This window comes from Natrialba swarupiae (assembly GCF_008245225.1).
GTDB lineage: Archaea > Halobacteriota > Halobacteria > Halobacteriales > Natrialbaceae > Natrarchaeobius > Natrarchaeobius swarupiae.
Genome location: NZ_VTAW01000009.1, coordinates 1 through 56999, shown reverse-complemented (window position 1 = coordinate 56999; position 56999 = coordinate 1). Strand labels below are relative to the sequence as shown.

Sequence of the window (56999 nt, the reverse complement as noted above, 5' to 3'; positions counted from 1 at the left end):
GACCCCTTCGCCGAACTCGGGATCGATCCCGATCTGCTCTCGGGGTACGACAGCGTCGACGTCCTCGTCGGTGAGGGTTCCTACGCCGAGGTCGAATCGGCCCTCGAGGCGGCCGACGAGATCCGCGCGTACGAGATCCTGACCGGCGGCGACGTCGTCGCGATCGTCGCCGCACCTGCGGAGGGTGAGTCGACCGACGGACTCGTCGACGATGCGCTCGTCGGAATCGAGTTCACCCGCCACCCGGTCCCGGAGACCGAACAGAGTCCCGAGGAGTACGTCCGCGAACTCACCGACGAGAAACGCGACCTCGAGGACGAACTCGACCGGATCGACGCCGACCTCGAGGAGATCGAACTCGACGACGGCGGCTTCCTCGTGCGCCTCGAGGAGGAGCTGAGCATCGAGGTCCAGCGCGCGGAGGCACCGTTGCAGTTCGCGACGACGGACAACGCCTTCATCGCCGAGGGCTGGATTCCCGCCTCCGAGTACGACCGATTCGTCGACGCCGTCACCGACGCCGTCGGCGATAGCGTCGAGATCGAACAGCTCGAGGTCGCGGAGTACGAGGAACACGAACACGGCGCCGAGGCCCACACGGGCAGCGGCGGTGACGGCGACGGTGGCAACGATGACGCAGACGACGCCGAAGCGTCACAGCCGGCGCGTCAGAAGGCCGCGACTGACGGCGGGACGACCGGGGCGGCCGGCGCCGCCGGCTCGAGCGGTGCCGTCACGATGGACGAGGATCCGCCGGTTATCCTCGACAACCTGACGCCGGCGAAGCCGTTCGAACTGCTGGTGAAGATGGTGAGCCAGCCCAAGTACAGCGAACTCGATCCCACGTTGCTGGTGTTTCTGACCTACCCGTTCGCGTTCGGGTTCATGATCGGGGACATCGGCTACGGGATCCTCTACATGCTGATGGGCTATGGCTGCTGGAAGTACTTCGACTCCGACGCCGGCAAGGCGCTCGGAACGATCGGCATCTGGGCCGGTGCGTTCACCGTCGTCTTCGGCTACCTGTACGACGACATCTTCGGCATCCACATGGCGGACGTGGGACTCGGCTTCCTGCCGCTTGCCGGCTCGCTCTCGAAGGGCCTCCAGCTCTCGGAGTGGGCGTTGCTGTGGATCATCCTGAGCATCCTGTTCGGGATCATCCACCTCAACATCGGCCTCATCTTGGGCTTCGTCAACGACCTCAGCCACGGGCTGAAGGCGGCCGTCTACGAGCGACTGTCGTGGATCCTCGCGATGAACGGGCTGTTCATCTGGATCTTCTCTCACGGCGACGCCGGGAGCATCGAACACGGTATCGCCGCGTTGCCCGCTGACCTCGCGTTCAGCGAGACGAAACCCGAGTTCCTCGTTGGAACCGGCCCTGATGCCGTTCTCTACGAGTTCCTCGGCTTTGCCGGCCTTCCGGAGATCGTCGGCATTCTCGGCATCGCGATGTTCCTCGTCGGCAGCGTGATGGTCGGCGTCGGCGAGGGGATCGCCGGCGTCTTCGAGATTCCGGCGTGGGCGTTCGGCCACGTCCTCTCGTACCTGCGGATGGTCGCGGTCCTGCTCGCAAAGGGTGGGATGGCGTTCGCGGTCAATCTGCTGGTCTTCGGCGCCTACGAGACGGAGGCAGGCTACACGTACTTCAACTACCCCGGACTGCACATTACCGAGATCTCGGGGTACGAGTACGGAGAGCTCTCGCCCGAATTCGTCGGTCTCGTCCACGCCGGCGACGGTATCCTGGTCTCGGCGATCGCGATCATCGCCGCCATCGTCGTCTTCGTCCTCGGGCACATCCTGGTCCTCCTGCTCGGCATCACCGCAGCAGGGATCCAGATGCTACGTCTCGAGTACGTGGAATTCTTCCAGAAGTTCTACCAGGGCGGCGGCGAGGAGTACGAGCCGTTCGGTGAGGAGCAGACGGTCCAGCCGGCCGACTGATCGACGCTTCGTCTTTTTCCGCGCCGTTGTCGCTTGACTCGAGTCCCACTGTGGACTCGTACACCGGTCTCGGCTCGACACCACCTGAGCGAACGGATTCGGTCCGTCGATCGTTTCAGCCGATACTGTCTCGAACCCGTCAGGAACTATCTTTGCCAATTTGTAGCACGATCGGGCGAAATCTGTTGATACGGTTTAGCTATGTCGAATTCTTTCGAGAGTTTTATGAGGGGAGCAGCGACAGATACGCCTGTTCGGAGAAATCCAATCCGCATATCGCACTAATCATGATCGAAAACGCACCCGAGCTCGCTGATATTGCACTGCAGGCGGCGGAGGCCGCTGAGACGAACGAATCTGACGTCGCGGTCGCGGAGAACTACGCCGAGGCTGCGGCGGCGATCTCCGTCGGTCTCGCCGCGCTCGCATCCGGTTACGCCGAGCGGGGGATCGGTGCGGCCGCCGTCGGCGCTATCGCCGAGGACGATGATATGTTCGTTCCCGGGATCGTTATGACGGTGTTACCCGAAACGCTCGTCATTTTCGCGATCGTCGTTATTTTCCTGGTTGGGTAACCCAACCGTCCCACAATGAGTTTGGACACAGTCGTCGAAGACATTCGAGACGAGGCCCGCGCGCGTGCGGAAGACATCCGTTCAGAGGGTGAAACCCGCGCCGAGGAGATCGTCGACGCGGCCGAAGCGGATGCCGACGAGATCCTCGAGAGCGCGGAGCGCGAGGTCGATCGCGAGATCGAACAGCTTCGCGAACAGCGACTCTCCAGTGCGAAACTGGAGGCGAAACAACAACGCCTGGAGGCCCGGCGTGACGTCCTCGGAGACGTCCGTGAAGCAGTCGAAGACGAACTCGCGACGCTCGAGGACGAGGAGCGTGAACAGCTCACTCGTGAGCTGCTCGACGTCGCGAGCGTCGAGTTCGAAGCGGGCGACGACGTCAGTGTCTACGGTCGCGAGGGAGACGCAGAGCTGATCGAGTCGATCCTCTCCGATGAGGAGTACGCCGACTACGAGTACGCCGGTCCCTACGACTGTCTCGGCGGCGTCGTCGTCGAGAGCGAGGAATCCCGAGTCCGGGTCAACAACACGTTCGACTCGGTCCTCGAGGACGTCTGGGAAGAGAACCTCCGGGAGATCAGCAACCGCCTCTTCGACCAATGAGTTTCGGTGCCTCGAATCCGGAGTACGTCAACGGCCGCGTTCGGTCGCGTCGAGCGTCGCTGTTCGCGGACGAGGACTACCGCAAGCTGATCCGGATGGGGCCAAGCGGGATCGCACGGTTCATGGAGGAATCGGAGTACGAACGCGAGATCAACCAGCTCGGAACGCGGTTTTCGGGAGTCGACCTGATCGAGTACGCGCTGAATCAGAATCTCGCGAAGCACTTCGACGACTTACTGGACTGGTCGGAGGGTCGACTCTACGACCTCATCGCCCGCTACCTCCGGAAGTTCGACGTCTGGAACATCAAGACGATCATTCGCGGCGTCTACACCGACACGCCGGCCGACGAGATCGAAACCGATCTCATCCGGGCCGGCGAGATCGACGACGCGACGCTCGATCGTGCACTCGAGGCGGATACCGTCGAGGACGTCGTCGAGATCTTCAATCGGACGATCTTCCACGACGCACTCGAGTCGGCCTACGAGGAGTACGAGGAAAGCGGCGCGCTGGTTCCACTCGAGAACGCCCTCGACAGGGAGTTCTACGAACGCCTCATCGAGGACCTGAGTGGATCGTACGATCTGTCGTTCACCGAGCCACAGTCCGGTCCGGAAGCGCTCTACGTCGAGTTCCTGCAGGCCGAGATCGACTTCCGGAACGCCCGGAACGCCTTGCGCCTCGCCCGAAGCGGTGCCGACCTCGAGCCCACCGAGTACTACATCGAAGGAGGCGTTCTCTTCGACCGCTCGGAGCTTTCGCGACTCGTCACCGACTACGACGAACTCGTCGACCATATCGCCGAGAGCAAACGCTACGGTGACCGACTCTCGAGTGCCCTTACTCGACTGCGCGAGGCCGAGAGTCTCATCCAGTTCGAACACGCACTCGACGCGGCGTTGCTCGAGTACTCGGATACGCTCTCGAGTATCTATCCGGTATCGGTGTCGGCCGTCTTATCGTACATTCTCGCGAAAGAACGCGAGGTCGAGAACATCCGTGCGATCGCTCGTGGCCGGGAGGTCGGCCTTTCAGAGAGCGAGATCGAAGAGGAGTTGGTGATCCTATGAGCCAGGAGATCGCAGTCGTCGGCGACCCCGAGTTTACGACCGGATTCAGACTCGCCGGCGTTCGCCGGTTCGAGAACGTCGCCGACGAGCAGAAAGGGACAGAGTTAGACGACGCCGTCACGACGGTTCTAGACGACGAGGGCGTCGGCATCGTCGTGATGCACGACGACGACCTCGAGCACCTCTCGCGGAACGTCAGACAGGACGTCGAAACGAGCGTCGAACCGGTCGTCGTCACCATCGGCTCCGGTACGGGTGGCGGCGGACTGCGCGATCAGATCAAACGCGCGATCGGTATCGACCTCATGGAAGAGGACGAGGAAGACAACGAGTAAACTATGAGCCAGGCAGAAGACATCGAATCCGTCGACGAAGACGGTGTAATCGAAAGCGTGAGCGGTCCCGTCGTGACCGCCACGGACCTCGACGCCCGGATGAACGACGTCGTCTACGTCGGCGACGAAGGGCTGATGGGCGAGGTCATCGAGATCGAAGGGAACCTGACCACGATTCAGGTCTACGAGGAGACGTCCGGCGTCGGCCCGGGTGAACCCGTCCAGAACACGGGCGAACCCCTGAGCGTCGACCTCGGACCCGGAATGCTCGACTCCATCTACGACGGCGTCCAGCGTCCGCTCGACGTCCTCGAGTCGAAGATGGGGTCGGCGTTCCTCGACAGGGGCGTCGACGCACCCGGCATCGACCTCGAGAAGAGCTGGGAGTTTACGCCCGAGGTCTCGGAAGGCGAGACGGTCGAGCCCGGTGACGTCGTCGGGACGGTCCCCGAGACGGTCACGATCGAGCACAAAGTGATGGTGCCCCCCGACTACGAGGGTGGCGAGGTCGTCTCCATCGAGGCGGGATCGTTCACCGTCGAGGAGACGGTCGTCGAACTCTCCAGCGGCGAGGAGATCTCGATGCACCAGGAGTGGCCGGTTCGTGAGGCTCGGCCCGCCGGCGACAAGATGACGCCGACCGATCCGCTGGTGACGGGCCAGCGAATCCAGGACGGCCTCTTCCCGCTCGCGAAAGGTGGGACGGCGGCGATTCCCGGACCCTTTGGCTCCGGCAAGACCGTCACGCAACAGCAACTCGCGAAGTGGTCCGACGCCGACATCGTCGTCTACATCGGCTGTGGTGAGCGTGGCAACGAGATGACGGAAGTCATCGAGGACTTCCCGGAACTGCCGGACCCACAGACCGGGAACCCGCTGATGGCCCGGACGTGTCTCATCGCGAACACGTCGAATATGCCAGTCGCAGCCCGCGAATCCTGTATTTATACCGGGATCACGATCGCGGAGTACTACCGAGACATGGGCTACGACGTCGCGCTGATGGCCGACTCCACCTCGCGGTGGGCAGAGGCCATGCGCGAGATCTCGAGTCGACTCGAGGAGATGCCCGGCGAAGAGGGCTATCCTGCGTATCTCGCCGCGTCGCTCTCGGAGTTCTACGAGCGAGCGGGACTGTTCCAGCTGTTCAACGGCGACGTGGGTTCGATCTCGGTCGTCGGCGCAGTGTCGCCGCCCGGCGGCGACTTCTCCGAGCCGGTGACCCAGAACACCCTGCGGATCGTCAAGACGTTCTGGGCGCTGGATGCGGACCTCGCCGAGAAACGCCACTTCCCGTCGATCAACTGGAACGAGTCGTACTCACTGTACAGCCAACAGCTCGATCCCTGGTACCGAGAGAACGTCGCGGAGGACTATCCGGAGATCCGCCAGTGGGCGGTCGACGTTCTGGACGAGGAAGCCGAACTCCAGGAGATCGTTCAGCTCGTCGGCAAGGACGCGCTGCCGGAGGACCAGCAGCTGACGCTGGAGGTCTCTCGGTACATCCGCGAGGCGTGGCTCCAACAGGACGCGTTCAACGACACGGACACCTACTGCGAACCGGAGAAAACGTACCGGATGCTCCAGGCGATCAAGACGTTCAACGACGAAGCGTTCAACGCACTCGACGCCGGTGTGCCGGTCGAGGAGATCGCTGACGTCGACGCCGCCCCGCGGCTCAACCGTATCGGCGTCGCCGAGGAGTGGAACGAGTTCATCGACGACATCGAGGACTCTCTCGAGTCCCAGATCAGGGAGCTCTACTAGCCATGAAAGAATATCAGACAATTACGGAAGTCAGCGGTCCGTTGGTGTTTGCCGAAGTCGACGAGCCGATCGGCTACGACGAGATCGTCGAAATCGAGACGCCACAGGGCGACACCTTGCGCGGACAGGTACTCGAGTCGAGTGACGGACTCGTCTCGATTCAGGTGTTCGAAGGCACCGGCGGTATCGATCGAAACGCTTCGGTTCGGTTCTTGGGCGAGACGATGAAGATGCCCGTCACCGAGGACCTCCTCGGGCGGGTCTTAGACGGCTCCGGGAACCCGATCGACGGCGGCCCGGACATCGTTCCGGAAGAACGCCAGGACATCGTCGGCGCGGCGATCAACCCCTACTCCCGGGAGTATCCCGAGGAGTTCATCCAGACGGGCGTCAGCGCGATCGACGGCATGAACACCCTCGTTCGCGGTCAGAAGCTCCCGATCTTCTCGGGCTCGGGGCTCCCACACAACGACCTCGCACTCCAGATCGCCCGACAGGCGACCGTCCCGGAGGAAGAAGAGGACGGTGAAGAGGGCTCGGAGTTCGCGGTCATCTTCGGCGCGATGGGGATCACCGCCGAGGAGGCAAACGAGTTCATGGACGACTTCGAACGCACCGGCGCACTCGAGCGTTCGGTCGTCTTCATGAACCTCGCGGACGACCCCGCAGTCGAGCGGACGGTCACGCCGCGGATGGCGCTGACGACGGCGGAGTATCTCGCCTTCGAGAAAGGGTATCACGTGCTCGTGATCCTGACTGACATGACCAACTACTGTGAGGCACTGCGAGAGATCGGTGCCGCACGCGAGGAGGTTCCGGGTCGACGTGGTTACCCCGGATACATGTACACGGACCTGGCCCAGCTCTACGAGCGGGCGGGTCGAATCGAAGGCCGCGAGGGATCGGTCACACAGATTCCGATCCTGACGATGCCCGGCGACGACGACACGCACCCGATTCCTGACCTGACCGGCTACATTACCGAAGGCCAGATCATGATGGATCGGGATCTGAACAGTCAGGGGGTCGAGCCGCCGATCAACGTCTCACCCAGCCTCTCGCGGCTAATGGACGACGGGATCGGTGAGGGACTCACCCGTGCCGACCACGCCGACGTCAAAGACCAGCTGTTCGCCGCCTACGCGGAGGGGAAAGACCTCCGCGACCTCGTGAACATCGTCGGTCGCGAGGCACTCAGCGAGCGTGACAACAAGTACCTCGACTTCGCCGACCGCTTCGAAGAGGAGTTCGTCGAGCAGGGGTACGACACGAACCGATCGATCGACGAGACCCTCGAGATCGGCTGGGACCTGCTGTCGATGCTGCCAAAGGAGGAACTCAACCGTATCGGCGAGGATCTCATCGAGGAACACTACCGCGAAGACGACGGCGAGACGGTCGAAGCGGCCGCCGACTGATTCCGACAACGACTTCCGTTTTTTCGATGGCGGTTCGTCCGAACCGTGATGCGTCGGTACCGGCCGATCGCGAAACGGCGGGCGATCGACCGGCAATCAGTTACCGTAGACCGTATCACATGTCGAACGACCGCGAGTGGTCCGTCACTGTTCGTCGTACAGTCGATCGACTCGATCGGCGAATCGGTCCATGATAACGCGGCGTTTCTTCTTCATCGTCGGCGTGAGCATGTCGTTTTCCTCGGTGAACTCTCGCGGGACGAGTTCGAACCGCTTTATCGTCTCGTGGCGCTCGAACTCCTCGTTGACGCGTTCGACTTCCTCACCGACGTACTCGCGGACGCGCTCGTTCTCACAGAGTGTCGCCGGATCGTCGGGGAGTTCGATCCCCTCGGTCTCGGCCCACTCTCGAACGTGATCCGTGTTCGGGACGAGCAACGCGCCGATGAATTTTCGTTCGTCACCGACGACCATACACTGTTCGACGACCTCACTGGCGGCGAACGCGTCCTCGATCGGTGCCGGTGCGACGTTCTTGCCCGTCGAGAGGACGATGATCTGTTTCGTCCGTTCGCGGAACTCGAGGTAGCCGTCCTCGCGGCGGTGGACGACGTCGCCGGTGCGAAACCACTGGCCGTCACCGGTGTGTTCGGTCAGTTCCCCTCCGTCGCTGGCCCGGAGATCCGTCGTAAAGGCGCGGTCGGTTGCGGCGGGCTTGTTCCAGTAGCCGTCGGCGACGTTCGGTCCGCGAACGAGGAGTTCGCCGACGTCGCCGGGATCGTCGAACGCCTCCTGGTCGACGATGCTCTCGTCGATCTCGATCTCGACGCCGGGCAGCGCCGGGCCGATCGTCCCGATCTTCGGCTCCTCCGGCGGATTGACCGAGACGACGGGCGCGGTCTCGGTGAGTCCGTACCCCTCGTAGATCGGCAATCCCATGGCGTGATAGAGTTGGCAGAGTTCGGGCGAGAGGCTTCCACCGCCGCTGATCAGGAGCTCGATGTTTCCGCCGAGCGCCTCACGAACCGTCGAGAAGACCAGCCTGTCGGCGACCGACCGCTTGGCCGAGAGAACCGGTCCGGGCGACTCCGCCCGCTGATACTCGACGCCGACGTCGGTCGCCCACTCGAAGATCCGCTGTTTTATCGACGACTCGCTGGCTTGCTCGCGGATCGCGTCGTAAATCTTCTCGTAGACGCGGGGGACGCTCGTCGCCGTGTTCGGCTCGACTGCCTCGAAGTCGTCCTGAAGCGTGTCCGGATCTTCGGCGTAGGCGATACAGGCGCCGCTGGCCAAGAGGAGGAAGTGGCCTGCGGTCCGTTCGAAGACATGTGCTAGGGGCAGGTACGAGACCGACTGGACGCTCTCGTCGATCGTGGGTAGGCCGTCGTCCTTGTCCGGGCGCGGCCCGTACCGTTTGCGAATCTGGTTGACGTTCGCCCGGAAGTTTCGATGGGTGAGTTTGACTCCCTTTGGCTGTCCAGTCGTTCCGCTCGTGTAGATCAGACTCGCCAGGTCGTCCATCTTCGGCTCGTCGACCCACCCCTGATACGTCTCGAGATCGAGTGCCTCCTCGCCGCGCTCGTGAAGGTCGCCGAGAGTCAACACGTCCTCGCGGTCGTCGTACCCCTCGAGTTCGTCCATCGAGACGACGAACTTGAGATCGAGGTCGTCTTCGACCTCGAGGACGGTCTCGAGAAGGTCCTCGTTCTCGACGACGACGCCGGAGGCGCCAGGGTCGTCGAGTAGATACCGGACCTGATCGGACGACGAGCCGGTGTAGACGGTCGTCACGACGCCGCCCGCACAGAGCAGGGCGAAATCACACTGTGCCCACTCCATTCTGGTATCGGCGAAGAGTCCAACCCGGTCCCCGGTCTCGAGGCCGAGGTCGCGAAACCCCGCCGCGAGCGTCCGGACGATACTGCGCATCTCGGCGTAGGAGATCGCCCCGAACGCGCCAGGTGTCGCGGGGGGGACGACGTCGTCGGTCAGCGACCGATCGTAGACGCCACCCTTGTACCGCTGTGCTGGTCGATTTCTGTGTCGTTCGGCCGCGTCCTCGAACATCCGACCGAGCGTCGTCTCGCCGATCACCTCATCGTCGTACTCCCGTTCTGCCTCCCGCCAGTCCATACCGTATGTGAACAGGTCCCGTACGATAAAACGTGATGAAACGTGGAACCGAGCCAACACCGTTTATTGTTGTGACCGTCGTCGGTCGACCGGTAACGAGACCACGTCTCCGACGGAAACGATCGGCTTACTCCGATCGGTTGGGTCGTCGCCGTCCGTGCGACTGGCGGTTCTCCTCGAGCGATCAGTCCCGATCGTCGAGGTAGCCGAGTACGCCGCGGGCGTTCATCGCCGCCTCGGCGCTGGCCTTGCGTTCGTTCCAGACCTCCCCGAGGTCGGTGGACGCAGCGAACTGCTCGACGACCGCCTCATCGTCTTCGCACTCCTCGCGGGCCGCCGCGACGTCGGCGACCCACTCCTCGAGGACGGTCGCGTACTCCTCGAGGGCGCGATCGAGGTCGTCACCGACCTCGCGGGGACCGAAGTGGGTGTAACAGAGCACGTCGGGATCGATCTCGGCGATCGTCTCGAGGTCGGCGAGACACTGTTCGAGGTCGAAGTCAGACGGCGGAGAGGTCTCGACGATCCGTTCGTGCTCGGGGGCCCAGAGACCTGCGGCGTCGCCGGTGAAGACCGCGTCGTTTTCGGGATCCGCGAAGACGACCTGGTGGAAGGCGTGGCCGGGTGCCTCGTGGACGCGCAGTTCGTGATCGCCGAAGTCGATCACGTCGCCGTCCTCGATCTCGACGACCCGATCTTCGGGGACCGGCTCGGGTTCGGTGTAGAACTCCCACTGGTCGCCGACGGCGGCTTTCGTTCCGGCGACCAGCGCCGAGGGATCGGCGAGGTGACTCGCACCCACTGCCGGAACGTAGACGTCCGCGTTCGGGCACGCTCGTGCGAGAAACCCCGCGCCGCCGGCGTGGTCCAGATGGACGTGGGTGACCGCGATCGCCGCCAGTTCGTCGCGAGCGATGTCGAGTTCGGTAAGCGCCTCGAGGATCCGCTCGTGGTTGGTGCCGATCCCGGTTTCGACGACGACGGGGCGGTCGTCGTCGTCGAGAACGTAGACGGCGCCGTAGCCGTCGGCGTCGTACATCCCGGTATCGAGGTAGTAGAGGTCCGTACAGTCGCCGGCCGTAACCGCTCGGACGGAACCTGATTCCATACCAGTAGCCCATCGTCGGAGGGGTTAAAGGCTGGCGTCGGCCAGGTCGCCCGTCCGCGGCCGATCGATCACTGGGAAGTAAACGAGGGCACGATCACGTTACACCGGACCGTGCGAGACCGTGACAAGTCGGTACAGACTTCACGTCTCAGTTTGTAAAGGGCGGTAGGGACGCCCGATTACCGCACGGCGCGAACCGCCGGTAGTGGACGATGATCGGAGAACCGCCGACCCGCCGCACGATCGACCACCGCTTCCCGTACGCCGTTAGTGCATTCGGTGGGCTCTCCGGTGTTGTCCTCCTGTCCTGGCTCGTCGCGTTTCGATCGACCCTCGGTGTCGAGGGTGCACTCGGCGCGGGGACGATCGCTCTTTTGACTCTGGGCCTGCTCTGGGGTGGGTGGCGACTCGAGCGGAGTGCTCTCGGGCCTGACCGATACGGTCGAATCGCTGGCTGGTGTCTCGCCGGTCCCCTCGTCCTGTTACTTGTCGGCGCCCTCGCACTCGGTCTCTTCACCCCGGTCGATCGCTTCCGGGCCGTCGTCTGGGTTCACGTCGTCGTCACCGCCGGGGCGTTCGGCGGGGTCGCCGTCGGGGTCCACGAGGCGAGAGCGATCCGCCGCGAGGCCGATGCGGCCGCCAACGCCGCCCACACCGACCGACTCGCACACGAGCGCGAACTGCTTCGCTATCTGAACGATCTCTTGCGACACGAGGTGCTCAACAGCGTTCAGATCGTCCGCGGTCACGCGACGATGCTCCTCGATGGAAGCCGGGACGACCGAACGCGAACGCGACTCGAGGCGATCAGCCAGGAGAGCGATGCGCTCACGGCCGTCGTCGAGGACGTTCGACTTCTGCTCGACGCGAACGAGTGTCCCGACCGACTGTCGACGGTCGACCTCGCGGAACTGCTCGAGGCCACGGTTTCGGCCGCTCGAGACGAGCACGCCCACGCCGAAATCGATACGTCTCTGCCCGACACTGCGGTCGTCGTCGGCAACGACGGCATCGAGCGAATCTTCGAAAATCTCCTCGAGAACGCGATCGTCCACAACGACTCGGAGAGGCCCCACGTCGATCTGAGCGTCGAGACGACGCCGGAGGCGGCAACCGTTGCCGTCTCGGACGATGGTCCGGGCATTCCGGAACAGTGGCGCGGATCGCTGTTCGACCGAAAGTCACGAAATCACGGGCTCGGGCTCTACCTCGTCCGGATCCTGGCGGACAGATACGGGGGCTCCGTCGAGCTCGCCGAAACTGGCCCGGCGGGGACGACGGTCGTCGTAACGCTCCCCCGGCCACCAGTTTCGGCCGACCGAGACGAGAGTACCACCACCGGCGAGGCGGCCCTCGAGGGGCGACGAATCGACGAATCGGCCGTCGAAGGGCCGTAGCTCAGGACGACCAGCGCAATCGGCGCGCCACGTCAGCGTGGCTCGGATTCGCGTCACGAATTTCGCCTACGCTCTGGTTCGGTCGGAAAGCGGAAACGCGCGAACAGAAGCTCTGGAAACGTCCACTGGGCGAGACGGGGCGTCACCGGTTGTCGTCCCGGTCTTTCCACTCGCCGATCCCCGACGGATCGAGGTGGATGTGGGCGTCGCCGACGTCCTCGAGTCCCCGTAGGCGGTCGATGAGGTCGGATTCGATGTCGTGGGCCCGCCGGAACGGCATGTCGCCGTCGACTTCCACGTGGACCTCGACCTCGAGGACGGTGCCGTCGTAGAAGACGGTTAGATCGTGGACGCCCTCGACCGCGGGGTGGTCCCGAAGCGCTCCCGTGATCTCGGCGCGCTGGTCGGCGTCCGCGGCGGCGCCGGTGAGGTACTCGACGTTCTCGCGGCCGATCTCGACGCCCTGGTAGACGACGAGAACGCTGACGAGTGCGCCGGCGAGCGGATCGAGCACCGGGTGACCGAACAGAACGCCGAAAACGCCGACGACCGCCGCGAACGAGGTGTAGATATCGTTCAGACAGTCCGTCGCGAGCGCCTCGAGAGCGGTCGAGCCGAGACCGGCGTTGACGTACTCCGTGTAGCGGTAGACGAGGTACATATCGGCGATCGCAAAGCCGAGCGCGCCGAGCAACAGCGGGCTGGCCGCGGGTGGGTCCGGGAAGACGAGCCCCTGGACGGATTCGTAGAACAGATACAGCCCGAGTACTGCGATCACCGCGCCGACGAACAGCGCCGTCAACGGTTCGATCCGGTCGTGACCGTGTGGATGCGTGTCGTCGGGTTCCTCGAAGGAACTCCGTCCCCAGACGAGCACGACGACGCTCGCGACCAGGTCGGCGACGGAGTGTGCCGCGTCCGCGACCAGGGCGACGCTCCCGAAGGCGAGTCCGGCCGCACCCTCGACGAGAATCTTCACCGCGTTGCCGAGGACGTTCGCCCACGAGGCTCGAACGAACCCGCCTCTCCCGTCCGCGGCGTCGTCGACCATGTCACCGATTAGAGTCAGTCTAAACTTGGGTCTTTTCCTTCGGCGCGACGGAGTCGGAGCCCAGATCCGACCCGGTCGATTCGCGTTCCGAAATTCTGATACGGGTTCCTCGAGAACCCTGCGATATCCGGGCGATGGGGCCCGCCCGACCCAACTGCCGACTTCCTCTGTGGCGAGACGTCCCGTCGGTGTCGCCACGTCGACGTCTCGACGACCGCGAGGGCGGCTGACGGTCCCTGTGACCACCAGCCATGGCAGACGACCACCCCCTCGTTCGACTCGAGACGCTCGCACTGATCGCTATCGGCGGCTTCGCCGGTGCTAACCTCCGGTTTTTCGCACTCGGCGTCTTTCCTGACGTTCTGGCCGTCTTGCTCGTCAACATCCTCGGCAGTTTCGCACTCGGATTCTTCGTCTACGAGGCCCAGTACACCGGCCTCGTCGACCGAACGTCCCGCATCGTCTTTACGACCGGATTCCTCTCCTCGCTGACCACCTACAGCACGTTCGCGATCCAGACCGGGATCACCGCGGGTCCCGCGGAACCGCTCGTACTCGTCGCTATCGTCCTGGGTAACTACGGGCTCGGGTTCGCGGGCGTCCTCGCGAGTCGAACGCTCGCACGCCGGGTAACCGGCGGCTCGACCGCGACTGCGGAAAACGGCGGTGAGACGGCGTGATCTCCGGTGTCGGCGCTGCCCTCGTGGCTCTCCCGCTTCTCTCGGAGTTCGTCGCGTTCGATCCCGAACCCGCCCACGTCGTCGGCACCGGCGGCGCCATCGGTGCCGTGTTGCGCCACGGGATCTATCTCCACCTCTCGAGCGAGCGATTCCCGTGGCCGACGCTCGCGGTGAACGTGATCGGCAGCTTCGTCTTCGCGCTGGCGATCTTCGCCGGCGCTGGCGAGTCGACCATCCAGTTGCTCGGGATCGGCGCCTGTGGCGCGTTCACGACGTTCTCCTCGTTTTCCGTCGAGACGGTCCAGCTGTACGAACGCGGTGACCGCCGGCTCGCGGTCGTAAACGCGGCGGGCAACCTCGTCCTCTCGCTCGCCGGAATCGGTGTCGCCTGGCTCGTCGTCGCCGTTGTCTCGCTCTGAGCGCTCTCTCGAGGAGGTTATCTGGCCGACCGATCGTCGCACGTGAACTCGATCGCCTCGAGGCCGGACGGATCGCTCGGACACGGGGTGATCGATTGCTCGCTGATCTCGCCGTCGTCGTCGATCGTGACGCGTCGACAGAGTTCGCCGTCGTCGTGGACCGCTGTGGCGTCGATCTCCCAGCTCTCCCACTCCGATTCGCCGTCCAGTCGGGCCGACAGCCGGTAACTCGGGACGTCGACTGGCCAGGTGCAGCCGATCTGGATGGTGCCGGGAACGGTCCCGTCCGCGGGTGGAACCGTCTCTGTCGCCCAGTGGACCAGTGTGCCGTCCGCTTCGACGAGGAGATTGACGGCGCGTTCGTCGTCCGCTTCGTTCGCGAGCACCAGCTGGCGGAGGGAAACCGTCTGGTCGAGCATCGTACACCCGGCGAGTCCGCCGAGGGCACCGACGCCGAGGACGCCGAGGACCGAGCGGCGCGATACGCTCATTTTCGCTGACTAGACGCCGGGCCGTAATTTCGTTAACGATCTCACGGACGAACGACCGTCACCGGCACGAGCGAGCGCCGAACGACCCCCTCCGCGACGCTCCCGAGGAGGTAGCGTGCGATTCCCTCGTCCATGACTGCCGATGACGACGTGGTCGACGTCGCCTTCCTCGGCGTAGTCGACGATCGTTCGCGTCGGCTCGCCAGCGACGAGTTCGGTTTCGAGCGTCTCCTCGCACTAACGTGGGATCGTCCCGGTAAACTTAACAGTCGACTGGATGATTCACCCGTATGAGCGTTCGGCGTGACTTCTGGTCGATCTATCGGGAGGCGATACCGGTCTTGCTCGTCGCACTCGGCGGCGGACTGTTCGCCGGACTGGTACTCGAGGGGATGATCGAGAGCGTCGAGCGATTTCCCGGCCTACTCGTGATGATTCCCGTGTTTTTGGCCACGCGAGGAAACGTCTACGGCGCACTCGGCGGACGTATCGCGAGCGGCCTCCACCAGGGGCTGATCGAACCGCGCTTTAGGTGGGACGACCGACTCGTCAACGCCGTCCTCGCCTCGTTCGTCAACGGGATCGGTATCTCGATCGTCATCGGCGTCGTCACCTGGCTCGCCCTCCTGATACTCGGCTGGGAGGTCGCGGCGCTGTACGAACTCGTCGCCATTATGTTGGTCGCCGGCGCGTTGACGTCGGTCGTGTTGATCTTCGGCTTGCTCACGCTGATCTTCGCCGGCTACACGTACGGCTACGACCCCGACAACCTCGTCGGACCGATCGTGACGACGCTCGGTGATATCTTCGGCATGGTGTTCATGCTGTTCGCGATCGGGTTCGTCGAGGTGATCGTCTGATGGTCGTCGGCGGCGGCGGCTCGCTTGGCACGTGGAACTGGAAGCGCATCGTCGGGAACATGTTCCCGTTGCTGATCGTCCTCTCGATCATCGTCCTCTGGGCTGGCATCACTCTCGAGGGCGCCGAGGAGATGCTCAACCAGTACGCGATCCTCGCCGTGATGGTGCCGACGATGGTCGACATGGGCGGCAACCTCGGTGCGATCTTGAGTTCGCGGCTCTCGACGCGCTTTCACCTGGGGACGACCGAACTCGATCCGTCCGATCGAGTGCTGTGGGCGAACGTCGCGGCCATCCTCGCGCTCGCGGCGACGATCTTTTCGGCGCTCGCAGTCGGCGCGTACGGGCTCGGTATCGTCATCGGTTCGCCGCTCCCGCTCTCGCAGTTGCTCGTGATCTCGCTGGTCAGCGGGATGTCCGTCGCCGTCATCGCGATCGTCTTCAGTTTTCTAGCGACCTACGGCTCCTACCGACTGGGGATCGACCCTGACGACACCACGATTCCGATCGTCACCAACGTCGTCGACGTCTTCGGAATGGTGATCTTCATCGGCGTCTCGGCGCTCGTTCTCGGCTTTTGAACGCTCGTGGGCCCCGCTCGAGGTCGGCTCCAGACCGGGAGATCCATCCGATTTAGACGAGTCGAAACAGGCTCTCCCTCGAGAACGCGCCGGGTTCCGGCCGTCTCGCGACCGCCCGATCAGCGTCCCGTCTCGAGGACGTCACAGCGCTCGACGGCAATCGTCGGCGAACACAGGAAGAGATCGAGCGTTCGCGACTCGACGAAAAACTCGTCTAGGGGCCGTTTCGGAACGGTTTCGCCGGGAACGCGAATTTCGAGTCCCGTCCGATCCGCGAAGTCGGCCAGTTCACCCGTCTCGTCGAACGTGTTGAAATCGCCCGTCACGATCACGTCCCGCCCGTCGGCCTGGCTGGCGACCAGCTCGGCGAGTTCGCGGAGCTGACGTCCCTACTCCGGGCACCAAGCGAGAGGTGGACGGCGAACAAGACCGCGTCGGCGGCGAGGTCGACCTCGAGGACGAGGCGCTTTCGACCTGCTGAGAGATAGTGTGCCGTCGTCGGTCGATCCGACCGCGAGAGAACAGCGTTCGCGAGGTGGCCGAAAAACGGCACCGACTCGACGAGCCCGCCGTTGCTGTACTTGTTGGCGACGCCGCCGCCGTAGGAAAGTCCGCGTTCCCGGAGTGACTCGAGGAGAGTTCGAAACTGGCAGTCGGTGACGGTCCGATGTGAGCCCCGATCGATCTCGAGGAGCGACACCACGTCGGGGCGTTCGCGATCGATCACCGACGCGAGTTGCTCGAGTTTCCGGCGCTCGACCTCGGCATCGCCGAGAACCGATCCGATCGGTGGCGGGACGTAGCCACCGAGGACGTTCCCGTATCCGAGCAGATAAATTTTTCTTCGTGTGGATTGTTTACATCTCTCATAGATCGCGGGATGGTGCCGAGACGATGAGCACCGAGGACCACCGAGACGGCGACCCCGAAACGACACCCTAACTAACCGCTCGAGGGTGGTCCGTCCGCTATGATCCCGCCCGTCGCGAACCGTTTCGTCGCTGGCGAGAGAGCGATCGAAGCGCTCGAGTACGCACGCCGGCTCGACCGCGACGGAGTCGTCCCACTGGTGAACCTGCTTGGCTCTCACCACGACGACAGGGCGAGCGTCCGCGCCGACGCCGCTGAGTATCGCGCGCTCGCCGACCGCCTCGCCACGCTCGAGGGTGAGGCCGCGATTTCGGTCAAACCGACCCAGCTCGGACTCGATCTCGATGACTCCGTCTTTCGAGGCGAACTCGAGCGGATCGTCTCACGCGGCCGCGACCGCGACGTCTTCGTCTGGCTCGACATGGAAGAACACGGAACTGTCGAGGCGACGCTCGAGGCGACCGTCGACCTCGCCGCGGCGTACGGGGACGGAATCGGCGTTTGCCTGCAGGCTGACCTCTATCGCACTCGAGAGGACTTCGATCGACTCGCCGACACCGACGCAGCCCTGCGACTCGTCAAGGGTGGTGCCTACCCCCGGCCGGAGGCGATCGCGTACACCGATCCTGATCGGCGAGATCGCGCGTACCGAACCCTCCTCGAGCGGGCGTTCAGACGGCGTGGAGACGCCATCGCCGTCGCGACTCACGACCCCGCGATGATCGACCACGCACAGAGGCTGGCCCGCCGACACGATACCGACTTCCAGATTCAGATGTTGATGGGCGTCCGACCGGCCGCCCAGCGCGACCTGGCACGCGAACACGACGTCGCACAGTTCGTCCCCTACGGCGAGCGCTGGAAGCGATGGGTCCTCAATCGAGGAAGGCGAAACGTCGGATTAGCCGCTCGAGCGGTGGGTGGGACGGTTATTCCCGGGAATCGTGTGTCGTGACGTCCTGGTTCATCGCCGGCTACAGTCCATCGGTCGAGGTGACTACATCGCTGCGAACGCCATCACCCGAACGGATTATGTGGAGTGTCCAACCGAGTAATTCCGTCCACGGCATCGAAGTCGTCGTCGAACGAATAGACGTATTCGATTCCTTCACGTTCCATGTACGCGACGATCGATGCGTCGCCGAATGAGAGTCCCTCATGGGTTTCGAATAGCTCGAGTGCTCGCAGGAAGTCCTTCTGTGCTGTGTGGTGGATCTCGAATCCGGCCGATTCGTTCAGGCGAGCGTAGGTCTCGTGTGCTTTCTCGTGACGGTGGCGGCTGTGGATCCAGTTCAACGTCTCGAGGATGACGTAGTCGATCACACGTCCCACCGGGAGGTCACCGTGGTCCATCGCTCGAACGATCTCCGTCGCGGGGGCGTGGTTCCGGTCGTCGGCATCGACCATCCCGACGAGAACCGCCGTATCGACGGCCGCGACTCGCATTACGAATCCTCCGAGCGCGCGGAGTCGGATTCGTGACCTGCCAGATCGTGCGTTTCTAGCCCATCGCCGCCCATCGAAACGGGATCGAAATCGTCGAACGCACCGTGTCGCTGCTTGACGACTTCCACCGTAAGGTTCCCGTCCTCGTCGAGGTCCCACCGAATTTTGTCGCCCGCCTCGATGTCGAGACGCCGGCGCAACGATGCCGGAATCGTGACCATCCCTCGATCGCTGACGGTCGTCGACTCGGGGACGTTCTCGGCTGCCATAGTTAACTTATGGGCCGCTGTGCAATACATGTTGGGCTGCATGTGGCCCACGTTTCGTGAGCGAATCAAGACTGGTGGGTACTCGAGCGGTGGGCGAGACGGTGATTCCCGGCAATCGAGTGTCGTGATGGTTCAAGGTGAGTTCGTCGATCCGCTTTCACACAGCGCATTCTTCGAGAGTTACGGGTCGGAAACTATATGTGAACGTGTAGTCACCACCGACGTGTCTCGTGTCAACCGACCGATCAGCGACGGAACGAGTGAAAACGAGATTGTTCAGAGAACCCGACGGGATCTGGACGGGACTGAGCTACATTGCTGTCAGCCTTCCCTTTTTTGCTCTGTACGTCTATTTTGGTTTGGGCTACGGTCTCGGGAATACGGCGCTTCTCCTCGGGATACTGTGGATATTGCAGGGAGTCCCGGAACTACTCCCCGAACGTCACCAGCGAGCGGCTGGGATCCTTCGAATCGTGGTGATAGCGTACGCCCTTATCCTGATACTCTTCTTCCTCGTCCAGATCTCGGACGGTGGTGTAGAACAACTATTCTCGTAGCCTGATGATCGACCTCGTCAATGTCAGCAACACATTCGAGCAGCGGACGGTAAAATCGAGAGACTCGAGCCGGTGGACGAATACACAGCCGACGGCGAGCCCCAAATCCGAATCGCCGACGAAGTCGGCGGGGACTCGACGAGAACGGGTGGGTACGTCTCGAACGTGAGAGACGGATGCGATCATCACGACGGACGAAATCATCCGCGATGCGGGAATCGAGACGGTCTGGAACTAACCAATGGTGCGGATTGACCGCCGACTTCAGGACTCGAGCCGTCTCGAGATCGTCCGCCCGGCGTTCAATACCGGCAGGGCGGGCGCGGGGTGGCCGCGCTCGTAGACGAGAAGGGGGATCGTCTCGGCCCCGAAGTACTCCTTGAACCGGAAGACGCCGTTTCGGAAATCCGGCGGCGATCCGCGCAGTTCGTAGGTGTCGTAGCCCTCCTCGATTCCCCACTTGATCGCGTGTTCGTGGAGCAACTCCGGGGCGTGGTACTCGAAGTGGTCCTCCGTAACGGCCGTAAAGAGGTGCTGGAGCGTCGACTGTTCGTCGTCTAACAGGTACATGTACCTGCCCTGCGTTCCGCCGTCGACACGGAGCGAGAACACCACGATCCGGTCGTCGAACTCGTGTAGCTCCCTGAAAAAGGATCGCGGATGCGTCGGCAGGCCGACGCGGTCGGCCACCGCCGCGTAATCGTGGTAGAACTCCTCGAGTGTTCGCCCGTCGAGATCCTCCTCGACGACCTCGAAGTCGGAGTCGTGGCCGCGTCTGATCCCCCGCCTGCGTTCTCCGTCCATCTCGGAGAACAGCGTCTCCCAGCCACGCGAGAGATCCAGCGTGAATCGGCAGGTGAGGATCGTCGGTCGGTACCCCTTGGCCTCGAGCAGTTCGTGATAGCGGACGTAGTTCTGGTCGTACGCCCTGATCTCGTCGAAGAGGATCCGCCCCGTGCACAGCTCCTCGACGGCGTCGAGGAGCAACTCGAGTGCCTCCTCCTCGTCGGTCATCGTGACCGGCCCACCGTAGCCGGGCCTGATCGAACTCAGCCGGTTGATCCGCCCGAGGTCGGTGACGAAGTTCGGGAAGACGGCGATCGGGTTCCCGCGTTTCGAGACGACGAGGTGTTTTGGCTCGTGAGGGAGTCCCTCCTCGACTGCCCGAAGCCACTCGTAGCGATGATAGACGCAGCTGAGATCCGACTGGTCGACGACGTTGTTCCACTGATTTCGGTTGACCGTCTCGATACTGTCTACGTGACGAACGTCGAGCCCCATCTAGTGCGGGCGGTTCGAGAGACGACACCATAATTACGAACTGGCTTCCCAGCGTACAGTCGCCTTACTGGCCTCGAGCCAGTGGGCGAACTACGCCCGCTCGAGTTCGTACCGGCGCCGGAGATACCGCGAGAGCGAAAACGCCATCCAACCCTGACACCACCGCATCAGGGTAAAGCGCTTCGTGTACAACCGGCGTTTCTGGTAGTAGAACCGGCCGCCGCCGGCGTGTAGTTCCTCGCGCGTCCAGTCGACGATCCGGCGGGCGAACTCGAGGTCGCCCAGTTCGGCAAAGAGGACGATCCCCTGTGCGGCCGCGTGGACGTCTCTTGGGTAGGTACTCGACTCGTCCCACCGCGGCGCGGGGCCGTCGAACAGCCGCTCGCGGTAGAACTCGAGACCGCGCTCGAGGGTTACGGCGTAGCGGTCGTCGCCGGTCACCTCACGGTAGCGCAGGAACGACTCGAGGATGAACCCGTTGTGGAAGTTGTCCATCGACAGGTGAGAGGCGGTGGGCGGATCGGTGTACATCCAGCCGCCGACGGCCGTCTGCGTGCTCGCGACGTAGTCGAGGATCGCCGTCGCCGCCTCGAGCGATCGCTGATCGTCGAAGCGGTCCGCCAACTCGAGCAAGAGGCGGGCCCCGATCGCGTTCGCATTCAACGTATACGACTCGCCCCCGCCCGCTGAGCCGTCCCGCGAGGCGGTGTAGTTGATCCGCGCGCCCTCGTCGATGTCGGTGTACTCGAGGTCACGGAGGACGAACGCGCGGGCGGTCCGTGCGACGTCGGCGTACCGGGGTTCGGCGAGGACGTCGGCCCCTCGCAGGAGCGCCCGAACGGCGTACGTCGTCGATACGACCCCGGAGACTTCCCCCGGCGTCGAGGCGGTCGCACTCGAGAGGTCCTGCAGTGGGTGGCGGTGGCCGCCACCGCCGAAGCCCGAACACCAGTCGTTCGACTCGGCGAGCAGCCACTCGAGTAGTTCCTCGGCGTCGCCGGCGTACTCGGCTTCGCCGGTCAGCGCGTAGAGTTCGAGGTTCGCGAGGGCGAACAGGGCCGCCCCCTTGTAGTTTCGCCGCTGTCCGACGAGAAACAGCGGCCGGAGGTTGACTGGCGCGCGCTTGATCGTCTCCTGGACGGCGAGGTTCAGGTACCTGTGTTCGAACGGAAGCGACCGAACGAGGGCGCTGCTGAGCCCGTCCGCGTAGTCCCAGCCGGTGTACTCGCGCTCGCTCGCGTAGCGGAGCGCGTCTCGACAGAGCCAGTAGTACGGGTCCGACTCGAGTGTCTCCAGACTCCCGGAATCGACTCGCTCGCCGCCGGAGTCGTGATCCGCCGACCGGCCCAGCCGAGGGAGACTCGAGAACCGGCTCACGCCTCGACCCCCTTCCGTTCGTCCCGCACGGTTGATACAGTATCGCTCGTCGGGGACGAAACGTCGATAGTCGGAAGCTTCGCCAGAAGCGACACCGGTGGAACCAGCCAGGCACCCAGATCTCGGTGGTCGACGTCCCAGGCCGCGGTTCGCCTGCAGACGGTCGCCGCGTACTCAGCGGGGGAGGCCTCTTCTCGATTCTCGAGTTGGAACTGCAACTCGCGGAGTGGAAACACCATCTCGCCGCGCTCGGCCGGTGAGCCGACCGGCGTCTCGACCGCCAGATCGAGACGATCCGCGACGATCGTCGAGGCGAACCGGTAGCCAAATCGGCTGGCCAGTGCGTAGGACGCCCAGAACTTCGGGTTGATCTCCATGAGGACGAACGTTCCGTCGGCGCGGCGCTTGAACTCGACGAGGGCGACGCCGTCCCAGCCGATCGTCGTGAGCAGGCGCGTGGCGTCTCGAGCGACCGATTCCTCGGACTCGAGGCGGAGATGAGTTCCGCTCCCGCCGTGACGTGGCACCGACCGAACCTCCTCGTGAACGCACGTCAGTTCGACCGCGTTGTCGAAACAGAGCACGCCACAGCCGTACGTCGAATCCGAGCCATCGACGTACTCCTGGACGAGAACGTCACCGCGTGGCGCGGCCGCCGCGATCCGGTCGTAGCTCTCCCAGAACGCCTCGGGATCGGAAACGGGTGACGTGGTCGCCGAGCCGTTCTCCCGACGCGCCTTGAGAAACACCGGAAACGGGAGGTGATCCGAGACGTCCGGCCGACCGTCGGCCGCGAGATCTGCGACGCGTCTCGAGTAGTCGACCGGTGTCTCGATCCCGAGTTGACTCCCCTGTTGGAGCGTCTCCGCCTTGTCGACGGCGGCCCGGAACGAGTCCGACGGCGGGAGACACAGCGAGACGTCCTCGGGGATCGCCGACCGGATCCCGTCGACGCTCGCCATCGATTCGTAGCCGACCGGCAAGACCACGTCGGGGCGAGCCGAACGAATCACCCCGGCCACCGCGTCGGCGTAGGCCGGATCGTCCGACGGCGGGACGACCGCGCCGTAATCGCAGTACGTCGACCGAAGAAGCCGGCTGTGTCGCGTCGTCCCCGTTCCAACCACCGTTGCGTCGAGATCCTCGGTCAACTCCCTCGCGATCACCAGCGACGTATCGTAATCGCCGTCGAGGACCAGTACCGACGGCCCGTCCGAATCCATGACAGTGGCCCCTCCAAGGAGGATGAAAAGTATCCGATCGCTATGAGGCTCGTCCCGGAGTTACGTCTCTCCTACGGCACGAATGGTCACCGTTTTCGCCGGCTTCTGACCGCACCGTCGAGTCGAGAGCCGGTAAATCTCTCACTCGAGTGCACCGGTGGCGACGGCCGAACGGGACCGACGACGATCACGCCGCCGAGAGCGCGTCGAACGCCTCGCCGGCCGTCCGAGTCCCTTTCGAGATGAGGACGTCACCGGCCTGGAGTTCGACGTCCGAGTCGCCGACCAGTAGCCAGCCGTCGCCCGGCCGGCGGATGGCGATTACCGACATAGTCGATTCCGCGTCGGGGACGCCGCCGGTCACCGCGGTGCCGTCGAGTTCGCTTCCCGCTTCGACTTCGACGCTCGTGATGATCTCGTCGCTTTCCTGGACTGCAAGCTGGACGACCGGGTGAACGTCGAGGTCGCGAAGCACGCCCTCGGTGATGTCGACTGCGGCGTCGCTGATCACCTCGGTACTGCTGCCAAGCCGGATCAGCCCGCGTAGCGAGATCGGATCCTCGGCGTCCGCGGCCGCCCGCAGCGTCCAGGCCTCGAATCGCGACTCGAGGGCGTCGACTTCGACCTCGAGGTTTCTCACCTCCTCGGCTAAGTTCTCGCTATCGAACAGCACGCTGCTGTAGGCGAGATCGACCGCGAGTTCCGAGAGGTTCTTCATGTGGACGATGGTGTCGACGGCACGCTCCAGATCAGCGACGTCTGGTGCGTCGACGACTGGCAACTCGTAGGTGTCGCCGGTCAACGACTCGTAGACGCCCTCGATTGCCGGATCCGGGCCGCGGAGGAACGCGACATCCTCCGGTTCGATAGTCGTCTCCGGGCCGGGATTGAGCAACCAGTCGTCGCCCCGGCGGAGCGCGATGACGCGGACGCCGGTCTCGGACTCGAGGTCGATCTCCTCGAGCGTCCGGCCGGCGTGTGCCGAATCGACGTCGACGACGCCCCGGACGAGCGTCTCGGTCGCCTCGGGGAGCGCCGCGCGCATCGCCTCCGGCAGTCCCATCTCCTCTAAGACGATCTTCGCGATGTCGCCGGCAGCGTCGCTGATGTCGTCGGCCGCGGTGACGATGCCCAGCACCGGTGCGAGCTGTTCGGCGTCGCCGGGGTTGCGGACGGCCATCATCAGACTCATCCGCCCTTTGAGTTCGAGGACGTCCATCCGCTCTTCGAGACGAAGCACCTCCCTCGCGAGGTCCTCGTTGCGGTGTAACACCGCCGAATAGGAGAGATCGATCAGCAACTCCGCAGTGTCTTTCATCTCGATGAGGATCTCTTTGACACTCACGGGCTCGTACTCGACCGATACCGACGACGCCTCCCCCTCGAGCGGGTCCATACTCGAAACCAGCGTCCCGCGTCGAAAAAAACGTTTCCCGCGTGGTCCGTCCCCGACGGGGGGATTGCGTGACGCCTCGGAGACGCCGCCTTCCGACACGGTTTTGGCTGGGCGCAGTGAATCCCCGGCAAATGCTCGACCGGACTTACCTGCGCGAGAATCCCGATGAGGTAGGCGACGCCCTCGAGAATCGGGGTGCGGACGTCGACCTCGACGAGATTCTCGAGATCGACGAGCGATGGCGGGAACTCAAAGCCCGCGGCGACGACCTGCGCCACGATCGCAACGAGATCACCCAGCAGATCGGAAAACTGGTCGCCGAGGGAAAAGACGACGAGCGAGAGGAGGCGATCGAACGATCCAGGGAGCTCAAAGACGAAATCGAGGCCGTCGAGGCCGAGGCCGACGAACTTCACGACGAACTCCAGGAACGGCTCCTCGAGGTCCCGAACGTCCCCCACGAGAGCGTTCCCCTCGGGCTCGAAGAGCGTCACAACGTCGAAGACCGACGCTGGGGGTTCGACGACCTGCGCGAACTTCCCGACGACGTCGTCCCCCACTACGAACTCGGCGAAGATCTCGACGTCATCGACGAGGAACGCGCCGCCAAGACCACCGGATCCGGCTTCTACTTCCTCAAAGGCGACGGCGCCCGACTTGAGCACGCGCTGGTCCAGTTCATGATGGATGTCCACCGAGAACAGGGGTACGTCGATCTCTTCCCGCCGATCCCCGTCAAGAGCGCGTCGATGCGAGGGACCGGTCAGCTGCCAAAGTTCGCCGACGACGCTTACCGTCTCGGTGCCAGCAACGACGATTCCTACGAGGAAGAAGATCTCTGGCTCTGTCCCACTGCGGAGGTCCCCGTCACCAACATGTACGCAAACGAGATCCTGTTGAAAGACGATCTTCCGCTCAAACACCAGGCCTATACGCCGAACTTCCGTCGTGAAGCCGGCGAACACGGCACCGAGACTCGCGGTATCGTCCGCGTCCACCAGTTCAACAAGGTCGAACTCGTCAACTTCGTCGAACCCGAGGAGAGTTACGACCGCCTCGAGGGACTCCTCGACGAAGCCGAGGCAGTCCTCCGACGGCTCGGGCTCCCCTACCGCATCCTCGAACTCTGTACCGGCGACCTCACCTTCGCCTCCGCGAAGACCTACGACATCGAGGTCTGGGCACCGGGCGACGACTTCGAGGACGGCCCCGAGGAAGGCGGACGCTGGCTCGAGGTCTCGAGTGCTTCTAACTTCGAGGATTACCAGGCCCGACGCTCCGGGCTCCGATACCGCCCCGAGCGCCACGAGTCGGCGGAGTACCTGCACACCCTGAACGCCTCCGGCCTCGCGCTCCCCCGGGTGATGGTGGCGATCCTCGAGTACTACCAGAACGAAGACGGCACCGTCACGATTCCCGAGGCGCTGCGGCCGTACATGGGCGGAAAAGAAGTCATCGAGGGCCACGAAAAGGTCGGCGAAGCGGCGTTAGGTGCGGGCGAGCGGGAGTGAGACGCGCTCGAGAACTCGCACAACTCTCACGACAGAGTGCGGGCGTAACTGCTGATAATCTTCCGAGTTACCGATCGGCGACTGGTCGGCTATCCGCGTTCCGATCGTCAGGAGCGCTGGCGAGTGTCGCCCGCTCGGCGTCGTCGTACGCTGCCCCGAGCGCGATGAGGAAGCCGACGATCGCGGTCACGACCGCGACCGCGCCGACTGCGACGACGGCGATCGAGAAAATCGCTCCCGAGAGCACCTGTGCCGACGTCAGGAGCGCGATGGCGGTTACGGCGGCGATCAGCGCGAGCAGGCGTCCGAACCGGCCGGTATCGAACCCATCCTCGTGTCCCTCGCTCGTTTCGAACAACTCGTTGATCACTCCCCGGTACTCGGCGTCCGGGCCGACGTTCCCGAGCGAGTGAATCGAGTGAGCGATCCAGAGCCCGGCGGTGAGGTTGAGCAAGGCGACGAACGAGACGAGCCCGATCTCGCCGCCGACGAACAACCCGGCCAGTACGGCGTTTGCGAACGTGATCACCATGATCCCGTGGACGACGAGCGACCGCGTACCGAACTCCTCGAGTGACTGTGCGTGTGCGAGTCTCATACGCTAGACGTTAGTTCCTAACGGGGATAGCGCTGGTCCCTAACGACGATTTCTCGGGCCGGCGAACGAACGATACCCGCCTCGAGACGGGCACTGCGTCCGAGTACTCGAAGATTGTCACGTCCCCACACTCGCGGTCCAATCGTACTGTCGTAGTCAGCCGCTCGAACGAGAGTAGAGACCGCTCACGACGAGCGGGGGATCGTCGGTACGTTTCGGCGGGTGTGCCAAACGTCTCGAAGTCGACCGGGCTGGCGGTCAGAACGGAATCGTCGAGAACGTCGGCTATCGTGCCGATGTAGGCGTTTTTCGTCTCGTCCTCACACGTCCGACTCGAGGACGCCCCGATAGCGCCGTCCCGCCTCGTCGTCCGCCGTCAGCGCCGTCCGGATTGTCGGCGAGATCCACTCGCGTTCCTCACCACTGTTCGAGTTCTCGGCCGACGCGTCGTTCGCCCCGCCGGTCGACGGATCGTCCGTCCCGTCCGCCGGCACGCCCTCGAAGCCGTCGGTTCGCAGATCTGCCGGCAGGAACCGCTCGTACACCGGCAGCCGCTCGCCCAGTGGCACGCCTGCGTGGTCGGCGATCTCCTCGAGTTCCCGCAGGGCCGGCCAGGCGTACTCGGGGTTGATGTGGTCGTCCGTCACGGGTGAGACTCCACCGAGGTCGTCGACCCCGCAGTCGATCAGCTCTCGAGCGGGCGCGAGATTTGGCGGCACCTGTACCGATACCTCCTCGGGTAAGGCGGCGCGGGCCATCGCCGTCACCCGTCGCATCGTCTCCGTGTCGGGGGTTCCGCCGGACCAGCGCTCGTTGTCCACCACCGGCTGGACGATCACTTCCTGGACGTGATCGTACCGGTCGTGTAGCTCACGGATCGCGAGCAGGCTCTCGGCCCGGTCGCGCCACGTCTCGCCGATACCGACGAGAATGCCCGTCGTGAAGGCCACGTCGAGCTTCCCCGCGTTTTCGATCGTCCGCAGCCGCTGAGCCGGCTCCTTCCGACGCGGACCCGCGTGGGCGTCGACCTCGGCCGTCGACTCGAGCATCACGCCCATGCTGGCGTTGACGCCCGCGACCGTCTCCATCTGCTCGATCGTCTGGTCACCCGGGTTCGCGTGTGGCAGCAAGCCTTCCTCGAGAGCGACCTCACAGGCCGCCCGGAGGTAGGTGTGGATCGAGTCGTGGCCCCACTCCTCGAGTTGTGCGTAGATTTCGGTGTAGCGGTCGTCCGGATCGTCACCGAAGGTAAACAGCGCCTCCGTACAGCCAGCATCGGCACCCTGGCGACAGATCTCGCGGACCTCCTCGAGCGAGAGTAACGAGGCCTGTCCCGGCGGGTCGAAGTAGGTACAGTAAGTACAGGTGTACCGACACGCGGTCGTCAACGGGACGAACACGTTCCGCGCGAAGGTAAGTTCCGACGGCGCCTCGACGTCAGCAGGCTCGACGGACAGGAGGTCGTCGACGTCGCTCGGGTGAATCGAAAGGTCGACGCCGTAGTCGGTCACACCGGAGATCATCGTCTCGCAGTGTCGTCGCCGTCCATATAAGCGCTTACTTCTCGGTGCGACGGCCCGAGCGATTCACCTCGGGCTGGCAAGACATTCGGTCGGCGTCGAAGCGCCGTCCGAATCAGGAATCGGGCTCGACGTCGCTACTGAGATTCGCGTCGACGCGAACCTCCGAATCGGTGATCGTCTCGATGTTGTCGGCCGGAACCTCGAGGTCGTCCTCGCCGGCGCTGCCGCGGCCGAGGCTCTGGATCCAGGCGTTCGTGAGGCTCGGCTCGGGGTCGACGTAGGCGACCTGTTCGATCGGATCGATCTCGGTGACGATTCCAATCTGTTCGCCCCTGACGTCCATCAGGAACTTTCCTTCGTCTTCTGTCGAGAGGACCGACATGGTACCCGAACAAGGATTGTTCGTCGCTAAGTAACTATTGATTTCTTTGAAAGAGTGTGTGGAGACTGAACGAGGGGGATGCCGGATTACGCCGCCATTCGACTCGTCGCTGGTTTAGTGGGCCACGTTACCCTGTCGGGCATTGCGTTGTTGCATCCCGCCCATGTCGTCGACTTGCTCCGAGTTCGCGATCTGTTGTTGGATCATCCGGTGTGCTGCTTCCGAATGGGGGATGTTTTTGATCCTCATGCTCCCGGCCCTGCCGATCCCCTGAATGTAGATATCTCCGGTATCGAGGAACTTGTCCCACCGGTCCTGTCTGTAGGAGGCGTCCTTGGCACGGTTGACGGGAAGACTCTCGCTTCTGGTCGTCGATGGCGTCTCCTTGTACTTGACGAACTGTTGGTCCGTAGCCGCGTATTCGATGATGGTATTTTTCAGGTAGTAGTATTTGTAGCCGACCCACCCGATCGGAGCGACGATCCCGACGGCGAGAAACGCGAGAAATCCCCAGAGAATTCCGTCTAACGCACCTATCGCGAAGACTGCGGCGACGATTCCGAAGATGAACATGATGGCGACAGTCTTCAATTTGTGCAAGACGAGGCTCAACCACGCCGTCCGTAAGTCTTGTTTGGCAACCCACTGAACCTCTTCGTCCGGCGGAACCTGGTTTGTCAACCCACGGGATGGCTCCGTCTCTTCTAACGTTTGCTGTGCTTCCCTCATGTCTGGATCAGCTCCCATACCAACATACTCAAACTCCAACATAATATAGCCTATGTAATCATACTGCCAAATAATGGGCGGATCGGGCAAAGCATAGAAACGCCGCCCCCTTCGACAACGGCTCACTGATCGGAATTCCTAAACCGACTCGGTGTGAATTCGATCCTCCCTAATATCTCTGTTATAGATGCTAAAGACCCGTATTTTACCATCCTGTGCTACTGCTCCGACACGATCGGTTGACCGTTGCCGAAATTCTGGAACCCCTTCTATAGGATTACTCCAATGTAACCTACCCACTATACTCGAGGTAAGTGTATGATTCAGAAACTATATTCTCAGAAGCAACTCGAGCCGGCCGGAGTTCGACGACAGTCGGTCGCGATGGGGCGAGACAGCGGCCAGGTTGGGACAGCACCGTGGCTGGACCAGTCTCCGCGAGGGCGGCGGGATAACCAGTGCTAGATCCGAAAGCGAGTCCTGATACGGACCGTTGTCGTCGGTGCCGGTGATCGCTCGGATGAGGTCACCAGTCACCGGTAACACGCGACAAGGATTCATATGAGTGGGTGTCCGAAGCCAACGAACGAGCACGAACTGTCCCGACGGCGTCGACGATGTCGTCTCCCTCGCCACCGACATTACCGTCTACGTAGTCGACGCCGATATCCACGAACCGGGAACGGGTACAGCACGGAACGCTCGATCACGACCACAACTGGGTCGAATCCGCCTCGCCAGCCGACAGACCGTCGCTCGAGGAGGCCGAACAGGAACGCGACTCGAGCGCCAGGTCGGTGACGACGACACAGCGAGTGGCGGAACGTCGACGAGGTCAGCTCTCGCCGCGGTGTCGTTCCCTCCCTACATCTCGTTCCAGCCGTCCGGAAGTCGAGCGCCGAACTCGAAGCGGCCGTTCAACGACTCGTCTTCGTGGCTGTCGATCTCCTCGACGACCGTCAGGATTCCGTCCCGGTCGATGTGAACGAACGGCTCGTCGGTAAACCGCCGACCGTCGAGTTCGCCCGCGATCTCGTCGTCCGCGAGGCGACCGTCCTCGTACAGTCGATAGATGACGTTTCCGAGCCGAATACCGTCGTCACGGGTGAAACCGAACGAATCGGACTCCGCCCACCGCCCCGTCGTGTCCTCGACACCGATCACACGCGTGACGTTGACCTCGAGTCCGTAGTCACGGTACTGGCCGCCACGGAACGTGCCCTGAATCTCGAACCGTTGTGCACCCGTCGCACTGACGTCCCCCTCGGATAGCTCGCCCCCGCTTGCGATCCCGGACAACTCCACCGTCTCGTCGCCGACCGTCATGATCGCCGTCCCCGGATCATCCGGTATCTCGACACCGTCGTGGGGATCTGTCCACCCATCTTCGGACTCGAGTCGAATCGACTCGCCACCACCCTCACCTGCGCTTTCGGCCTCGGTTTGAGTTCCCTCGTCACCGGCTGGATCGCTCGCGTCGGTCCCACCGTTGGCGTTCTCGCCACCGTTTGTGTCGTCGTCGTCGCCGAGACATCCCGCTATGCCGGCGATGCCGACCACACCACACGCTCGTACCAGCGATCGTCTCCCTATCGGTCGATTCGCCGTCGTTCGTCTCGAAAAATCCATACGCAACTCACACACGCAGCGTTCCTAACGTTCAGGTTACTCTCCGTCCATCCCGTAGATTACTCGGTCGTAACCGGTAGGCCCCCCATCGTAACGGTGTGACACGGTCTGTTGTCCGTATGAATTACCTAGACAGAAAATCGAACGCCCCCGACATCGAGTCGTCGAACCCGGCGGTAGAGTCCGATTCGTCGGTTTCCGACGTACTCGAGGCCAGCAGCCTTCATCAGGGACGCACTCGTCTTTCTCAGTGCGGTCTCGAGTCCGTGCGGAGAGCGCCCGATTAGGCGGTTACGGAACATCACTGGCGATCGAATACTAGAATATCGTCCGCACTGCCCCAACCGCGACGGCGACGATGGCCGTGTGATAGATCACCGTCGACGTGAACGCAAAGAACACGAGTGGCGAAACCGGGTAGCGCGCTATCCCTGCTGGGACGAAGATCAGCCCACGGAGATACGGAACGAAGTTCGTGACGAACACACCGATGCCGCCGTACTGCTCGAGCCACCGTTCCGCCTGGTCGATCCGGTCGGGCGGGATGTGTATCCGCGATGACGACTGGATCGACGACAGTCCCTCGCGCCGTGCGAGATAGTAGATGAGCAGTTGGCCGATGACGTAGCCGGCACTCGAAACGAGAACGATACCCGCGGTTTCGATGCGGTTCGCAGAGATTGCCAACACGTATCCGGGCAGAATAACCGATGTCGGGAGCGGTTTCCCGACGAACGCGCCTTTCAACACGAAGACCGCGAACAGGGCTGGAAAGCCCACGTACAGGAGAACGGCAAACAGCACGTCCACAAGCGTCTCGAGCATCGGGGTCTGTACTACTTTGGCTGAGAGAGGATAATACCACCTGTCGACGCGCGCGATTCGAGATGTGGGCGCAAGAGCTCGGTTTAATCGCTCCGTTGTGTCGTCTCGACGTTGACTGTACGCTTACTAAAGGGAAGCTGTGACTGCAATCGTCTGACGAGCGGTCGATCCTCGATCGTAATCGCGACCCACGGAAGCAACAACACCGCGGCAGTGAGCACTGTGTATCCAACGATTTCCCCGAAGAAAGCCACTGGCGTAAACGCCCCGTCAGTGGCTGCAACCCCAACCAGTATCGAGACGAGACGAAGCACCGCGATACCGACGAGGGTGACGGACCCAAGTACCAAGACTGCAGCCCCGCTTTGGGTGGTCGACCGATCCTCGATGTAGTGCCAGCCGACCAAGCCGCCGATCGATGCGCCCAGTGTCAACGTCAGAAAGACACGGGAACCAAGCAGTGCCGCGACAACAGCGATGACGACCGCGAGTGCAAACATCGGGCCAGGCTCGAACAGCCCTTCGTCGCGTGTCCAGACGCCGATGGCAACCAGCGCGAGCCCGAGTGCAACGCCGACGACGACGTCACCGAGATAGTGAACGCCCATCACGACCCGTGAAAACGCGACGATCACGATTACGCTCCCGGCCAGAAGATAGCGTCGGAGGCGGGTACTCCACTCCACCGTCACCGCTAGCGCCCCGTAAAACGCCGAACTGCCCATCGCGTGGGCACTCGGGAACGAATACCCAGGATACCCCTCCGGCGCAAACGCCAATTCCGGACGGGGTAACTGAACGACACCTTTCAGTCCAGCCGACAGGGCCAGGGCCGCGACCCCGACGGCGATCACGAACACTCGGTCCCGGCGGCTCTCGAGCGCGCCAAACCAGTAAATGAGTACACCCAAGACGAGCAACAGCGCGCCGTCACCGAGATGTGTGAGTGCGGCAAACACGGAGGCAAGTGGCTCGACGAGCCCACGAACCCACTCGTTGGTCGACGGATCCCAGAGAAAGACAGATCCCTTCACAGCACGGATACAGGAGGACATACGGTAAAAAGCATATCGGCTTCGAACGTTCTCGAGGGCGACGACACGGTCAGAGCTACCGATGACGGCCTCTCGGAGCGAGTACCCTACCAGCCGCCCGACGCATCTTGATACGGACCGCGATGCGTCGGTTCCGGCCGATCGCAGACCGGCGGACGGTCGACCGGCAATCAGTCATCGCAGGCCGTGTGTGGTATTTGAGCGGTGAGTCTACTCCCGCTCCGGAACTGTATCGAGGGTAATCATCACTCGGACAACCGTTTGACCTAATCGGAATTCCTGGACGGAGGCGACCCACGTTCACAAGCTGAGTGGGCCAACTCGGATTTGAACCGAAAGAAGACGTTCCTGCTCGCTTCGCTCGCGGGCTGTGACTTCTAGGGCTCAAATCCGAGTTGAGTTCCATACCGGTGGCTCGCGAATATGCTCGCCACCAGAATATGGGCCAACTCGGATTTGAACCGAGAGCCTCCACCTTATCAGAGTGGCGCTCAACCTAATTGAGCTATTGGCCCGCTCTGCACTGAATAGTTGCTGGGTGGTACGTTTAAGCGTTTCTTTCCGTGGATGCCGTGAGAACCGCTAGCGAGCGTGGCGATCGCGCTCATCGTCGTCTTTCGTGTCCGATGATCTCGAGGCGTCGTCGCCGAAGTCGATCGTATACGAGTCGCTGCCGTTGTCGACGCTGTAGGCATCCTCGCCGAGGTCGTACGTGTTGGTGTCACTCGAGCCGGCGTTCGCGCTGGCGCTCGAGCCCGCCTGTCCGACGCCCTCGCCCTCCGGGAAGCCGTAGGTCCAGACGGTACCGCTGACCAGCCCGTCGGTCTTCTTGTCCGCGTAGGGGACGATCACGAACCGCTTGAGGCCCGCACGGATGGGGATTCGGGTAAGCGGGAGCACGAGCAGGAAGCCGATGAGGTCGGTCACGAGCCCGGGCGTGAGCAAGAACGCGCCGGAGGCGATCAAGAGCCCGCCGTCGAGCAACTCGTTCGTCGGCGGCTCGCCCTGGGCGAGCGTTCGTTGCATCTTGCGAAGGGTCCGCCGACCCTCGGCGCGCACGAGCAACATCCCGATCAATCCAGTGAGGACGACGAGCAGAACCATCCCGATCCAGCCGAGTACCTCGGTCTGGCTCACGACGATCGCGAGGATCACCGCGTCCAGAAACGGGATGAGCAACAGCGCGAAGATCCACCGGAGCATGCCCCGGTATAGCCGACCGAGGGTCAAAACCCTTTACTCTCGAGTCAGGTTCAGTTGCCGCCGTCGGACCGGCGGCGTGATCGCTGTCGACCCGTGAGCGAAGGGCTTACGCCTGGGACGCCCGGACGATTCGGTATGAACGACGAGACACGCGTCGAGTGGCGCGAGTGGGGCCAAGCGGCGTTCGACGAGGCGGCCGAGGCCGACGTCCCCGTGTTACTCTCGCTCACCGCGACGTGGTGCGATCACTGCCACGAGATGGACGCGGAGACGTACGCGGAGCCACGCATCGCAGCGAACGTCAACGACAGCTTCGTTCCGATCCGCGTCGACGTCGACCGCCGACCCCGTGTTCGAGACCGGTACAACATGGGTGGGTTCCCCTCGACTGTCTTTCTCGCCCCCGACGGCCGGGTGCTGACGGGCGCGGGCTATCTCGGCCCCGACGGCATGCGGCAGGTGCTCGATAGCGTGCGTACGATGTGGCAGACCAAAGGCGACGGTGCGGCCCGCGTCCCGCGGTCGCTGCGCGAGGACGATCCGCCGGCTGGCGACCTCTCGCCCGACGTCGAAGCTGCAATGCTCGGTCAGCTGACCGAGACTTACGACGAGGTCGCCGGCGGCTGGGGCGGGAGCCCGAAGTTTCCGCTCCCCGACGCCCTCGAGTTCGCACTCAAGCGCGATCGAGAGATGGCGCTTCGGTCGTTCGACGCGCTGAGCGCGAACCTCCTCGACGAGTACGACGGGGGATTCTACCGGTTCGCGACCGAGCGCGACTGGTCGGGACTCCACTACGAGAAGCTGCTCGACTCGAACGCCGCGTTGGTCCGCGCGTTCGCGAACGCGTATCTCCACACCGGTGGCACGGAGTATCGCGAGCCCGCAGAGCGAACGATCGAGTTCCTGACGACGACGCTGTGGAACGACGACGTCGACGCCTTCGCCAACAGCCAGGCACCCTGCGAGGACGCCGCCCACGGGCTCGACGCCACCGACCGCGCGACGGCACCCGAGCCGCCGATCGACGACGGCGTCTTCGGCGGCCCGAACGCGCTCGCGATCGAGGGGCTCCTGACGTACTACGCCTACACCGACGACGACCGCGCCCGCCGGTACGCCGAGCGCGCACTCGAGACGCTCCGGGCTGAACTCCTCGCCGACGGCGTCGTTCGACACGTCCACGGCCGGGCCGTGGCGGACGACGGCGAGTCGGCCGAGCCGACGTGTCTGCTCGCGACCCAGGCGCGAGCGCTGTCCGCCCTGACGACTGCCGGGAGCGTCCTCGAGACGGACGCGTTCGCAGACGCGACGTCGGTCGCGGACGCGACGATCGACCGACTCCGCGACGGAGACTCGTTTCTCGACGGACCGGCGTCGGGTGTCGGTTTGCTCGAGCGCCCGCTGCGACCGCTCGACTCGAACGTCGCGTTCGCGGACGCGCTGGTCGATCTCGCCGTCCTCACCGGCGAGGATCGCTACCGGACCGTCGCGCGCGAAACGCTCGAGTCGTTCGCCGGCGCGAGCGATCGGTTCGGCGTCCAGATCGCCCGGTATGCGACGGCGGTGTCGCGGCTGCTCGAGGGCCCGCTGGTGATCCGGGTCGGCGACAGCCCCGGATCTGACCTCCACCGGGCGGCGTTGCGCATGGCCGACCACGAGAAGGTCGTCGTCCCGGCGGCGACCGACGACCTCGAGTTGGGGATGGCCCGCGTCGAGTTGAACGAACGCACGTCGGCGGCTGTCGAAACTCCCGAGAAGTTGAGTGAGCGCGTCCGAGACGTTCTCGACTGATAGCGACTCTGGACCGCAGTTGCACACGGCCGCACAAAACTACCACAGTGTTTATATTTCTCCGGTGGCTCCTCTCACGATATGGCCAGTCTCAGGGATCTCGGACTCTCGGAGTACGAAGCGCGGGCGTATCGGTCGCTACTACAGACCGGCCCCACAACGGCCAAGGAGTTGTCTCGTGCGAGCGACGTCCCGATGGGACGGATCTACGATGTGTTGAACAACATCGAGCAGTACAACCTCGTCCGGAGTCAGACGGCGAGTCGACCGAAAAAGTACGTCGCAGTCGAGCCCCAGACCGCGCTCGACCGTCTGCTCGAGGACAAGAAACGCGAACTCGAGGAGAAGGCCGACCAGTACGAGTCGATCGTCGACGATCTCTCGAGTGAACTCGACGCGGCCGAGCCGGTCGAAGATCAGTTCTGGACGGCCGCGGTCGGTCCGGAGGAGACGACCGATCTCCTGTTAGAGCGGCTGGCAGCGGCCGACGACCGGATCGTGATGGTCGCCGCCGATCCGGTCCCCGAGCGGGACATCCAGGCGGTCAGCGAGGACGTCACCGCGGAACTCGAGGACGCCCTGGACCGCGGCGTCTCGATCGACGTGTTGATGACCAGGCATTTGGTGTCGTCGCTCTCCGAGAAGGTCGGCGAGCGGTACCGGGGGGTCCTCCAAAACCGGGCCGAATTCGACGTTCGGACGACCGACGACGTAACCGGCTCGTTCAACCTCATCGACGATATCGAGGTCTGCATTCAGGTCCCGAACCCGCTCTCCTCGGGCGACGCGTTCGGGATGATCGACCTCAAGGATCCGGAGTTCGCCGCGAACGTCCGCGAGGAGTTCGTCCCGCGGTGGGAAAACGCGGAGCCGCTGACGTTTTGAGCAGGCTCACTGAGAGGGTGTCTGCGATGACCGATTGTCGGTCGATCGCCTGCCTGTGATCGGACGGCACGGACCCAGCGAAGTCGGTATCAACTCTCGCCGTTGACTTCCTCGCGCAGCCGTCCCATCTCGACGACGCGCTCGGCGTGGGCGTTGTGCTGGTGGATCGACTCGTCGTTCGACTGTTTCATCGTGATGACGGCGTCGTCCGCGAGATGGTCGAACTCGTCGACGACCCCCTCGGCCATCGAGCGCACGCAGTCCTCGACGAACTTCGCGTCCGAGTGTGCCGCGAAGGTCATGTGATCCTCGTCGGGGCGTTTCGCGAGGTTGTAGATGCGTGCGCTCATCGCGTCGCGGGCGATGTCGATCACGTCGTTTAAATCGACGTCCGGATCGCCGGCCGCCTCGACGGTTAGCGTCGCGTGGCCCCGCTGGGAGTGACCCGGCTGTGGAACTTCCTCTAAGAACTCGGTTATCGTCTCCTCGTCGACCTCGAGATTCTCGAGCGTCTCTTTTGCTCGCGCGGCGGACATCCCCTGCGAGCAGGGACAGACGGTCATCCCCGTCACCTCGGCACCAATTTCCTCGCGGGTGCCCTCGTCGGTCGCCGTCGCGGCGGCGACGATGTCGACGGTGTGTTGGGTCTCGCGGTCGGTCGCCGGCGTCTGCTCGCGGCGCATGAACTCCGCTGTCATCGACACCTCGGCTTTCGACGTGTAGTCGTGTTTCTCGAGTAAGCGTTCGGCGGCGTCGCCACAGACCTCTTCGACGCGGTAGGCCTCCTCGCGGGTCGCGTCCTCTAAGATCTCGTCGATGACCTCCATGTTGCGGCTCATGTCCGCGCCCTTGCGCCAGGCGGGCAGATCGACGAAGACCTCGAACTCCGCCGTAAAGACGAGCGGGCGCTTGTCCTCGCGGGCGATCTTGACGAGCTTTTCGACGCCGGTGACGCCGACCTGACTCAGACCGACGGTGACGTCGGGCGAGGTCGCCTGCACGTCCGGAAGCTGGTGACTCATTGCCCGTACTCGGGCAAGCGGCCGATTAGGCCTTTCGGAAGGGGCACCTCGACGGAAAGGAGAGTCGCGGTCCGTGCTCGAGGCGAACCTCGGCTGAAGACGCGGCGTCCGTCGACCGACCACTCGAGTTCCTTTAAGTGCTTCTGGTCACAAGGTGAAGATACGACGGAAGAACGGTCGATTCTCGAGGTCGTTTCGTGCCGAGTGACGACGTTCCGGACCGCTTTTAGGCCGCTCTCGAGTAGACGCCTCCATGCTCTCCGGGACGGCCGGCGCCCTCGTCTTCCTGGCTGCCGGCGCGGTCGCACTCTACGCCGGAGCCGAGCTACTCGTCGCCGGGGCCGGTCGGCTCGCGCTGGGGATCGGACTCCGCGCGGCGACGGTCGGCGTGACGGTGATCGCGTTCGCGACGACCGCGCCCGAACTGTTCGTCGCGACGATCGGCGCGCTCGACGTCTCGACGGACCTGGGGCTCGGTGCCGTCCTCGGCTCGAACGTCGCCAACATCGGACTCGTCCTCGGAGTCGCGGCGCTCGTCAAACCGCTCTCGGTGACCGAACGGGTCATGCGACGACACGTCCCGTTCATGGTGTTCGCCGCCCTCCTACTCGTCGTCCTCGGGGCCGACGGTGTGATCGGACGCCTCGAGGGGGTGATCTTTCTGCTCGTCCTGGCTGGATTCACGGCGTATCTAGTGTACAATGTGGGTGCGGATCCGGCACCTATCGCCGAGGAACCCGATGCCGGCGAGGGAATCCGGGGGCGGGACGTCATGCTTGTCCTCGGTGGATTACTCGCGCTCGTGGTCGGCTCGCGATGGCTCGTCGCCGGCGGGAGCGATCTGCTCTTCGCGCTCGGTTTCTCCGAGTTGTTCGTCGGACTCACCGTGTTGGCCCTCGGTACCTCGCTTCCCGAACTCGCGGCGTCGGTCGTCGGTGCCGTCCGCGGCGAGACGGCGTTCGCGATCGGCAACGTCGTCGGCTCGAACATTTACAACGTCTTGGCCGTCCTCGGCATCGTCGCGATCATCACCCCCATTTCGATCGCCCCCGAAACGCTCCGATTCGAGTTCCCGTTCCTGGTCGTCTTCACGCTCGTTCTCGTCGCGATGATGGGCTACGGTCGTCGACTCTCGCGGATCGACGGCGCGATCCTCGTCGCCGGCTACGGTGTCTTTGTCTACCTGCTGATACCCTGACACAGCTAGCCTCGCGACTCCGGGGCAACTGCGCCGGACCGTCCCGTCCGAAATCCGGCGATTTAACGCGGTCGGTCACCGAAACCGGATATGACTGACATCGCGATCGTCGAGAGCCGGGCCGACCGCGCGTCGACGCACATCTGCGATCGGCTTCGTGACCTCGAGTCCTGGACGGAACGGACGGACGGGGGCCGTCCGGACGCCGATGGCGGCGGAACGTACTACTGGACCGATGGGTTCGAACTCCGCTCGTTCGCGGATCTGCATCTCGAACTCGAGACCTCCGCTGCGGCCTTCGACTGCGAACCCGATCTGCTCGTCTTCGCCTCGCGTCACGCCGGCGACACCGGCCCGCTCCTGACGGGACACTTTACTGGTAACGTCGGCCCGGCGGAGTACGGCGGCGACGATTTCGCCGTCGCCGAGGCCTGCCCGAACGCGCTCGTCCGTTTGCTCGAGGCGTTCGACGAGTACGCGCCCGACGGCTACGACGTGGGAATGGAGTGTACCCACCACGGGCCGACCGACGTCGGCTGTCCGTCGCTGTTCGCCGAACTCGGGAGCGACGACGAGCAGTGGGACGACCCCGACGGCGCGGAGGCAGTCGCTCGCGCGATCCTCGAACTTCGGGGTGTCTCGCCTCACGCCGAGCCGATCGGGGCCGGGTCGACGGGTGGCGGGGATGGTGACCCGACTTTCCGCCGGCAGATCGTCGGCTTCGGCGGCAACCACTACGCCCCCAGGTTCGAGCGAATCGTCCGCGAGACACCGTGGGCCGTCGGCCACGTCGTCCCCGACTGGGCGCTCGCGGAACTGGGCCATCCGTCGGCACACGCGGACGTCCTCGAGGCCGTCTTCGCGGCGAGCGGGACGCAACTCGCGGTGATCGACGACGACCGACCCGTTCTCGCGGAGACGATCGAGGAACTGGGATACCGGATCGTCAGCGAGACCTGGCTTCGCGAGGTCGGCGACCGGCCCCTCGAGGTCGTCGAAACGGTCGAGAGCCGTCTGGGAACTGTCGAGGACGGGATTCGATTCGGCGAGCGAATCGCACCCTCGGTCGCGGTGATCGATCTGCCGACCGACCTCGTCGACGTCGCGGAGGGGATCGACGCCGACCGGGTGCGCGAGATCGTCACGTCCCACACCGTCGCGTTCTCGACCGAAAACGGCGGTAGTCGCGTCGGGGCTCGCGCGGCGGTTCCCCAAGGCGATACCGACTCGAGGATCGCCATCGGCGAGGCGCTCGCGGACGTCCTCGCCTCGACGTTCGATTCCGTCACCGTCGAGGATGGCACTGTCGTCGCGGCGGAGGCGGCGTTCGATCCGGAACTAGCGAGGAAGGCAGGCGTTTCGGAGGGACCTGCGTTTGGCAAACTCGCGAACGGCGAGGCGGTCACCGTCGATGACGAACGTATCACGCCCGAGAGCGTTCACGTCGATCGAACGCATCGGTTCCAGCTATAAACTGACAGAGACCTGGTGGTAATGTTCAGATACCAAGTGACTGCGACGAGATATCGAATAGATATATGTTGTATACGTAATCGAATAATAATGTGTCAGACACACGGCTGACGTGTAGGGGAAAGGTAATTATGCTTCGCCCTTTAGAAGGTCTCAAGAATGGACTCACTCATCGACGACGCCATCGACGAGGCCGAGGACGGAGAGCCGGCGGAGGCTCTCGAGGACGGCCAGTCGGCGGACGAGTCAGCGAGCGGCCGAGAATCGGGGACGATGACCGACGAGGAACTCGCGGACGTTCTTCAGGATCTCCAGACCGACATCACCGTCGTCGGCTGTGGCGGTGCGGGCGGTAACACGATCGACCGCATGGACGAGGAGGGCATCCACGGCGCGAAACTCGTCGCCGCCAACACCGACGTCCAGCACTTAGTCGAGATCGAAGCCGACACGAAGATCCTGATGGGTGAAGAGAAAACCGGCGGCCGCGGCGCTGGCTCCCTGCCACAGGTGGGTGAGGAGGCCGCCCTCGAGAGCCAACAGGACATCTACGACGCGATCGATGGCTCCGACATGGTGTTCGTCACGGCGGGACTCGGTGGTGGCACCGGCACCGGTTCCGCTCCCGTGGTCGCCAAGGCTGCTCGCGAGGCCGGCGCGCTGACGATTTCGATCGTCACGACGCCGTTTACAGCGGAAGGCGAGGTCCGGCGGACGAACGCCGAGGCGGGCTTAGAACGGCTTCGTGACGTCTCCGATACGGTGATCGTCGTCCCCAACGACCGCCTGCTCGACTCCGTCGGCAAACTGCCCGTTCGCCAGGCGTTCAAAGTCTCTGACGAAGTCCTGATGCGCTCGGTCAAAGGCATCACCGAACTCATCACGAAACCCGGCCTCGTCAACTTGGACTTCGCCGACGTTCGCACGGTGATGGAACGCGGCGGCGTCGCCATGATCGGTCTCGGCGAGTCCGACTCGGAAGCGAAAGCCGAAGATTCGGTGAAGACCGCGCTCCGCTCGCCGCTGCTCGACGTCGACATCTCGGGTGCGAGCTCCGCGCTCGTCAACGTCACCGGTGGCAACGATATGTCCATCGAGGAGGCCGAAGGCGTCGTCGAGGAGATCTACGACCGGATCGATCCCGACGCTCGTATCATCTGGGGAACCTCGATCGACGAGACCCTGGAGGGCAGCATGCGCACGATGATCGTCGTCACCGGCGTCCAGTCGCCCCAGATCTACGGCCGGCCGGAGGGCGAGGCCGTCCAGCCCGAGATGGGCGACGACATCGACTTCGTCGACTGAGAGTTACGTTCAGAGTCCATTACCCGGCTTTGGGATCGCCACTTCCGGCGAGACGAACACCATCACCGACGGGCACAGCGAACGCCTGCTGGCGTCGTCCCGAGCGTCCCTGTTCTCCGGCGCAGTTTCGGATCATATATCGGATGTCTGTCACACAAGTGAGCGTGTACAGATGGTAGAAAACATCAACTTCTCGTTAAGTCATCCACGTCTCGTCGCAGTCGTCTCCCGTATCGAAGGCGAATTTCACGGGCTTCGTCAAGACTGACGTACTCGTGCCCGTCAATTTTCTGTGTGAGTGGCTCGTATTCCCGAACGTCGAACCCCATTCGCTCGAGGTACGCAGAGAGCTCTGATGACTCTCTCCCATCGTGTATCGCTTCCTCGACGTAGTCAAGTACGGCATCGAATTCGGGAATCGTGATTCTCTCTTCTGTCACGTTACCGGTGGCGCCTTCGATACGAACTTCTGCGTGATGGAGCTGCTCCATTATGGTACCGATTTCCTCGGCTAGACGGAGAATCTGGCTCGGAAGCGACGTGTCGGGTGCGCGCCACTCGACGGTTGGCATCTCGTCACGTAATCTGACTGGCGTCCACACGATATCTTGTGGGGAGAAACTGGCATCGATATCGTTTTCTTCGACTCCCTCGTTCATGGACGCTCGTTTGAACGAATCGAAGAGCCGGTCGAGTTGTCTCTCCCACTGTCCGACGGTATTGACGTAATCCCAAAGCTGGCCGTGTAGGGGGAAGTATTCATAACACTTCTTCCGGTAAATATATGCGCGAGCACTGTTTGCAACCCGCTCCCCCTGGAAGTACGGAGAGGAATTCAACAGGCATAGCGCCGGATCGAGGCTGGCAAGTACGTTGAGTTGATCTGTGACGTTTCGCTTCTCGAAATGGAGATGCGTCCCGGCACAGTGTTTCGCGTAGGCAAAGTTATCGCCGAGCACACGCTTTTGTATCCGGCTTCGTTCGCTGGGTCGAACCTCGATCGATTCACTATTGAGTGGCGTCCCGAGCGGGACGAGCATTTTGTCGAGTTCGTCGGCTTTGAGGAGGAGCTCGTCTAGTAGTTCGACGAACGTCGATCTCAGTGCCGAATACGTCTCACATGGTGGGGTTTTCACCTCGAGTAGCGGATACACGAACTCCTCCTCGACGAACGCCGAATACTCCGTGAGCTCCCCTGGATCCGCGAGCGCGCCGTCCTGATCGACGACCCAGTACTCTACTTCTATGCTTTTTTGCATCGATTTGTTATCCTTCTGACTATGGCTCATGGTGATCGCACCTCGTTCCTAATTGAGCAATATCTCTCGAACCCGTTCGAGTGAGTCCGCTATTTTGGCTCCCTTGTAGCCGAAGATCTCCGAGTATCCATCAGCTGACATCAATATCGGGTGAAACGGGTCATCTGTGATCAGTCCCCGTCCATCGACGCTTGCATACGTCGTCCCCGCTGGGACTGATTCGAAATTCGTGACGTGAACCTCGTAGGATACCCCGGACGGTTTTCCAATCGGGTCGGCCATATGGAAGAAATTCGGGTCTGCGGTGGGTGGTTCACCAGGCAGAGCATCCACTAGCTTGAGAAACGCTTCGGCTTGGTGTTCGGCGGCCACGGCCGCTTCCTCTGTGCCCTGTGGACCGACTTCGATTTCGACGGAGAGTCCACAGGACGTGATCGCCCCCTCGTTTACACCCCAGTGGTCGACGACGTGTGGGACGGGCATCCGCGCTGCAAGATCGAACTGGCGGGGCTGAGAACGGTGGATGAGTGCAAACGGTGTGGGCTGGGAGTGGGTACCGTGCAGTGAGAGTGTCGTACGGTCCTGAACCAACTTTCGGAGGTGAGCGGCGAGTCGTTGCTCACGATCACCGGTTGGGTTGCCAGGGAAGGCACGATTGAGGTCCGAGTCCAGATATCGTTCACCGGCGTCGACTGCGGCCGGATTGGCGACGACGAACGCGACACCCCGCTTTAGGTCGAGGTCCGCCTCCCGCAAACGGCGTACTGCACGGACGCCGCCGGTCTCGTCGCCGTGGATACCACCAACAACCACAACCTCCGGCTCTCCCGGACCTCGAGTGGTCACATCGAGTGGGGTCGTTTCATTTTTCACGTTCTTCCCTCGAGTTGGAGGGAGACATCCCGATACCGTTAAACTTCTGTCTCTCAGACTACTCTAGGAACGCTCATTTAACCCAAAATAAAAAGTATATCACATATTTTCTGACGTCACTCTCGGTTGACCGCTTGATGGATCTCGGGACACGTTGATACTCGACGTCAACAGCGGGACGTACGATACGGCCTGCGATGAGTCGGTTCCAGCGGATCGCAGAACGGTCGGCGATCGGTCAGTCGTCGGCCGCCGCCGTCTCGCCGCCTTCGGCCTCGAGGTCGCTTTCGATGCTCGGCGGGTAGACGCCGCGCTCGAGTCTCAGGTCGGATTGTGGGCGGGCCATACAGGTCAGGGCGTAGTTCTCGGCTTCCTCCTCCGTGAGGCCGCGTGCGGCCGGCTGGGTGACCTCCCCCTCGAGGACTTCGGCTGAACAGGCCAGACACATCCCGACGCGACAGGAGTATTCCTGGGCGATTCCCTCCTCGAGACACCGGCTGAGAATGGTTTCTTTCTCCGAGCAGGTGATCGTCTCCCCCGTCCCGACGAACTCGATGGTGTACTCAGTCATGCGAGTCGCTACGGAGGACCGGACTAAAACTCTTTATTACGGATCTGACCCGTCGGATACGACGAAAGTCCGGGAGTCGGACGCCTCTTCGGCCGTTCCGGCCTGCCCGGGTGAACCTCGGCGTCGTGTCGAAACTCACGCGAACCTGCTATGACACGCTCGAGGTCACCGACGCGAGAGCAGCCCAGACAGAAGACTTATTCTTCAGCTTCATAGTCCAGGTTCCATGACTCTCAGCCGTCGTCAGCTCCTCCAGTGTGTCGGCGCCGGGGTTACCCTCGCAACCGTCGGGAACCCGGTATCGGCGTCGCCGCCAGCGTCGACGACGGAGACTCGAAGGGTGTTCGTCCACCCGCGGAACGGGCTGCTCGGCGACCTCCTCGACGTGGTCGAGGCCGTCGGTGGCCGGACGCTCCTCGAGTACGACAACTTCGAGTTCGTCGTCGTGGAGGTTCCGTCAAACCGCCTCGAGGAGCTCACGGACGCGCCGGCGGTCGCGTTCGTCGAGGACGACGGCGAGACGAAAATTCCCGACGGCTGGTCACCGTCGCTCCTGGAGTTTCTGTTGGGGCCGGATCGTTCGGACTGTTCCACTCACTCCGACCAGCGAGCGCCGTGGGGCCTCGAGCGGATCGGTGCCGACGAGGTCGACGCGGACGGCGCCGGCGTCGACGTCGGCATTCTCGATACGGGGATTCAGACCGATCACTGTAGCCTCGAGGTCGCGGGCGGTCGGAACTTCACGGGCTTTGGATCGCCAGGTGACTACGAGGATCGCCACGGACACGGGACCCACGTCGCCGGTATCGCCGGTGCGCTCGACAACGGCCTCGGCGTCGTCGGGACGGCGCCGAACGCGGACCTCTATGCCGTGAAAGTGCTCGACGACGACGGAAACGGGCGGTACAGCGAACTGATCGCCGGCATCGACTGGTGTCTGTCGAACGACGTCGAACTCATCTCGATGAGCCTCGGCGGCGAAACCGAGAGCGCCACGGTAGCCGAGGCGATCGAGACCGCACACGCCGCCGGCCACCTGCTGCTCTCGGCGGCCGGAAACGGGGGGAACCCGGGGAACGGCTCCTGTGAGGCGGAAACGATGACCTATCCGGCGACCCACGAGAACGTCCTCGCGGTCGCGGCGATGGACGAAGACGACACGTTGGCATCGTACAGCAGCGTCGGCGACGCCGTCGATCTGCTGGCGCCGGGGACGGACGTCGAGTCGACGTTCGCCGGCAACGAGTACGCCGAGGCCAGCGGAACCAGCATCGCCTGTCCGTTCGTCACCGGCGTCGCGGCGCTGGTCTGGGAGCGCGAGCAAGCCGATGGGGCGGGTTCGAACGAGGCAGTTCGGCGGACAATCACCGAAACCGTGGAGCCGGTCCTCGAGAGCTGCGAGGACGGCCACGGGCTCGTCGACGCTCGGGCAGCGCTCGAGGCGGAGACGGACGGCGACGACTCGCTCGCGGATAGCGGAGAGGGTAGTACGTCCACGGATGGGAGCGAAGATGGCGGGCTCGTCGGCCGGGCCGGAACGGCACTCGAGTGGGTTTCGGACGCGATCACGGGCGTTCTCGAGTGGGTTCGCGGGCTGGGTCGGTAGGCAAGTCCGCCCGCTACACGCACAACGGCCGGGGGACCGAGGTGTCGCTGGTGACTACAGCCCGGCGACGTCCTCGATGGCGTCTGTCAACGCCTGGATCGACTCGAGGTCGTGTTCGCCCATGTGACCGACACGGAACGTCTTCTCGCCGAGTGCGGAGCCGTAGCCATTGGAGAAGACGAAGTCGTACTCCTCGCTGACGGCGTCGATAGTTTCCGCGACGTCGATCCCCTGGGTGTTCTCGATGCAACTGACCGTCTGGGACTCGTAGCCCCCTTCGGGGAACATCTCGAAGTGCTCGTTGGCCCACTCGCGGGTGTATTCGGCCATCTCGCGGTGGCGCGCGTCGCGGGCGTCGTGGCCCTCGGAGAGCATGTGTTTCATCTGCTTTCGGTAGGCGAGCATGACCGGGATGGCGGGCGTCGAGTGAGTCTGGCCCTTCCGGTCGTAGTAGTCGAGCGTGCGCTGGAAGCCGCCGTACCACGAGGCCGAGTCGGACTCGAGTTCCCGTTCGTAGGCGTCCTCGCTGACGACACAGACGGCCAGGCCGGGCGGCATGGCGAAGGCCTTCTGCACCGAGGTGAAGATGACGTCGATGTTGTGTTCGTCGATATCGACGTAGTCGCCGCCGAGCGCGGAGACGGCGTCGACGACGAAGTAGGTGTCCGGATACTCGGCGACGACGTCACCGATCTCCTCGACTGGGTTGCGGACGCCGGTCGAAGACTCGTTCATCACGCACGTGACGACGTCGTACTCGGTGTCGCTTCGCTCGAGCACCTCGCGGACGTCGCCGGGTTTGACCGCTTGCCCCCACTCGTACTCGAGGGTGTCGACGTCCTTGCCGAGGCGTTCGGCGACGTTGGCCTGGCGCTCGCTGAAGCTCCCGCAGGTCGTCACGAGGAGGTTCTCGTCGACGAGATTCAGAATCGAACTCTCCATGAACTCCGTGCCCGACCCCGTCAGAACGATGACGTCGTTGTCGGTGTCGAGAAACTCCTTGGTGTCCTCGACGATGGTCGTGTAGAGGTCGGTCATCCGGTCCATCCGGTGGCCGAACATCCGCTGGCTCATCTCGTCGATGACGTCCTCGCGGACCTCGGTTGGACCTGGAATGTACAGCGTCTTGTCGGGATAGTCGTCCCTGTATTCGCGTTTCTTGGTCACGGAACCACCTAAGTAGAGAGTACTGTATCACGAAAGAGTATGGTACTTTTGGTGGCGCTCGAACAACGAGTCGTATTCAGCGCAGTCGAGTGAACGGCGGTCAGTCGGCGGCTGGTGCCCCACAACGGGTGTCAGCGGAGGGTACCGCGACGAAGACGTTGCCGTCTCCGTCGACGACGACTCCGTTTTCGGCACACGGATCTGCGGGTACGACGCCCGATACTGGTGGGCGGGAGGGGCCGTAGCCGACGACCGGTCCGGCCGTCTTCCAGAGGGTGTCGATCTTGCAGAGTGCGAATCCGACGAGGATCAACGCGAAGCCGACGATCGTCGTGAGCGTGACCGCTTCCCCGAGAACCACCCAACCGACCACCACCGCGACGACCGGCGCTGCGTAGTTGATGAGACTGGCTTCGGTTGCCCCCACCCGCTCGAGCAGAGCGAAGTACAACAGGAACCCACCGGCAGTCGAGACGAGTCCGAGATATGCGATCGCACCGACCGTCGCCGGTGTCGCGGCCGACATGCTCGCGATGTGCTCGCCCGGGTGGGCGAGGCTCAGCGCGTGCAAGAGCACGGCACCGACGGCCATCGCCCACGCCTGCAGGGACATCGTCGACAGCGTCCTCTCGGTTCGCTCGAGGATCACGGAGCCGACCGCAAACGAGAGCGCGGCCGCGAGCAGCAATCCGATGCCGAGTGCCTGTCCGTCGAGCGAGCCTCCTGCGGTGGCGATGGCGACGATCCCCGCGAGACCGACGACCAATCCGAGGACGGCCGGCGCTCGAACGCGGGCCCGTGGCAACACCGCGAGTGCGAGTGGCGGCGTCAGGATCGGGATCAGGCTCATGACGATAGCCGAGACCGCACTCGAGACGTACGACTGGCCGAGAAAGAGGAGGGCAAAGTGCGCGCCGACGAGCAACCCGCCGCCGACGCCGATCGCGATCCAGTCGGCGTTCGTCCGCGGTCGCCACTCCAGCCCCATCGCGAGGACGATACCTGCAAACACGACCGCAGCGACGTCGAATCGCAACGCGGCAAAGAGAATCGGCGGAAGCGACTCGAGTCCGATCTCGATCGCCGTAAACGCCGTCCCCCAGGCAACCGCGAGCGCGGCAAAGAGGAAAACGTCTCTGTTCACGTTCATTTATATCGTTACGGTCTCCCGGGTACTTGTGAGTTTAGATCCGTCGCTATAGAGGGTGTGTGTCCCAAATTCAGAGAGAAATGGTATCGTGGCACGTGCCCAGTTTGGGTGTGTTACTCAGTGAACCGATATAGTCTCGAGTCCGTTGGGTGGGGTCCTCGCGTTCGGAACAGAGCCGGTCGAGAGGATCACCTGGAGTACGTCTCGAGTTCGACGATTCGCCCGTCCTCGAGTTCGAAGAAGTCGGCGAACTCGAACAGGGGGTCGTCCGAATCGAGGACGCGGCCGCGAGCCGCGACCGTCTCACCTTGGCCGACGATGGCAACCAGTTCGTGAGTCGTGTTCGGATTCGGACGGCCCTCGCGCATGAACCGGACGAACGACTCGCGGTCCGGGAACGACCGGTCGGGACGCCGTTGTACGAATCCCGGGGCGAGCACGTCCTCGAGCGCGTCGTACTCGTGGTCGTCGAGTGCGTCGTAGTACCGCCGAACGACCGACCTCGAATCCATCGGAAAGACGTTTCGTCGCTGTCGTAAAAAGTCTGGTACTCGGTGGGTACGCTCGAGGTGGCGGATATATCTATTTCCACACACAACCCATATTCAGCAAACGCTTACACGGTCGGACGGCGTTCGACGACCCGTGCCAACAGCTGATGATTTCCACGCGGTCGCGTCACTCGAGGACGTCGAGGCGTCCGGCCGCGAACTGGCGAGCGTCGAGGGAACGCCGATCGCGATCTTCGCCCACGAGGGCGAGATCCGGGCCGTGAACAACCGCTGTCCGCACATGGCCTTTCCGCTGGTCGAGGGCACCGTCGACGACGGCATCCTCACCTGCCACTGGCACCACGCGCGGTTCGAACTCTCCTGTGGCGACACGTTTGACCCGTGGGCCGACGACGTGCCGACGTACCCCGTCGAGGTCCGCGATGGAACGGTCTACGTGAACCCGAACCCGCCGCGGGACCTGCCACCCGACGAACACTGGGCCGAACGGTTAGAGACCGGACTCGAGGAGAACCTCCGACTGGTCGTCGCCAAATCGACGATCGGGTTACTCGACGCGGGCATCGACTTCCGCGACCCCGTCGAGACGGCGCTTTTCTTCGGTACTCGGTACAACGACTCCGGCTGGGGATCGGGGTTGACGATACTCGGTTGTATGGCGAACGTGATCGGCGACCTCTCACCCGAGGATCGAAAGCGAGCGCTGTACACCGGTGTTCGCCACGTCGCGGACGACTGTGCGGGCGAGTCGGTGAACTTCGACCAGCCGTCGTTTTCGACCGACGCGGTCCCGTTCGATCGGCTGAAATCCTGGTTTCGTGACTGCGTCGAGGTGCGCGATCGGGCCGGCGCGGAACGCTGTCTGCGCACTGCCGTCGCAACCGGTCGCTCCGAAGCGGAACTCGCTGAACTCGTCTTCGCCGCGGCGACCGACCATCCCTACCTCTCGGACGGCCACCTCCTCGACTTCGCGAACACGGCGTTCGAGGCGCTCAAGCACGTCGACGGCTTCGACGATTCCGGTGATGTGAGCGGCCGAGGGAACGAGCCGATCGCTGGCGACGCCCTCGCCGCGGTCGTCGAACCGATCAGGACCGCGGCGCGAAGCGACGAACGCTCGGCGTGGCGCCAGCCGATCGACCTGATCGCCCTGCTCGAGGACGTCTACGGCGGCGACGTCTCCGAGACGAGCGGGCTCGAGGAGCTAGTCGAAGAAGGGGCGGGGACGTCGTGGTCTCGCCCCGACGGATTCCGATCGGCCCTGCTCGCGGACGATCCCGAGGCGATCGTCGACGCGCTCGCGGACGCGGCGGCCGAGGGGGCGACGAGCGAAGAACTCGCAGCCGAGGTCGCCCACGCCGCTGCGACGCGGGTCGCCCAGTTTGGCACCGCCAACGAGTTCGGCGACTGGAACACGGTTCATCACACGTTCACCTACGCCAACGCCGTCCACGTAGCGACGCGGCGAACCGACGCCGTCGAACTCTACCGCGGCGTCTTCGATGCCGGCATCTCGGTCTACCTCGATCGCTTTCTCAACACGCCACCGGCACCGATTCCCGACGCTGGCGAGGAGGACACCGGCCGGGACCCGGACGCCATCCTCAAAGACCTGCGCGAAACGTTCGACGTCGACGGCGAGGTGAACGAATCCGGACGGCTCGTGGCCGAATTCCTCGACTGTGGGGGCAAGTCCGCCGACCTGAGGCGAACGCTGGGCCACAGCCTCCTGTGCGAGGACGCCGGCTTCCACACACTCCAGAACCTCGAGGCCGCGTTCCGACAGTACGACCTCGCCACGGCGGAGGCCGCGGCTCGTGGGGATCGCGCCGACGGCGTCGACGTCGGGAGTGCGCTCGAGTCGCGCCGTCGAATTCCACTGATCGCGACCGCCCGGTACATGTCCGCCCACTTCCCGACGCGACGGGAGGCCGAGCAGACGTTCACCATCGCTACGCGGCTCAATCGAGGCGAGGCGATCCACGAGGGATAATACGGCACCGGTCCGCGGTGCTTTTCTTCCGGTCGTTCGTACGACCACCCGTGGAGTGTCACGTCTACTACGAGGGCGACGACGATCCGAAGAAGTGTACGGCGCGTCGCCTCGAGCAGTTCGACGAGGCGATCCTCTACCGACGGATGGAACAGGTTCCGTACGGGATCGTTCTCAACCCCCACGCGGAGCAAGCGCTCTCGCCGGCGGATCTCGAGGACGGCCTCGGTACCCTCGTCGCGCTCGACTGCTCCTGGGAGTCCGCGGAGGCTGCCTCGTTCCGGATGAACGGCGTCCACCGTGCCCTCCCGTTTCTCGTCGCCGCGAACCCGGTCAACTACGGTCGCCCGTTCCAGCTCACTACCGTCGAGGCGCTCGCTGGCGCGCTCTCCATCCTTGGCGAGCCCGAGCGTGCGGCCGAAATTCTCGAGCCGTTTCGGTGGGGCGAGACATTCTTGACGCTCAACGAGGAACCCTTGCGCCGGTACCGCGACTGTGCGGACTCGACTGATATCGTCGCCGTCCAGGACGATTATCTCGCCGACGACGGGGACGACCACGACGAGGGGGACGAACGGAGCGATCACAGCGGTTAAATGGACGTCGGCCCAACGGCCCGATATGGCCAGCTTCGACGCCGCAGAGAAACGGACGCTCGAGAAGATGATCTGTATGCGCTGTAACGCACGCAACCCGAAAGATGCCGACAATTGCCGCAAGTGTGGCTACGGGAACCTCCGCCCGAAGGCGAAGGAAGCTCGAGCGGCGTAATCGACCGCCTGCGGTCCGGTTTCTTCCGCGTATTCCAGGTCGAGTAGCCGCTTCACTCCGAATCGAACGAGCCGTCTCCGACTTCCTCGAACAGATTCTGGCCCAACTTCTAATCAAAAATACTATCTTTCCTCCGTTTAATTACCGAATGAGATGTTCGAAGGAAATTGCGGTATGAAACAGGAGGAACGCGAACGATTGACAGACGAACGTGAGCGACTCTCGGGAGGTGAGCAGTGATGTACTCGTATCCGTTGCTCGTCGACGGGATTCGAAACGCTCTCGAGGGCCACGTCGTCGGCCTCGTCGAGTTCTTTCCGATTCTCCTCGTCTTCGGGCTCATTCTGTTGCTCGGAGCCGTCGTCGCGAGCAAAGTCCAACCGATCGTTACGACGCTCGGCCGGCGGATCGAACTCGACGAGAAGGTCCGCCGGACCCCCTTCGACGCGCTGTTTTCCGACGGGGAGGTCGCCGTCTCGCGGACGTTCGGACTGCTCGCCAGGTACTACGTCCTGCTGGTCACGTTCTTTGTGGCGATAGAGTGGCTCATCCACCGATATGCGTCGGTTTCCACGAGGTTCATCTCAAATTGGGCGGTCGAGTTCTTCGGCTACGTCCCGCCGATTCTCATGGGGACCGTCGTTCTCTTTCTGGGCTTCTATCTCGCCAGTCACGCCGCCGATCAGGTCCGACAGTCGCCGGTTGCGAAAGGGACCGGTTTCTCGCCGGCGCTCGCCCGTGGGACGAAGATGATGCTGTACTTCGTCGTCCTGGTCATCGGTCTCGATACGATGGGTGTCGACGTAACGATCTTGCATACGTTCGCCCAGGGCATCGCCTACGGCGTGGGGCTGGCCGTCGCGCTCGCAGTTGGCATCGCCTTTGGCTGGGGCGGAAAGGACTACGTCGCCGAGAACATCGAGAACTGGCTCGAGAACTCGAAACAGGTCGCTCACGAATCGCCGGCCGCAACGAGCGACGACTAGCGCCCTGCCCAGACCGGACTACTCGTCGGGGTACTTCGGCTCGCGTTTCTCCGCGCGCTCGAGGGCCGTCTCGACGACGTCGCGGACGTCGCCCTCGAAGACACCGCCGTGGCCGGCGTACATCCGGGAAACGCCATCGGGCATCCGCTCGAGCAGCTCCTCGATGCTCTCGATGAGCCGCTCGCGGGACTGGCCGGCCATGTCGGTTCGGCCGAAGCTTCCGTAGTCGAACGCGCCGTCGTCGTGGACGACGACATCGCCGGAAAACAGCGAGCGATCGGAGACGAACGAGACGTGATCGTCGGCGTGGCCTGGCGTGGAGACGACGTCGAACGTCTCGTCGCCGATCGTCACCTCGTCGCCGTCCGCGAGTGGGTGCGTCCGAGCCGGGTGATTGGCGTAGGCGTAGACGTCGGGATCGAACGCGTCGACGACCGCCTCGAGCTGTGAGACGTGATCGCCGTGTTGATGGGTCACGACGACCGCATCGACGTGGTCGGTGTGCGATCGAATCTCCTCGACGACGCCGTCCCAGGCTCCCGCATCGACGAGCGTCGTCTCCGCGCTGACCGCCAGGAACGCGTTGCAGGTGAACGTCTCCGCATCCTCGGTGACGTGATGAACCTCCATGACCGAACGCTCGCGTTCCGGCGTCAAAACGGTGGCGTCGTCCGAACGGTTCCGCTGGTGTTTATTTCACGATATCAGAGGATACAGCTATCACCGCGGAACTTTTCAACTAGGGACCCGTGTGTTACCACGTATGGGATTCGGGAGCTACGACGAATCCGAGCAACAGGACGTTGACGCTGATTTTGACGAAGACGACGGAGTCAAATCCGGACAGAATAGTCACGAGGGGACGATCGAGTTCGAGAACGGCGCATCCAGCGACGAGCTACTCGATCGGTTGAAAGAGATCAAAGACGACACGGAGTGACGAAACCAGGAACGCGGGCGCTTGGCATCGCCGAATCGTACCAGAGCAACCGGAGCCAGAGCACGCTCGCCGGCGCCGTCGTACGCGCCGACGGCGCCGTCGTACGCGCCGACGGCGTCGTAGACGGACTCGCCTACGGCTCGTGCACCGTCGGCGGCACCGATGCAACCGACGCAGTCACGTCGCTCGTCGACGACACAGCGCGGCCCGACGCCCGGTACGTCCTGGTCGGTGCCGTCGCTCCAGCCTGGTACAACGTTCTCGAGCTCTCGACGATCCACGAGCGGTGTGACCGTCCCGTGATCGCGGTCACGTTCGAGGCGAGCGATGGTCTCGAGGACGGCATTCGCGAGGCGTTCGACGGCGCGGCCCTCGAACACCGCCTCGAGGCGTACCACGACCTTCCCGAACGGCGGGCGCTGTCACTCGGCGACGACACCGTCTACGCCAGGGCCGTCGGCTGTGAGTTCACGACGGCCACGGAGGTTCTCGAGGCGTTTACCCACTCGGGTGGCCGCCCCGAACCCATCCGTGTCGCGCGACTGGCTGCTCGAGCCGCCGACCGGTACGCACCGGCGTAAGCCGGTCTGCCGTCCATCTCTCAACTGGGTTACTTCGAAGTAGGCGTATGAGTTACTTCGATCGTAGCTAACAGTCAAGCGTTCCCCGGCCAACGCGTCGATATTGTGGAACTGAGGGCGCGTGAACGCGACGATCAACGTAATAGTCGGTGGGGGGCTCTTCGTAGAACCCGACCGAGGAACTTAGAAGACGCGACGGAAGGCCGGTCGGGTTCGACTCGACGGGACGTTCTCCGGGCGAGTGTCGGAGTGGCGATGGCGGGTGTCGCTGTCGCCGGGGCTACCGAGACAGCGGCTGCAGGCGGGACTATCGAGTGGACCTACGAAGCCGATCAGCGGGCCCGGACTGCACCGACGGTCGTCGACGGGACGGTCTACGTGGGGATGTCGGAACAACCGAGCCATCGAGTGCACGCAATCGATGCGGCGACCGGCGACCACCGGGAGGCGATCTTCCAGGATCGGCCGGTCAATGCAGCGACCGTCGTCAACGACGTCCTCTTCGTCGCCCAGGACGGCGGAGACGCCGCCGTGGAAGCTTACGACGCGGCGACCGACGATCGGCTCTACAGCGTCGACGTGGAGTACGCCCCCAGCACACAGCCGGTCGTCTTCGACGGGATGATCTATCTCGGAAGCGACGACGGCGTCGTCTACGCCCTAGACGCGTGGACGGGTGAACGCGAGTGGCTCTTCGAAACCGACGATAGCGTCGCCTCGACGCCACTCGTTGCCGACGGGATCGTCTACGTCGGGTGCGACGATGCCCACCTCTACGCGATCGACGCCGAGACGGGCGAGGCGGAGTGGGCGTTCGCGGCAGACGGACCGATTCGTTCCTCGCCAACCATCGCAGACGGAACAGTGTACGTCGGCGAGGTCGGAAGTCGACTGCTTGCGATCGATGCCGAGGACGGCGACCTGTCGTGGGAGTACTCGCTCCAGTCGTCCGAGGTCAGCGCCTCGCCGACCGTAGCCGATGGGGCCGTCTACGTCGGCGACTGGGAAGGCTATATGTACGCAGTTGACGCCGAGGACGGGAGCGAACGGTGGACACTCGACGTGACCGACGAGGCACGTGCGACGCGAGGCGATGGCGAACGAGTGCGTTCGTCCCCAACCGTCGCGGATGGGCTCGTCTTCGTCTTCAGTGACGACGGATACCTGTACGCGATAGATACAGAACGCGGCGACGTCGACTGGCGGTTCGATACCGAGACTCCGATCGGTCTGATGCAGCACGCGCCGTCTCCGACCGTCGTCGACGGTATCGTCTACTTCTCGAACGATACGACGGTGTACGCCATCGATGCGGGTATTGCTGGCTCGGGTGCGGGATCGCGGATGCAGTACGGAACACTCGGTCACCACGACACCTGGGCGGAGACAGCGGCGGCGGCCGACAGACCCTCACTCGAGGAGATCCATCAGCCGCGCGACGTCGGCGGTGGGTCCGGAGACGACGATGGCTCGGCCGACGACCCAGACAGCACGGACGACGGCACAGCTGGGTCCGGTTCGGACGACAGCTTGCCCGGTCTCGGCGTCGCCAGCGCGCTCGCGAGCATCGGTGGAGTGTCGTATCTGCTGGCCCGACGTGGGACGACGAAGAGCGAGCGATGAGCGAGCGACTGACGCGGCGTCGACTGCTGATCCTCTCCGGAGTCGGCGTCGCCACTGGACTGGCCGGATGTACGAGCGACGACGGGAGTGACGGCGATACCAGCGACGACGGAAACGGCAATGCAGACAGCTCGACCGACGAGGGTGACGACGCACCTGGCCAGCACGGAACCGGATCCGGAGGCGACATCAACTACGGAGAGTCCTACGTCTCAGAGATCGACCTCCACGAAGCTGGCTCTCCGGAGATCTCTCAGACCCATTACGAGGGAGACCACTACACTCGCACCGAGTTCGGCAACGGCGAGGTGGTCGAGTCATACCACGTCGACGGCGAGACGTACGGGATCGTCGAGGGGAACTGCGTCATTACGGACGATCCGGCGGCGGAAACCTCCGTGCCAGACATCGAGAACCCACAGGGCGTCCAGGACTCGCTCGAAGCCACCGAAACGACGACCCTGAACGGCGACTCCGTCGAGGTGTACGAACACCCAGAGGAGGACGCCCGCTGGTACGTCGACACCGAGACCGGGTACCCCGCTCAACTCGAGACGGACGTCGCGACGGTAACCTTCCACTCGTGGGGCGACACCGACCCGATCGACAGCCCCGAGGGAGAGTGTATCGAACTCTAGGACTCGATCCAGTCCGCCGGGAGCCGGGTAGTAAACCGACTCGGCCCAATATGCGGTCGTATCGTCGCTTTCCGCCATCCGGATGACTTCGATGCTACTACCGTCGACGCGATACGACCCGCTCGTGGTGTTGTTCGCCACAGAAATATGGGCTCGGGCGGGTTCGAACTACGTCGAGACGTGCTCACTTCGTTGCGCGCGACTCGTCTACTTCGAACCGCCTCGCATCACGTTGCTGTCGCTCACGGATTGTTCGCGACGAGCGTGTCATAGAAACGTTCTCAACGAAGGCAGCAGGGTGTGGAAACTGTGTCCAGCAGCGCCACAACCCTGCAAG

57 protein-coding genes, 1 tRNA gene and 1 pseudogene (1 of these 59 running past the window's edge) are annotated in these 56999 nt (G+C 63.5%); 29 read left to right on the top strand and 30 right to left on the bottom strand.

Annotation, left to right across the window (positions count from 1 at the left end; translation table 11 throughout):
• The 7 genes from FYC77_RS08840 to FYC77_RS08810 all read left to right on the top strand — a co-directional run.
• Positions 1-1950 carry the 3' portion of a V-type ATP synthase subunit I gene (locus FYC77_RS08840; RefSeq protein ID WP_238386863.1) on the top strand. Its footprint begins 363 nt before the window's first position, so only the last 1950 of its 2313 coding nucleotides appear in the window; the start codon falls outside the window, past its left edge; the stop codon is at positions 1948-1950.
• Positions 1951-2237: 287 nt separating this feature from the next.
• Positions 2238-2525: a hypothetical protein gene (locus tag FYC77_RS08835; protein WP_149081137.1), complete on the top strand. Its 288-nt coding sequence runs from the start codon at positions 2238-2240 to the stop codon at positions 2523-2525.
• A gap of 15 nt (positions 2526-2540) precedes the next feature.
• Entirely contained in the window at positions 2541-3128 is a 588-nt protein-coding gene (locus tag FYC77_RS08830; RefSeq protein WP_149081136.1) for a V-type ATP synthase subunit E, read from the top strand.
• Positions 3125-4201 carry a V-type ATP synthase subunit C gene (locus FYC77_RS08825; protein ID WP_149081135.1) on the top strand — a complete coding sequence of 359 codons (1077 nt, stop codon included), beginning with the start codon at positions 3125-3127 and terminating at the stop codon, positions 4199-4201. The genes FYC77_RS08830 and FYC77_RS08825 overlap by 4 nt, the downstream gene beginning before the upstream one ends.
• A complete protein-coding gene (locus FYC77_RS08820; protein ID WP_149081134.1) occupies positions 4198-4536 on the top strand; it encodes a V-type ATP synthase subunit F in 339 nt (112 codons plus the stop codon). Before FYC77_RS08825 ends, FYC77_RS08820 begins: the two co-directional genes overlap by 4 nt.
• 3 nt (positions 4537-4539) lie before the next feature.
• Positions 4540-6303: an ATP synthase subunit A gene (locus FYC77_RS08815; RefSeq protein WP_149081133.1), complete on the top strand. Its 1764-nt coding sequence runs from the start codon at positions 4540-4542 to the stop codon at positions 6301-6303.
• Positions 6304-6305: 2 nt separating this feature from the next.
• Positions 6306-7721 carry an ATP synthase subunit B gene (locus FYC77_RS08810; protein ID WP_149081132.1) on the top strand — a complete coding sequence of 472 codons (1416 nt, stop codon included), beginning with the start codon at positions 6306-6308 and terminating at the stop codon, positions 7719-7721.
• A gap of 144 nt (positions 7722-7865) precedes the next feature.
• Here FYC77_RS08810 and FYC77_RS08805 read toward each other — a convergent pair whose 3' ends face one another.
• Positions 7866-9857 carry an AMP-dependent synthetase/ligase gene (locus FYC77_RS08805; protein ID WP_149081131.1) on the bottom strand — a complete coding sequence of 664 codons (1992 nt, stop codon included), beginning with the start codon at positions 9855-9857 and terminating at the stop codon, positions 7866-7868.
• 184 nt (positions 9858-10041) lie between these two features.
• On the bottom strand, positions 10042-10965 hold the full coding sequence (locus tag FYC77_RS08800) for an MBL fold metallo-hydrolase (protein WP_149081130.1): 924 nt from the start codon (positions 10963-10965) through the stop codon (positions 10042-10044).
• Positions 10966-11177: 212 nt separating this feature from the next.
• Between FYC77_RS08800 and FYC77_RS08795 the strand changes: the two genes are divergently transcribed.
• Positions 11178-12362, top strand: coding sequence for a sensor histidine kinase (locus FYC77_RS08795; protein ID WP_149081129.1), 1185 nt, complete (start codon positions 11178-11180; stop codon positions 12360-12362).
• Positions 12363-12504: 142 nt separating this feature from the next.
• On the opposite strand, the gene FYC77_RS08790 is transcribed toward FYC77_RS08795, so the two are convergent.
• Complete coding sequence (locus tag FYC77_RS08790; protein WP_149081128.1) at positions 12505-13413, bottom strand: cation diffusion facilitator family transporter; 909 nt, start codon at positions 13411-13413, stop codon at positions 12505-12507.
• 251 nt (positions 13414-13664) lie between these two features.
• On the opposite strand from FYC77_RS08790, the gene FYC77_RS08785 reads away from it, so the two are divergent.
• Entirely contained in the window at positions 13665-14093 is a 429-nt protein-coding gene (locus FYC77_RS08785; RefSeq protein WP_149081127.1) for a fluoride efflux transporter FluC, read from the top strand.
• Positions 14093-14512, top strand: a complete 420-nt coding sequence (locus FYC77_RS08780; protein WP_149081209.1) for a fluoride efflux transporter FluC — start codon at positions 14093-14095, stop codon at positions 14510-14512. The genes FYC77_RS08785 and FYC77_RS08780 overlap by 1 nt, the downstream gene beginning before the upstream one ends.
• 17 nt (positions 14513-14529) lie before the next feature.
• On the opposite strand, the gene FYC77_RS08775 is transcribed toward FYC77_RS08780, so the two are convergent.
• Positions 14530-15003, bottom strand: coding sequence for a hypothetical protein (locus tag FYC77_RS08775; RefSeq protein WP_149081126.1), 474 nt, complete (start codon positions 15001-15003; stop codon positions 14530-14532).
• A 41-nt stretch (positions 15004-15044) separates the two neighbouring features.
• Positions 15045-15228: pseudogene (locus tag FYC77_RS08770) on the bottom strand (universal stress protein); the annotation flags it as partial.
• Positions 15229-15293: 65 nt separating this feature from the next.
• Between FYC77_RS08770 and FYC77_RS08765 the strand changes: the two are divergent.
• Positions 15294-15863: a magnesium transporter gene (locus FYC77_RS08765; protein WP_149081125.1), complete on the top strand. Its 570-nt coding sequence runs from the start codon at positions 15294-15296 to the stop codon at positions 15861-15863.
• Positions 15863-16444, top strand: coding sequence for a magnesium transporter (locus tag FYC77_RS08760; RefSeq protein ID WP_149081124.1), 582 nt, complete (start codon positions 15863-15865; stop codon positions 16442-16444). Before FYC77_RS08765 ends, FYC77_RS08760 begins: the two co-directional genes overlap by 1 nt.
• A gap of 119 nt (positions 16445-16563) precedes the next feature.
• Here the strand turns inward: FYC77_RS08760 and FYC77_RS20665 are convergent, their stop codons facing one another.
• Together FYC77_RS20665 and FYC77_RS20660 are read right to left on the bottom strand one after the other, a co-directional pair.
• A complete protein-coding gene (locus FYC77_RS20665) occupies positions 16564-16770 on the bottom strand; it encodes a hypothetical protein (RefSeq protein WP_238386861.1) in 207 nt (68 codons plus the stop codon).
• A gap of 2 nt (positions 16771-16772) precedes the next feature.
• Complete coding sequence (locus FYC77_RS20660; RefSeq protein WP_238386859.1) at positions 16773-17171, bottom strand: hypothetical protein; 399 nt, start codon at positions 17169-17171, stop codon at positions 16773-16775.
• Between the two features lie 243 nt (positions 17172-17414).
• On the opposite strand from FYC77_RS20660, the gene FYC77_RS08750 reads away from it, so the two are divergent.
• Positions 17415-18269: a proline dehydrogenase family protein gene (locus tag FYC77_RS08750; protein WP_149081123.1), complete on the top strand. Its 855-nt coding sequence runs from the start codon at positions 17415-17417 to the stop codon at positions 18267-18269.
• Positions 18270-18331: 62 nt separating this feature from the next.
• Here the strand turns inward: FYC77_RS08750 and FYC77_RS08745 are convergent, their stop codons facing one another.
• Positions 18332-18760, bottom strand: a complete 429-nt coding sequence (locus FYC77_RS08745; RefSeq protein ID WP_149081122.1) for a type II toxin-antitoxin system VapC family toxin — start codon at positions 18758-18760, stop codon at positions 18332-18334.
• A complete protein-coding gene (locus FYC77_RS08740; protein ID WP_149081121.1) occupies positions 18760-19029 on the bottom strand; it encodes an AbrB/MazE/SpoVT family DNA-binding domain-containing protein in 270 nt (89 codons plus the stop codon). The genes FYC77_RS08745 and FYC77_RS08740 overlap by 1 nt, the downstream gene beginning before the upstream one ends.
• 230 nt (positions 19030-19259) lie before the next feature.
• On the opposite strand from FYC77_RS08740, the gene FYC77_RS08735 reads away from it, so the two are divergent.
• Positions 19260-19586, top strand: a complete 327-nt coding sequence (locus tag FYC77_RS08735) for a hypothetical protein (protein WP_149081120.1) — start codon at positions 19260-19262, stop codon at positions 19584-19586.
• 264 nt (positions 19587-19850) lie between these two features.
• Here the strand turns inward: FYC77_RS08735 and FYC77_RS08730 are convergent, their stop codons facing one another.
• The 4 genes from FYC77_RS08730 to FYC77_RS08715 form a co-directional block, all read right to left on the bottom strand.
• Positions 19851-20867: a GNAT family N-acetyltransferase gene (locus FYC77_RS08730; protein WP_149081119.1), complete on the bottom strand. Its 1017-nt coding sequence runs from the start codon at positions 20865-20867 to the stop codon at positions 19851-19853.
• 90 nt (positions 20868-20957) lie between these two features.
• Positions 20958-22244, bottom strand: coding sequence for a glycoside hydrolase family protein (locus FYC77_RS08725; RefSeq protein WP_202911798.1), 1287 nt, complete (start codon positions 22242-22244; stop codon positions 20958-20960).
• Positions 22241-23467 (bottom strand): ATP-grasp domain-containing protein, encoded by a 1227-nt coding sequence (locus tag FYC77_RS08720; protein ID WP_202911797.1) that lies wholly within the window; start codon positions 23465-23467, stop codon positions 22241-22243. Before FYC77_RS08720 ends, FYC77_RS08725 begins: the two co-directional genes overlap by 4 nt.
• Before the next feature lie 187 nt (positions 23468-23654).
• The gene (locus tag FYC77_RS08715; protein WP_149081118.1) at positions 23655-24863 is read right to left on the bottom strand and encodes a potassium channel family protein; all 1209 of its coding nucleotides are present in this window, start codon (positions 24861-24863) and stop codon (positions 23655-23657) included.
• A gap of 131 nt (positions 24864-24994) precedes the next feature.
• Between FYC77_RS08715 and serS the strand changes: the two genes are divergently transcribed.
• Positions 24995-26374 (top strand): serine--tRNA ligase, encoded by a 1380-nt coding sequence (gene serS, locus FYC77_RS08710; RefSeq protein ID WP_149081117.1) that lies wholly within the window; start codon positions 24995-24997, stop codon positions 26372-26374.
• A gap of 67 nt (positions 26375-26441) precedes the next feature.
• On the opposite strand, the gene FYC77_RS08705 is transcribed toward serS, so the two are convergent.
• The 9 genes from FYC77_RS08705 to FYC77_RS08665 all read right to left on the bottom strand — a co-directional run bounded on the left by FYC77_RS08705 (position 26442) and on the right by FYC77_RS08665 (position 34318).
• Complete coding sequence (locus FYC77_RS08705) at positions 26442-26972, bottom strand: hypothetical protein (RefSeq protein WP_149081116.1); 531 nt, start codon at positions 26970-26972, stop codon at positions 26442-26444.
• A gap of 320 nt (positions 26973-27292) precedes the next feature.
• A complete protein-coding gene (cofG, locus tag FYC77_RS08700) occupies positions 27293-28495 on the bottom strand; it encodes a 7,8-didemethyl-8-hydroxy-5-deazariboflavin synthase subunit CofG (protein WP_149081115.1) in 1203 nt (400 codons plus the stop codon).
• A gap of 112 nt (positions 28496-28607) precedes the next feature.
• Positions 28608-28877 (bottom strand): hypothetical protein, encoded by a 270-nt coding sequence (locus tag FYC77_RS08695; protein WP_149081114.1) that lies wholly within the window; start codon positions 28875-28877, stop codon positions 28608-28610.
• 114 nt (positions 28878-28991) lie between these two features.
• Complete coding sequence (locus FYC77_RS08690; RefSeq protein ID WP_149081113.1) at positions 28992-29624, bottom strand: YdbT family protein; 633 nt, start codon at positions 29622-29624, stop codon at positions 28992-28994.
• Between the two features lie 846 nt (positions 29625-30470).
• Complete coding sequence (locus FYC77_RS08685; protein WP_149081112.1) at positions 30471-31166, bottom strand: hypothetical protein; 696 nt, start codon at positions 31164-31166, stop codon at positions 30471-30473.
• Positions 31167-31553: 387 nt separating this feature from the next.
• Positions 31554-32060 (bottom strand): DedA family protein, encoded by a 507-nt coding sequence (locus FYC77_RS08680; protein WP_149081111.1) that lies wholly within the window; start codon positions 32058-32060, stop codon positions 31554-31556.
• Between the two features lie 83 nt (positions 32061-32143).
• Positions 32144-33094 (bottom strand): phosphatase PAP2 family protein, encoded by a 951-nt coding sequence (locus tag FYC77_RS08675; RefSeq protein ID WP_238386857.1) that lies wholly within the window; start codon positions 33092-33094, stop codon positions 32144-32146.
• A 462-nt stretch (positions 33095-33556) separates the two neighbouring features.
• Positions 33557-33630: transfer RNA gene (locus FYC77_RS08670), tRNA-Ile, on the bottom strand.
• Positions 33631-33697: 67 nt separating this feature from the next.
• Positions 33698-34318 carry an FxsA family protein gene (locus FYC77_RS08665; protein WP_149081110.1) on the bottom strand — a complete coding sequence of 207 codons (621 nt, stop codon included), beginning with the start codon at positions 34316-34318 and terminating at the stop codon, positions 33698-33700.
• A 135-nt stretch (positions 34319-34453) separates the two neighbouring features.
• Between FYC77_RS08665 and FYC77_RS08660 the strand changes: the two genes are divergently transcribed.
• On the top strand, positions 34454-36109 hold the full coding sequence (locus FYC77_RS08660; protein ID WP_149081109.1) for a DUF255 domain-containing protein: 1656 nt from the start codon (positions 34454-34456) through the stop codon (positions 36107-36109).
• Between the two features lie 81 nt (positions 36110-36190).
• A complete protein-coding gene (locus tag FYC77_RS08655; RefSeq protein ID WP_149081108.1) occupies positions 36191-36994 on the top strand; it encodes a TrmB family transcriptional regulator in 804 nt (267 codons plus the stop codon).
• An 89-nt stretch (positions 36995-37083) separates the two neighbouring features.
• On the opposite strand, the gene mptA is transcribed toward FYC77_RS08655, so the two are convergent.
• Positions 37084-38016 (bottom strand): GTP cyclohydrolase MptA, encoded by a 933-nt coding sequence (gene mptA / locus FYC77_RS08650; protein WP_149081107.1) that lies wholly within the window; start codon positions 38014-38016, stop codon positions 37084-37086.
• Between the two features lie 253 nt (positions 38017-38269).
• On the opposite strand from mptA, the gene FYC77_RS08645 reads away from it, so the two are divergent.
• From FYC77_RS08645 to ftsZ, 3 genes are all read left to right on the top strand, one after another.
• Positions 38270-39214 carry a calcium/sodium antiporter gene (locus FYC77_RS08645; RefSeq protein ID WP_149081106.1) on the top strand — a complete coding sequence of 315 codons (945 nt, stop codon included), beginning with the start codon at positions 38270-38272 and terminating at the stop codon, positions 39212-39214.
• 90 nt (positions 39215-39304) lie between these two features.
• Positions 39305-40687 carry a D-aminoacyl-tRNA deacylase gene (locus FYC77_RS08640; protein WP_149081105.1) on the top strand — a complete coding sequence of 461 codons (1383 nt, stop codon included), beginning with the start codon at positions 39305-39307 and terminating at the stop codon, positions 40685-40687.
• 159 nt (positions 40688-40846) lie between these two features.
• A complete protein-coding gene (gene ftsZ / locus FYC77_RS08635; RefSeq protein ID WP_149081104.1) occupies positions 40847-41992 on the top strand; it encodes a cell division protein FtsZ in 1146 nt (381 codons plus the stop codon).
• A gap of 185 nt (positions 41993-42177) precedes the next feature.
• On the opposite strand, the gene FYC77_RS08630 is transcribed toward ftsZ, so the two are convergent.
• From FYC77_RS08630 to FYC77_RS08620, 3 genes are all read right to left on the bottom strand, one after another.
• Positions 42178-43251: a glutamate-cysteine ligase family protein gene (locus tag FYC77_RS08630; protein WP_149081206.1), complete on the bottom strand. Its 1074-nt coding sequence runs from the start codon at positions 43249-43251 to the stop codon at positions 42178-42180.
• A 48-nt stretch (positions 43252-43299) separates the two neighbouring features.
• Positions 43300-44064, bottom strand: a complete 765-nt coding sequence (locus FYC77_RS08625; RefSeq protein ID WP_238386854.1) for a M14 family metallopeptidase — start codon at positions 44062-44064, stop codon at positions 43300-43302.
• 298 nt (positions 44065-44362) lie between these two features.
• Complete coding sequence (locus tag FYC77_RS08620) at positions 44363-44695, bottom strand: 2Fe-2S iron-sulfur cluster-binding protein (RefSeq protein ID WP_149081102.1); 333 nt, start codon at positions 44693-44695, stop codon at positions 44363-44365.
• A 226-nt stretch (positions 44696-44921) separates the two neighbouring features.
• Here FYC77_RS08620 and FYC77_RS08615 point away from each other — a divergent pair, with 226 nt between their 5' ends.
• Positions 44922-46301 (top strand): S8 family peptidase, encoded by a 1380-nt coding sequence (locus FYC77_RS08615; protein ID WP_149081101.1) that lies wholly within the window; start codon positions 44922-44924, stop codon positions 46299-46301.
• A 54-nt stretch (positions 46302-46355) separates the two neighbouring features.
• Here FYC77_RS08615 and FYC77_RS08610 read toward each other — a convergent pair whose 3' ends face one another.
• The 3 genes from FYC77_RS08610 to FYC77_RS08600 form a co-directional block, all read right to left on the bottom strand.
• The gene (locus FYC77_RS08610; protein WP_149081100.1) at positions 46356-47468 is read right to left on the bottom strand and encodes a pyridoxal-phosphate-dependent aminotransferase family protein; all 1113 of its coding nucleotides are present in this window, start codon (positions 47466-47468) and stop codon (positions 46356-46358) included.
• Between the two features lie 100 nt (positions 47469-47568).
• Complete coding sequence (locus tag FYC77_RS08605; RefSeq protein ID WP_149081099.1) at positions 47569-48618, bottom strand: DMT family transporter; 1050 nt, start codon at positions 48616-48618, stop codon at positions 47569-47571.
• Between the two features lie 188 nt (positions 48619-48806).
• Positions 48807-49130, bottom strand: coding sequence for a nuclear transport factor 2 family protein (locus FYC77_RS08600; RefSeq protein WP_149081098.1), 324 nt, complete (start codon positions 49128-49130; stop codon positions 48807-48809).
• Positions 49131-49263: 133 nt separating this feature from the next.
• Between FYC77_RS08600 and FYC77_RS08595 the strand changes: the two genes are divergently transcribed.
• The 4 genes from FYC77_RS08595 to FYC77_RS08580 all read left to right on the top strand — a co-directional run bounded on the left by FYC77_RS08595 (position 49264) and on the right by FYC77_RS08580 (position 52880).
• Positions 49264-51123 (top strand): Rieske (2Fe-2S) protein, encoded by a 1860-nt coding sequence (locus FYC77_RS08595; RefSeq protein ID WP_149081097.1) that lies wholly within the window; start codon positions 49264-49266, stop codon positions 51121-51123.
• Between the two features lie 50 nt (positions 51124-51173).
• Positions 51174-51719, top strand: a complete 546-nt coding sequence (locus FYC77_RS08590; protein ID WP_149081096.1) for a DUF367 family protein — start codon at positions 51174-51176, stop codon at positions 51717-51719.
• 25 nt (positions 51720-51744) lie between these two features.
• A complete protein-coding gene (locus FYC77_RS08585) occupies positions 51745-51894 on the top strand; it encodes a 50S ribosomal protein L40e (RefSeq protein ID WP_124194562.1) in 150 nt (49 codons plus the stop codon).
• A gap of 239 nt (positions 51895-52133) precedes the next feature.
• The gene (locus FYC77_RS08580; RefSeq protein ID WP_149081095.1) at positions 52134-52880 is read left to right on the top strand and encodes a mechanosensitive ion channel family protein; all 747 of its coding nucleotides are present in this window, start codon (positions 52134-52136) and stop codon (positions 52878-52880) included.
• Positions 52881-52898: 18 nt separating this feature from the next.
• On the opposite strand, the gene FYC77_RS08575 is transcribed toward FYC77_RS08580, so the two are convergent.
• Positions 52899-53510, bottom strand: coding sequence for an MBL fold metallo-hydrolase (locus tag FYC77_RS08575; protein WP_149081094.1), 612 nt, complete (start codon positions 53508-53510; stop codon positions 52899-52901).
• 133 nt (positions 53511-53643) lie between these two features.
• On the opposite strand from FYC77_RS08575, the gene FYC77_RS08570 reads away from it, so the two are divergent.
• The 4 genes from FYC77_RS08570 to FYC77_RS08555 all read left to right on the top strand — a co-directional run bounded on the left by FYC77_RS08570 (position 53644) and on the right by FYC77_RS08555 (position 56662).
• Positions 53644-53820, top strand: a complete 177-nt coding sequence (locus tag FYC77_RS08570; protein WP_149081093.1) for a DUF5786 family protein — start codon at positions 53644-53646, stop codon at positions 53818-53820.
• Complete coding sequence (locus FYC77_RS08565) at positions 53817-54401, top strand: endonuclease dU (protein WP_149081092.1); 585 nt, start codon at positions 53817-53819, stop codon at positions 54399-54401. Before FYC77_RS08570 ends, FYC77_RS08565 begins: the two co-directional genes overlap by 4 nt.
• A gap of 105 nt (positions 54402-54506) precedes the next feature.
• Entirely contained in the window at positions 54507-56024 is a 1518-nt protein-coding gene (locus FYC77_RS08560) for an outer membrane protein assembly factor BamB family protein (protein ID WP_338016487.1), read from the top strand.
• Positions 56021-56662, top strand: coding sequence for a hypothetical protein (locus tag FYC77_RS08555; protein WP_149081090.1), 642 nt, complete (start codon positions 56021-56023; stop codon positions 56660-56662). The genes FYC77_RS08560 and FYC77_RS08555 overlap by 4 nt, the downstream gene beginning before the upstream one ends.
• Positions 56663-56999 lie beyond the last annotated feature (337 nt).

Excerpts from the sequence above, each read along its gene's own strand:
- FYC77_RS08835 (WP_149081137.1), top strand. The coding sequence starts at position 2,238 with ATGATCGAAAACGCACCCGAGCTCGCTGATATTGCACTGCAGGCGGCG.
- FYC77_RS08830 (WP_149081136.1), top strand. The coding sequence starts at position 2,541 with ATGAGTTTGGACACAGTCGTCGAAGACATTCGAGACGAGGCCCGCGCG.
- FYC77_RS08825 (WP_149081135.1), top strand. The coding sequence starts at position 3,125 with ATGAGTTTCGGTGCCTCGAATCCGGAGTACGTCAACGGCCGCGTTCGG.
- FYC77_RS08820 (WP_149081134.1), top strand. The coding sequence starts at position 4,198 with ATGAGCCAGGAGATCGCAGTCGTCGGCGACCCCGAGTTTACGACCGGA.
- FYC77_RS08815 (WP_149081133.1), top strand. The coding sequence starts at position 4,540 with ATGAGCCAGGCAGAAGACATCGAATCCGTCGACGAAGACGGTGTAATC.
- FYC77_RS08810 (WP_149081132.1), top strand. The coding sequence starts at position 6,306 with ATGAAAGAATATCAGACAATTACGGAAGTCAGCGGTCCGTTGGTGTTT.
- FYC77_RS08805 (WP_149081131.1), bottom strand. The coding sequence starts at position 9,857 with ATGGACTGGCGGGAGGCAGAACGGGAGTACGACGATGAGGTGATCGGC.
- FYC77_RS08800 (WP_149081130.1), bottom strand. The coding sequence starts at position 10,965 with ATGGAATCAGGTTCCGTCCGAGCGGTTACGGCCGGCGACTGTACGGAC.
- FYC77_RS08795 (WP_149081129.1), top strand. The coding sequence starts at position 11,178 with ATGATCGGAGAACCGCCGACCCGCCGCACGATCGACCACCGCTTCCCG.
- FYC77_RS08790 (WP_149081128.1), bottom strand. The coding sequence starts at position 13,413 with ATGGTCGACGACGCCGCGGACGGGAGAGGCGGGTTCGTTCGAGCCTCG.
- FYC77_RS08785 (WP_149081127.1), top strand. The coding sequence starts at position 13,665 with ATGGCAGACGACCACCCCCTCGTTCGACTCGAGACGCTCGCACTGATC.
- FYC77_RS08775 (WP_149081126.1), bottom strand. The coding sequence starts at position 15,003 with ATGAGCGTATCGCGCCGCTCGGTCCTCGGCGTCCTCGGCGTCGGTGCC.
- FYC77_RS08765 (WP_149081125.1), top strand. The coding sequence starts at position 15,294 with ATGAGCGTTCGGCGTGACTTCTGGTCGATCTATCGGGAGGCGATACCG.
- FYC77_RS08760 (WP_149081124.1), top strand. The coding sequence starts at position 15,863 with ATGGTCGTCGGCGGCGGCGGCTCGCTTGGCACGTGGAACTGGAAGCGC.
- FYC77_RS08750 (WP_149081123.1), top strand. The coding sequence starts at position 17,415 with ATGATCCCGCCCGTCGCGAACCGTTTCGTCGCTGGCGAGAGAGCGATC.
- FYC77_RS08745 (WP_149081122.1), bottom strand. The coding sequence starts at position 18,760 with ATGCGAGTCGCGGCCGTCGATACGGCGGTTCTCGTCGGGATGGTCGAT.
- FYC77_RS08740 (WP_149081121.1), bottom strand. The coding sequence starts at position 19,029 with ATGGCAGCCGAGAACGTCCCCGAGTCGACGACCGTCAGCGATCGAGGG.
- FYC77_RS08730 (WP_149081119.1), bottom strand. The coding sequence starts at position 20,867 with ATGGGGCTCGACGTTCGTCACGTAGACAGTATCGAGACGGTCAACCGA.
- FYC77_RS08720 (WP_202911797.1), bottom strand. The coding sequence starts at position 23,467 with ATGGATTCGGACGGGCCGTCGGTACTGGTCCTCGACGGCGATTACGAT.
- FYC77_RS08715 (WP_149081118.1), bottom strand. The coding sequence starts at position 24,863 with ATGGACCCGCTCGAGGGGGAGGCGTCGTCGGTATCGGTCGAGTACGAG.
- serS (WP_149081117.1), top strand. The coding sequence starts at position 24,995 with ATGCTCGACCGGACTTACCTGCGCGAGAATCCCGATGAGGTAGGCGAC.
- FYC77_RS08705 (WP_149081116.1), bottom strand. The coding sequence starts at position 26,972 with ATGAGACTCGCACACGCACAGTCACTCGAGGAGTTCGGTACGCGGTCG.
- cofG (WP_149081115.1), bottom strand. The coding sequence starts at position 28,495 with ATGATCTCCGGTGTGACCGACTACGGCGTCGACCTTTCGATTCACCCG.
- FYC77_RS08695 (WP_149081114.1), bottom strand. The coding sequence starts at position 28,877 with ATGTCGGTCCTCTCGACAGAAGACGAAGGAAAGTTCCTGATGGACGTC.
- FYC77_RS08690 (WP_149081113.1), bottom strand. The coding sequence starts at position 29,624 with ATGGGAGCTGATCCAGACATGAGGGAAGCACAGCAAACGTTAGAAGAG.
- FYC77_RS08680 (WP_149081111.1), bottom strand. The coding sequence starts at position 32,060 with ATGCTCGAGACGCTTGTGGACGTGCTGTTTGCCGTTCTCCTGTACGTG.
- FYC77_RS08665 (WP_149081110.1), bottom strand. The coding sequence starts at position 34,318 with ATGCTCCGGTGGATCTTCGCGCTGTTGCTCATCCCGTTTCTGGACGCG.
- FYC77_RS08660 (WP_149081109.1), top strand. The coding sequence starts at position 34,454 with ATGAACGACGAGACACGCGTCGAGTGGCGCGAGTGGGGCCAAGCGGCG.
- FYC77_RS08655 (WP_149081108.1), top strand. The coding sequence starts at position 36,191 with ATGGCCAGTCTCAGGGATCTCGGACTCTCGGAGTACGAAGCGCGGGCG.
- mptA (WP_149081107.1), bottom strand. The coding sequence starts at position 38,016 with ATGAGTCACCAGCTTCCGGACGTGCAGGCGACCTCGCCCGACGTCACC.
- FYC77_RS08645 (WP_149081106.1), top strand. The coding sequence starts at position 38,270 with ATGCTCTCCGGGACGGCCGGCGCCCTCGTCTTCCTGGCTGCCGGCGCG.
- FYC77_RS08640 (WP_149081105.1), top strand. The coding sequence starts at position 39,305 with ATGACTGACATCGCGATCGTCGAGAGCCGGGCCGACCGCGCGTCGACG.
- ftsZ (WP_149081104.1), top strand. The coding sequence starts at position 40,847 with ATGGACTCACTCATCGACGACGCCATCGACGAGGCCGAGGACGGAGAG.
- FYC77_RS08630 (WP_149081206.1), bottom strand. The coding sequence starts at position 43,251 with ATGCAAAAAAGCATAGAAGTAGAGTACTGGGTCGTCGATCAGGACGGC.
- FYC77_RS08620 (WP_149081102.1), bottom strand. The coding sequence starts at position 44,695 with ATGACTGAGTACACCATCGAGTTCGTCGGGACGGGGGAGACGATCACC.
- FYC77_RS08615 (WP_149081101.1), top strand. The coding sequence starts at position 44,922 with ATGACTCTCAGCCGTCGTCAGCTCCTCCAGTGTGTCGGCGCCGGGGTT.
- FYC77_RS08605 (WP_149081099.1), bottom strand. The coding sequence starts at position 48,618 with ATGAACGTGAACAGAGACGTTTTCCTCTTTGCCGCGCTCGCGGTTGCC.
- FYC77_RS08600 (WP_149081098.1), bottom strand. The coding sequence starts at position 49,130 with ATGGATTCGAGGTCGGTCGTTCGGCGGTACTACGACGCACTCGACGAC.
- FYC77_RS08585 (WP_124194562.1), top strand. The coding sequence starts at position 51,745 with ATGGCCAGCTTCGACGCCGCAGAGAAACGGACGCTCGAGAAGATGATC.
- FYC77_RS08580 (WP_149081095.1), top strand. The coding sequence starts at position 52,134 with ATGTACTCGTATCCGTTGCTCGTCGACGGGATTCGAAACGCTCTCGAG.
- FYC77_RS08575 (WP_149081094.1), bottom strand. The coding sequence starts at position 53,510 with ATGGAGGTTCATCACGTCACCGAGGATGCGGAGACGTTCACCTGCAAC.
- FYC77_RS08570 (WP_149081093.1), top strand. The coding sequence starts at position 53,644 with ATGGGATTCGGGAGCTACGACGAATCCGAGCAACAGGACGTTGACGCT.
- FYC77_RS08555 (WP_149081090.1), top strand. The coding sequence starts at position 56,021 with ATGAGCGAGCGACTGACGCGGCGTCGACTGCTGATCCTCTCCGGAGTC.